Origin of the sequence: Burkholderia sp. LFS061 (assembly GCF_047978125.1) — a bacterium.
Taxonomy (GTDB): domain Bacteria; phylum Pseudomonadota; class Gammaproteobacteria; order Burkholderiales; family Burkholderiaceae; genus Burkholderia; species Burkholderia pyrrocinia_C.
The window spans coordinates 115,344-170,587 of record NZ_JBFPFS010000012.1; the positions used below are offsets into that span (position 1 = coordinate 115,344).

Below are 55,244 nucleotides of genomic sequence, written 5' to 3' on the forward strand. Positions count from 1 at the left end.
ATCCTCGTCGCGACGAGTCATGTGCTCTACGGGCCGTGGCATCCGCTGCATTTCGCGAAATTCACCGCGACGCTCGATCACATCTCGCGCGGGCGCTGGGGCATCAACGTCGTGACCGGCCATCGCGCGATCGAGCACGAGATGTTCGGCTGGAACCGGATCGAGCACGACCGGCGCTACGAGATGGCCGCCGAATTCCTCGACGCGGTCCAGCAGTTGTGGGCGCAACCGGACAATTTCAGCTACGCGCCCGCACTGTCGAGCTGGCGCCTGGGCGGCGCATTCGTGACGCCGAAGCCGCGCTACGGCCGCCCGCTGCTGATCAACGCGACCGGCTCCGACGCCGGCATCGATTTCGCGGCGCGCTATTCGGACATCGTGTTCGTCACGAGCCCGGCCGGCCCCGACGTCGCCCTCGCGCTCGACGCGCTGCCTGCGCATACCGCACGCGTGAAGGCGGCCGCCGCGGCACGCGGCCGGACGATCCGCACGCTGCTCAATCCGCTCGTGATCTGCCGCGAGACGGCGGCCGAAGCGCGCGCGTACCGCGACGCGATCGTCGCGCACGCGGACGAAGGCAGCTTCCACCGCTTCGACAGCGACGCGCATGCGTGGCGCGGCGGCTTCGAACAGCGCTCGCAGGCAGCGGCACGCGCGATCGGCGGCAATATCTCGATCACGGGCTCGCCCGACGAAGTCGCCGACACCATCGTGCGACTGCACCGCGCGGGCATCGACGGGATCCAGTTGAGCTTCTACGACTTCAAGCCCGATCTCGACTTCTTCGGCGAGCGCGTGCTGCCGCTGCTGCGCGACGCCGGGTTGCGGCGCTGAAGTCAGTCAGGCGCCGGACACCTCGCGCGCCGCTGCAGCGCGACGCACTGGCCGCTACAACCCGAAGTGGTCACGCAGCGTGCGACCCGCATAGTCGCTGCGAAACAACCGGCGGCGGCGCAGTTCGGGCAGCACCAGCGCGATGAAACCGTCGAGCCCGCCGGGTAGCGTCGGTGCCATCACGTTGTAGCCGTCGGCGCCGTAGCACACGAACCGCTCCTCGAGCTGGTCGACGATCTGCCCCGCCGTGCCGACGAGCTGCCAATGGCCGCGCGCGGCAGGATCAGAACACGCGCCCTTCGGTCAGGTGCGTCGTCACGCCGTTCAGTTCGTAGTCGCCGATCACGCGCGCCTTGTGCAGCAACGGGTTGTGGCTGAAGATCGTGCGCAGGTTGCGCCAGTGCCGATCGAGGTTGTGTTCGCGCGCCGTCGCCGACGCGCCGCCGACTTCGAACAGCCGCTCGGCCGCATGCAACGCGAGCTTGCTGACGATCAACTGCGTGCGCGCGGTCGCGAGCGCGCTGTCGAGCACGAGCACATGCGCATCGGCGTCGCCGGCCTCGATCGCGTCGGCGGAGCGGTCGAGCGCCCGCGCGTTTTCGCGCACGAGCCCATCGATCGCGTGACTGTGTGCGGACAGTTCGCCGACGATCTGCTGGATGAAATGATCGTCGCGCGCGGTCGGCGCCGGGCTGTGCAGCGCCGGGCGGCCGTGCGCGAGCACGTAGCGGCGCGCATCGGCGACCACGTTGCGCACGATGCCCGCACCCGTCGCGACGAGATGAAGCTGACGCAGCGCGCCGCAATGGCGGCCGACGAGCGACGAACCGTCGCGCGCGGCCACTTCGTCCGCGAACACCTGCACGTCGTCGAGCAGCAGGCTGCCGCTCGCGGTCATGCGCTGCCCCATCCCGTCCCAGTCGTCGAGCACCTGCACGCCGTCGCGCGCCACCGGAATGATCACGGCGAGCGCGTCGCCCCGCTCGTTCTCCACGTTGATACGCGCGAAATCGGCAAACGCGGTGCCCGTCGAATAGTATTTGCGCCCCGTCACGCGATGATGAGCGCCGTCCCGGCGCAGTACGGTCGTGTTCTCGCCGGGCCGCGACGTGCCGCGCTCGGTCGATGCACCGCCGAAGATCGCGCCGGCCAGCGCGCGTTCGAGCTGCACGTCGTTGAACGGCGTGCGCGGCGACAGCCGCAGCGTCTCGGTCATGTCGTAGTGGATGCGCAGCGCGTGCGCGAGATTCGAATCGGCCGCGGCCAGCGTCGCGATCGTGTCGAACAGATCGACCAGCGTGCCTCCGAGGCCGCCGCGCGCCACAGGAATCCGCAGCACGCCCAGCGCCGAGCGCCGGAAAATCGCGAAGCCTTCGAACGGCAGCTCGCGGCGCGCCTCGCGTTGCGCGGCATCCTGCCCGATCGCATTCGCGAGATCGGGCAGCGCGGCGAGCGCGTCGCGCAACGCGTCGCGCGGGTCGACGGCATCACGGGCAGTCATTCGGCGGTTCCTTATGCGAAAAGATCGGGAGCGTCGCTGCGTCGCGTGGTCGAGGCATTCGCGACACGGCGCACGCGCGGCATCGCAAAGTATAGGGACGCACCCGGCGCGCGCGAAAAACCGATTTCAGCTTTTGTTATGCGCGCGCCGGGAATGGCGGCGCACCATCGCGTCAGTGCTGGATGCCCCAGCGCCGCACGGTCGCGCGTTCGAGCGTGTCGAACACGAGGTTCTCGACGAGCAGGCCGATCACGATGACGGCCGCGAGACCCGCGAACACGCGGTCGGTATACAACTCGTTGCGGTTCTGGAAGATGTACCAGCCGAGCCCGCCCTGCCCCGCGCTCGCGCCGAACACGAGCTCGGCCGCGATCAGCGTGCGCCACGCGAACGCCCAGCCGACGCGCAGGCCCGACAGGATCGACGGCAGCGCGGCCGGCACGAGGATCAGCGCGATCTGGCGCAGGCCCGTGAGGCCGTAGTTGCGCCCGGCCATCCTCAGCGTGGCCGGCACGCCGGCGAAGCCCGTGTACATGCTGAGCGCGAGCGGCCACAGCACCGCGTGCACGAGCACGAACAGCAGGCTGCCGGTGCCGAGCCCGAACCACAGCAGCGCGATCGGCAGCAACGCGATCGACGGCAGCGGATTGAACATCGACGTGAGCATCGTCAGCAGGTCGCGGCCGATGCGCGTCGATACCGCGAGCGACGTCAGCGCGAACGCGAAGAACACGCCCAGCGCGTAGCCGCGCAGCAGCACCGACATCGAGATGCCCGTCTTCACGAGCAGCTCTCCCGACTCGATGCCCTGCACGAACGCGGCCAGCGTCGCGCCGAAGGTCGGCACGAGCAGATCGTTCGCGACGATGCGCGCGACGATCTCCCATGCGGCGATCAGCACGAGCGCGATGACGCTGCGGCGAAACCAGCCCGCGCCGGCGATGCGGCGCAACAGCGGGGCCGGCGCCGCGCGTTCGGCGTCGGGCAGCGTGTCGAGCGTGCGTTCGTATTCGGCGCGAACGGGCGGCAGCGGCGGCAGGACCGGATCGATCGTGCTCATGATGCGGCTTCCTCGGTCGTCGGCGCGTTCGTTGCATCGGTATCGAACAGCAGGCGATGGATCCGCGCGACGTTGTCGCGGAAGTCGCCGGTGTCGACGCTGTCGAGCGAATGCTCGTGACTGTTGAGTTCCGCGCGCACGCGGCCCGGATGCGGCGACAGCAGCAGGATCCGGTTGCCGACGACGAGCGCTTCCTCGATCGAATGCGTGACGAACAGCAGCGTGAAGCGAAACTCGTCCCACAGCCGCAACAGTTCCTGCTGCATCTTGCGGCGCGTGAGCGCGTCGAGCGCGGCGAACGGTTCGTCCATCAGCAGCACGCGCGGCTGCATCGCCAGTGCGCGCGCGATCGCGACGCGCTGCTTCATGCCGCCCGACAGCGTGTGCGGATACGCTTCGGCGAATGCGCCCAGCCCGACCTTGTCGAGATAGTGCAGCGCACGTTCGCGTGCTTCGGCACGCGACAGCTTCGCGGCGGCGCGCAACGGAAACGCGACGTTCTCGACGACCGTCTTCCAAGGCGGCAACTGGTCGAACTCCTGGAACACCACGATGCGGTCGGGCCCCGGCCCGCGCACGGGCCGGCCGTCGAGCGCGATCGAACCCGACACGGGCTCGATGAAGCCGGCAATTGCCTTCAGCAGCGTCGACTTCCCGCAACCCGACGGGCCGAGCAGCACGAAGCGGTCGCTGCCGTACACGTCGAAGCTCACCTGGTGCGTCGCGCGAACGATCCGCGCGCCGCTTCGGTATTCGAGATTCACGCGGTCGATGGCGAGCAGGCGTTCGCTGTGCGCGCCGGCCTGCGCGGGCCGGATCGCCGCGCGCGCGTCGGGCGCGGCCTGGGCGGCGGGCGACGCGCCGCCGCGCGCCGCATACGGCGGCAGCCAGGTTCGGGGAGAGGTGGCGTTCACGATCGAATCTCTTGCGGGTAAAGCGTCAACATACGGCCGGGCATCGCGTGGACCAACCAACGATTGCGCATATCGAAACCGTGCCGACGCATAAGCGTCGATCGCGGCGTCGAAGCGGCGGCACCGCTCAACTGCCGCCGGCGGTTGCCGGATCGTCGAAGAAGTAGTCGCGCCACGACTTCGGCTCGTTGCGGATCGCGCCGGTGCGATGCATGAATTGCGCGAGCGGCAGCGTGTTCTGCGGCGCGGTCTTGAACTGCACCTGCGGATTGCGCAGGATCTTCAACAGCAGCGCACGATCGATCTTCGACGCGTTCACGCGGATATAGGTATCGGCCGCGCGCTCGGGGTCGGCCGCGATCTGCCGCGCGGCGTCGGCCAGCGCGGCGACGAACGCGCGGTAGGTCTTCGGGTTGTCGTCGCGGAATTTCTCGGTGGCGTACAGCACGGTCGCCGAGCTCGGGCCGCCGAGCACGTCATAGGAGTTCAGCACGATATGCGCATTCGGGTTGCCGGCAAGCTCCTGCTCCTGGAACGGCGGATTGCCGAAGTGGCCGGTAATCACGCTGCTGTTCGCGAGGATCGCGGCCGTCGCGTCGGGGTGCGGAATCGCCTGCGTGAGCGCGTCGAGCTTGTCGAACTGCTTGTCGCCCCACTGCTTCGCGGCCGCGTACTGCAGCACGCGCGACTGCACCGACACGCCGACCGCCGGCACCGCGATGCGGTCCTTCGCGCCGAGGTCGGCGATCGTCTTCACGTTCGGATTGCTGCTCACGAGGTAATACGGGAAATTGCCGAGCGACGCGACGCCCTTCACGTTCTGCCGGCCGCGCGTGCGGTCCCACACGGTCAGCAGCGGCCCGACGCCCGCGCCCGCGATATCGACCGCGCCGGACAGCAGCGCGTCGTTCACGGCCGCGCCGCCCGACAGCCGCACCCAGTCGACCTTGATGTCGATGCCGGCCTTGCGCCCTTCCTTTTCGATCAGTTGCTGGTCGCGCGCGACGTTCAGCATCAGGTAGACGACGCCGAACTGCTCGGCGATGCGGATGCGGCCTTCCGCGTGCGCGGCATGCGGTGCGAGCGTGCCCGCAAACGCGAGCGCGGCGGTGAGCGTGGCCGCCAGCGCGCGGCGCGCCGGCAAAAACGAAAACGACATCGGAACTCCGGTCGGAATGGGGCGAAAGAATGACGCGGCACGCGGCTCAGAAAGGCGCGTCGCCTTCGATCGTCGTGCGGTACAGCTTGCGGCGCAGATGGTCGGGCGTGCCGGCGGCGAGATGCATCAGCGAACGGTTGTCCCAGAACACGAGATCGTGCTCGCGCCACCGGTGCCGGTACAGGTGTTCGGCGCGCACGCTGTGCGCGAACAGTTCGTCGAGCAGCGCGCGGCTTTCGTCGTCGGGCAGGCCGACGATGCGCGTCGTGAAATGCTCGCTGACGAACAGCGCGTTGCGGCCCGTTTCCGGATGCGTGCGCACGACCGGATGGACGACCGCATCGACCTGCGCGATCTGCTCGGGCGACAGGTTCGGCCGCCACGGGCTGCGCGCCTGCAGTTCCGCATAGCGCGCGAGATACGTATGCTCGGCGCGCCGCCCTTCGATCGCACGGCGCAGATGGGCCGGCAGCGTGTCCCACGCGAGATGCATGTTCGCGAACAGCGTGTCGCCGCCCTCCGCCGGCAATTCCTGCGCGTGCAGCAGCGAACCGAGGCTCGGCTTCTCCTTGTACGACAGGTCGGAATGCCAGAAATGGCCCGCGTCGCCGAGCCCGATCGGCTTGCCGTTCTCGACGATGTTCGACACGATCAGCACCTCCGGGTGGCCGGCAAGCGCGAACTGGTGCAGCACATGGATCTGCAGCGGGCCGAAGCGGCGGCTGAATGCGACGTGCTCGTCCGGCGTGATGCGCTGGTCGCGAAACACCAGCACGTGATGGTCGAGATGCGCGCGATGGATGCGCGCGAAACCGTCGGCGTCCAGCGGCCGCGACAGGTCGAGGCCGACCACTTCGGCGCCGAGCGGCGCGTCGAACGGAACGATGTCGAAGCGCTGCGCCGCACCGCCTGGCCGCGATGCGGGCGGATGCCCGGCGGAAAGCGTTGCGGCGTCGCGGATGGCGGTAGTCGTCACGGCACGGCCCCTGATTCGGTCAAAACGCGAATCTACGAGTGCGTGCCGGGATGCGTCAACGAAGCGATTCGGATACGTTTATCTGCCGCGGTCATAAAGATCGCTGCTCGGGCATACGTGCGGCAACGGGCGGTTGCGCCGCGCGCGAAACCGTCCGATCGGAACCTTCAGTCATGTCGATCGGGTGACGGGTCACGGAATGGACTGACGTGCCGCGGTCATTCCAACGATGTCGACGCGCGCTGCCGACCGCTGCACGGCGGCATTGACGCGCGCCGTACGATCGTCGGACCGGCGTGCACGCTCATGTCGGTCCGGACGAGCACAACGTCGCGTCGGCGCCGATGCACGCCGTCCCGTGCCCGGGTTGCACGCGCGGCAGGCCGGCCCCGTCGTGCGCGCCAATCACGTATCCGCCCGGATACGGAAGTGCCGCCGCCCGCGATTCGATGCCATCCGGTTCCCGATCGGGAACGAAACAATTATCCAGTCACCTGCTGAGCACTTTCGTTTCCGAACGAATACGAATCAATGCCCGAACCCGCAAATTGTGCAATACTGTTCCCGCTCAGATACGAAGCACGGAGAACGTCATGCCGGAGACTCGGTCCGTCAACACGATCGGCGCCCTCGCCAACCTCATTCGCGCCGTGCGGCTCCAGCAGGGGTTCACGCGCGACGAACTCGCGAACGCCACGGGGCTTTCGCCGAAATTCATCAGCCAGGTGGAAGCCGGAAAGCCGACCGCCCAGATCGGCAAGGTGCTGCTGCTGCTCGGCGAGCTCGGCGTAAGCCTGTTCGCGCAGTCGTCGATCGAGATTTCGGCGGAAAACGCGCTCAAGGCCGCTCGACGCCGCAGGAGCAGCCATGGCGGCTAGAACGTTGATTGCATCCGCGAACGGATTGCGCATGGGCAGGCTGACCGACGACAAAGGCATCTGGTCGTTCACGTACGACGCGCAGTGGCTCGCCTCGCCGCACGCGTACCCGCTGTCGCCCGCGTTCGCGCTGCGCGCCGGTACCTTCACCGACAGCTCGACCGATCGCCCGGTCCAGTGGTTCTTCGACAACCTGCTGCCCGAAGAAGGCATGCGGACGTCGCTCGCGCGCGAGGCGCAGGTCGATGCCGCCGACGCGTGGGGCCTGCTCGCCTACTTCGGGCGCGAATCGGCCGGCGCGCTCACGCTGCTGGCCGAAGGCGAGCAGGAAGCGGCCGGCAGCATGCAGCCGCTTGCGCTCGACGAACTCGAGCGCCGCATCCAGGCGATGCCCGAGCACGCACTGACGGCCACCGCGCCCAAGCGCATGTCGGCAGCCGGCGCGCAGCAGAAGCTGCTGCTGATCCTGCGCGGCGACGCGCCGGACTATGCGCTGTTCGAACCGGTCGGCAGCGAGCCGTCGATGCATCTGCTGAAGCCGGACATGCGCGCCGCCGGCTACCCGCATTCGGCGATCAACGAATTCTTCTGCATGAAGCTCGCGAAGCGGATGGGCCTCGACGTCCCGGCCGTGCATTTTCTTCGCGCGCCGTCCGCGTGCTACGTGATCGACCGCTTTGACCGCGACACCGCGTCGGAGCCGGCCGGGCGCCTGCACACGATCGATGCGATGCAGTTGCTGAACTACGATCGCGGCTTCAAGTACCAGCGCGCGAACGCGGAGGAGCTCGGCCGCGCGATCGGGCAGACCAGCACGCGTGCACGCGCGCGCCTGTCGGTGTTCCGCTGGACGATCTTCAACGTGGTGGTCGGCAATGGCGACGCGCACCTGAAAAACCTGTCGTTCTTCGTCGACGCGCGCGGCTACCGGCTTGCGCCGTTCTACGACATCGTCAGCACGGTCGTCTATCACACGCCCACGCACCGGCCCGACCATCGCGGCGATCACTGGCCGCACTGCGAACTGACGATGCCGCTCGGCACGGCGACGCGGTTCTCCGATATCGACATGGGCGCGCTGATCGCGTTCGGCAATGCGCTCGGGCTCAAGGAGAAGGCGGCCGAAAGCGAGCTCCGGCGCTTTCTCGAACCGCTCGATCGCAGCGTCGCGCAGACACTCGATGAAGTGCGCGAGATCGCCCGCCCGGATGCTGGGGAGATGCGCCTGCTGAACTCGATTGTCTCGATGCCGATCGCGGAGATGAGCCGCGCGCTTCGTCAGGCGCGCGGATGAGCGGCTTTCTGCGCTCGCGCATCGGCCGCACGACCGAAGGTGTCGCTCAGCGTCCGGTTTCAACGCGTTGATCCGCGTGAACACTTGCGTCAGCGGCGCACCGCAAAGGCATCGACGCCCGTCAATTCCGCCGACCATGTCCACAGACGTGCCGCCTCCTCGGGATCGATCGCATGTGGCCGCACGCCCGCTTCCTCGTTTCCCCGCGTGACCACCGCGACGTCGCAATCCTCGCAGTAGACGCCGCCGATACCGGCGAGGCGCGGCGACGTTGCTGCCCATACCTGCGTCGCCGCACCCTGCGCAGGTGTCTTGAAAGTCGGATCGATGGGTGCCCCGTGCTCGTCCACCCAGCCTTGCGCCATCATCTCTTCGCGTGTCAGATGTCGCTGCAGCGGCGTCGCGATCTTGCCCGGATGCAGCGAATAGGCGCGGACGCCGAACCGGGCGCCGAGCACATCGAGTTGCACCGCAAACAGCGCGTTTGCGGTCTTCGACTGTCCGTACGCAAGCCATTTGTCGTAGCCGTGCGCGAACTGAATGTCATCCCAGCGAATCGGCGACAGTCGATGCCCGAGCGACGACACCGCGACCACGCGGGCGCCGTGGCCGTGCGCGAGCGCAGGCCACAGCCGGTTGACGAGTGCGTAATGACCGAGATGATTGACGGCCATCTGCGCTTCCCGGCCATTGCCGACCCGCGTCTCGGGACACGCCATGATGCCCGCGCTGTTGATCACGATATGCACGTCGCGCCGCGCATCGACGAACCGCGCGGCGAATGCGGCCACGCTCGCGAGATCGGCGAGGTCGAGTGCCGCAATCTCCACGCCGGGCAAGCCGCGCGTCGCTTCGCGCACGGCAGCGGGGTTGCGTGCGCCAACGACGACGTTCGCGCCGGCCTGCGCCAGCGCGCGCGTCGTTTCCAGGCCGAGGCCCGAATGCCCGCCCGTGACGATCGCGGTTTTGCCGCGGAGGTCGAGGTCGGCCAGCACGTCGCTTGCCGTCGACGCGGCGCCGAATCCGGAATGAAGGGGTTGCTGCCTGCTCGTCATTGAAGGCTCCAGGAACGATGCGTGAAGCACGCGACCGCCCGTCGGTCACGTCGCTGCACGAAGTCATTCTCCGATCACGCACCCGGACTGTGAATGCAATAGAATCCGGTTTTTCGTCGAGATCGTCCGGAGATAACGCGTGGATCCACTATCCGAGGTGCTGTCGCTGCTGGAAACGCGCGATTCGTATTTCATCGGCTTGCGAGCCGGCGGCGATTGGGCGGTCGCCATTCCGCCTCCCGACGGAATCAAGTTCAACGCGGTCGTCGAAGGGAGCTGCTGGCTGAGCGTCGACGGCGCGGGGCCACCCATCCGGCTGCGCACGGGGGACTGCTTCCTGCTGGCGGCGCCGCGGGCATTTTCGCTGGCGAGCGATCCGTCGGTCGCGCCGGTGCCGGCCGCCGACGTGTACCGGCATGTCGATCGCGGTATCGCACACTATGGCGAGCCGGCGGATTGCTTCCTGATCGGCGGCCGCTTCTCGTACGAAGAGGGCATGCCGTTGCTGCTCGGCAGCCTGCCGCCCGTGGTCGTCGTGAGCGGCGACTCCGAGCAGGCGGCCGTGCTGCGCTGGGCGCTGCAGCAACTCGCGCATGAATTCGTCGCGTCGCCGCCGGGCGGGTCGTTGATGGTTCGGCATCTCGGACACATGATGCTGGTGCAGATCCTGCGGCGCTACGTGGACGACGGCGCGAACGGCGATGTCGGATGGCTCGCCGGGTTCGCGGATTCGAGGGTGAGCGCGGCGCTTGCCGCCATTCATGCGGCCCCCGCGCGACGCTGGACCGTCGACGAACTCGCGACCTGCTGCCACATATCGCGTTCGACGTTCGCGCTGCATTTCAAGCGGCGGCTGGGATTCGGGCCGCTCGAATACGTGCTGCGCTGGCGGATACAGCTCGCGATGCGGGAGCTGAGACGCTCCAGCGCATCGATATCGGCGATCGCGCAGACGCTCGGCTACGACTCGGATAGCGCGTTCGGCCATGCGTTCAAGCGCATCGTGGGCTGCTCGCCACGCGCGTATCGCCATGACATGACCAACGAGTCGGGCAGCTAGCGCCGTTGCGCCGGTCGTTACCGCTTCTGTTGAAACCCGAAACCCGCTTCAGCCGCGCAAGCGTTGCTGCAATTCCGTCAATCGCCTTCAATCGCATCAATCATATCAATCGCATCAATCGCATCGGGATAAGTATTCTTATCACAACACCTCGATTACTGAATCAAACTTGCATTTGAGAAAACGCCCCGCATGCAGCGGGGCATGCCCCGCTCAACGCCCGATCGGCAATCCGGTCGGTTCGATCCAGCCGAGCTTGTACGCGATCAGCAGCGACAGAAACAGCGTGACCGACAGCCCGACGCGTGCCGCGAGCGACCACGCCATTCGCTTGGACTTGCCGCGATCGTGATTCATGAAATACAGCGCGAAAATCAGGCTCGCGATGATCATCGCGAATGCCACGGAGACCAGCAGGGTTTTCATGGGTGTTGCCTTTGAAGATCCGAATCGGCCTGAATCAGTTCGGCCAGTTTTTGTCGTTCGTCCGCGATGCCGCCGACGCCTGATGCCGGCCAGTCCAGCGCGACGCCGTTGCCCAGCGAATCGCGCACGAGTGCCTGGTAGCGCCGGTCGTTGATCCGGCCGTGGTCCATCGCTTCCGAGATCTCGTGCCGGAACGGCAGCGGGAAACCTGCATACGCACGCGACAGCGCCGCATATTGTCTCGCATCGATCTCTTTCGACGATGGTATGACGGTCCAGATCACCACGGCCACGATGGCCGTGAAAGGGATCGCCGTGTAGCGAAGAATGAATTTGCCAGGTGTCATGAAGCAGGAGTCGAAGTCATGGCGAACGAGCCGGATATCCGGCTCGCCAGCCGATAAAAGCGGGGATGAAAACAGGATTCTGCCGCGTTCCCGGCGCCCGTCGCGTCGCACGCCCTGCCGCGGCACGATGAACGCAGGATCCCCGAACGAACGCGCTGAAAATCGCCACGGCCCGCCTCATCAAGCGCCGCGCGCCCGGCAGGCCGTCAGGATCCCGCGCAGCAAGTCGCGAGGCGGCGGCGGGCAGCCGGGAATCGTCACGTCGACCGGCAGGATCGACGCAACCGGGCCGCACACCGCATAGCTGTCGGCAAAGATGCCGCCCGTGCACGCGCACTCGCCGGCCGCGACGACGAGCTTCGGCGCCGGCGTCGCGTCGTATGCGGCGAGCACGGCCGCCCGCATGTTCAGCGTCACGGGCCCGGTCACGAGCAGCAGGTCCGCATGGCGGGGACTCGCGACGAACTTGATGCCGAGCCCCTCGATGTTGTAGTAGGCGTTGTTCAGCGCATGGATCTCCAGCTCGCAGCCGTTGCAGGATCCCGCGTCGATCTGCCGGATGCAGAGCGCGCGCCCGAGCAGATCGAGAATGTCCTGCCGGATGCGCCCCTCCTCGCGACGCCACGCGTCCTCCGCGGCCGGCACGGGCTCGTCGGGAAAATCGGTGCGCGCAAATTGCCGGATAAGCTGCCACATCAGAGGTCGTGCCCCGCGTAATTCAGGTTGAACGATTTGTTGATCAACGGAAAATCGGCAACGATATTGCCGATGATCGCATGTTCGAGCGCCGGCCAGTTCTGCCACGACGGATCGTGGCAATGGCACCGCGCGATCGCGTCGTCCGCTTCCGTCTCGAGCGCGACGAATATATCGCCGCGCCATCCCTCGACCCAGCCGATCCCGCGGGCAGGCGCCGCGGCGGTCGCCACCTCGACGGCGACCGGGCCCGCCGGCAGATTCGCCAGCAGCACGCGCATCACGCGCACCGATTCGTCGATCTCGGCGAACCGCACGGCCACGCGTGCGGCAACATCGCCGCGCGGATCGCTCGCCGCGTTGACGGCGACCTCGTCGTACGGCGCGGAGCGCATCGCCGCGCGCACGTCGAACGCGTGAGCGCTGGCGCGGGCGGCCAGGCCGCGCACGCCGAAGTGCGCGGCGACCTCGGCGGTCAATCTGCCGGTGCCCACGAACCGGTCCTGCAGCCCCGACTGGTCTTCGTAGATTGTCCGCATGACGCGCACGTCATGTTCGATGCGTTCGCACGCGTCCGACAGGCTCGCGACGCTGTCGTGCCCGACGTCGACCGCCACGCCGCCGGGCACGATCCGGTCCATCAGGTATCGATGCCCGAACGCGCGATCGTTCATCCGGACCCAGTCCTCCTTGAGCCGGGAAAACTGCGCGAGACCGAACCCGAACCCGGCGTCGTTGCCGAGCGCGCCGAGATCGCCCAGGTGATTCGCCACGCGTTCGCGTTCGAGCAGGAGCGCGCGCAGATACAGCGCGCGCTTCGGCACTGCGGTGCGGCACGCGTGCTCGAGCGCCATGCAATAGGCCCACGAGAACGCGACGGTCGAATCGCCGGCGATCCGGCCCGCGACCCGATGGCCGTTCGACGCGGCCGTCCGCTCGAACAGTCGCTCGACGCCGCGATGCGCGTAGCCGAGGCGTTCCTCGAGGCGCAGCACCTTCTCTCCGACGACCGAAAACCGGAAATGTCCCGGCTCGATGATGCCGGCGTGGATGGGCCCGACCGCGATCTCGTGCACGCCGTCGCCGGCCACCGGCACGAACCGGTAGTTCGCCTCGTTCGATTCGAACGCCTCGACACCGGTCGCCGATCGTTGCAGCGGGAAATAGTCGTCGGGCCAGTTGCCGTGATTGAGCCACGGCCGCGCGTCCTGCGCGCCGCGCGCGCTCAGGCCGGTCAGGTCGAAGATCGCCCGCTGCATCCGGGCGGCGGACGGAAACAGCGGCGCCAGGTCGGGGAAATCCCCGCCGGCGTCGGGCTGCCTCCCGGTCGCGAGACGCACCCACAGGATGCCGTCGTCGCATTCGTACGCGGCATTCACCGCGAAACCCGCGTCGCGCGCTTCGCCGCCCCACATCGCGACGAGCCGGCTCCGCTCCGACCGTGCGACGCGCGCCGTCTCGAGCCACCCCGCCGGGTCGACTTCCATCAGCGCAGCGCGCACCTGGCCCGCCCGGCATTCGAGCGGGACCGCGGCCTCCAGGGGTATCGATTCGAGTCGCATGCGTCACCCCGCCAGCATCGTCGCGGCCTGGCGATACCAGGTCGCCAGATAAGGCGGCACGTACAGGCCGAGCATCAGGCCGAGCGCCAGATGGACGAACACCGGCAACAGCGCCGGCCGGTGTCCGAGCGGTTTCGCCGTCGTCGTGCCGCCGAACACCATCCGCTGCACGCGCGAAAAGATCGCCGCGAAGGCGACGGCGAGCCCGAGCAGCAGCAGCGGCGCCGTCCACGGCAGCGTATTCATCGCGGTCGTCAGGATCAGGAATTCGCTCGCGAACACGCCGAACGGCGGCAGGCCGAGAATCGCGAGCGTGCCGAGCATCATCCCCCAGCCGACGGTCGGGCTGACCTGCAGCAGCCCGCGAATGCCGTCGATCGCCTGCGTGCCGGCCTTCTGCGCCGCATGGCCGACCGCGAAGAAGATCGCCGACTTGACGAGCGAGTGCACCGTCATGTGCAGCAATCCGGCGAAAGTCGCGACCGGGCCGCCGAGGCCGAAGGCGAACGTCACCAGCCCCATGTGCTCGATCGACGAATACGAGAACAGCCGCTTCACGTCCTTCTGCCGGAACAGCGAGAACGACGCGACCAGCACCGACACGAGCCCGAACCCGACCAGCAGCCGCCCCGGCAGCCCGTTGCCGAGCGCCCCGTCGGCCAGCACCTTGCAGCGCAGTACCGCATACAGCGCGACGTTCAGCAGCAAGCCGGACAGCACCGCCGAAATCGGCGTCGGGCCTTCGGCATGCGCGTCCGGCAGCCAGCTGTGCATCGGCACGAGGCCGACCTTCGTGCCGTAGCCGACGAGCAGGAACACGAAGGCGATCGACACGATGGTCGGGTCGAGGTGCGCCTTGACCGCGACGAGGCTCGTCCACAGCAGCGCATCCCCGCCGGCCAGCTGCCGGCTTGCGGCGAGGTACAGCAGGATCGTGCCGAACAGCGCCTGCGCGATGCCTACGCCGCACAGGATGAAATACTTCCACGCGGCCTCGAGGCTCGCGGCCGTCCGGTAGACGCTGACGAGCAGCACGGTCGCCAGCGTCGCCGCCTCCATCGCGACCCACAGCACGCCGAGGTTGTCGGTCAGCAGCGCGAGCAGCATCGCGAACATGAAGAGCTGATACATCGCGTGATAGAGCCGCATCCGCGCGGCCGTCATCCGGCCGCGATCCTCCTCGACCTGCATGTACGGACGCGAGAACAACGACGTCGTCCAGCCGACGAACGCGGTCAGCGCGACCAGGTAGACGTTGAGCGGATCGACGAAGAACGCGCCGTCGAACACGCTCGACGGGCCGTTTTCGACGGTGTGCGCGGCGAGCGCGAGCGTCGCCGCGAACGTCGCGAAACTGAAGCCGGCGTTCAGGTTGCGCGCGACGCGGCTGGACCGCACGCACGCGAGCGTCGCGGCGGCCGCGAGCGGCAGGCCGAGCACGGCAAGCACGACATGGGCCTCATTCATCTTTGAGCGTCTCGAGGTGATGGATGTCCAGGCTGTCGAACTGCTCGCGGATCTGGAACATGAACACGCCCAGGATCAGGATGCCGACCAGCACGTCGAGCCCGATGCCGAGCTCGACGATCATCGGCATCCCGTTGGTCGCGGCCGTCGCCGCGAAAAACAGCCCGTTCTCCATCGACAGGAAGCCGATCACCTGCGGAATCGCCTTGGCGCGCGTGATCATCGCCATGAACGACAGCAGCACGCAGGCGAGCGCGATGCCGAGCGCGCCGCGCGCGACCGAGGTCGCGAGCTGGCTGATCGGCGAAGCGACGTTGAACGCGACGATCACCAGCACGATGCCGATCAGCTGCGTGGTCGGGATATTGATGAGCGGTTCGACGTCGGCGCGCACGTCGAGCCGGCGCACGAGCCGATACAGGAGCCACGGGATCACGCCGACCTTCAGCACGAGCGTCAGCCCGGCGGACACGAACAGGTGCGCGTCGCCCGTCAGCACGCCGAGAATCAGGTTGGCCGACACGAGCGCGACGCCCTGCAGCGTATAGAGATGGATCAGCGACAGCGTGCGTCGCTGGCTCAGCATCGCGAACGACAGGATCAGCAGCAGCGCCGCCAGGAAGTTGATCAGTTGCGTCGCGTAGCCGTGCATTCACGCCCCCAGCAGGATGTGCACGAGCATGCCGATCACCGCGAGCAGGAACGCGGTGGCGAGAAACTCGGGCACCCTGAACAGCCGCATCTTCGCATTGACGGTCTCGACCGCGGCGAGCGCCGCGCCGCCCGCCATCAGCTTGACGAACAGCACCGGCACCGCCAGCAGCAGCGCGAGCGGATTACCCGCCTCGGCAATGCCCCACGGGACGAACAGCGCGAGGCCGATGCACGAATAGGCGAACAGCTTGAGGCTCGCCGCCCATTCCATCAGCGCGAGATGACGCCCCGAGTATTCGAGCAGCAGCGCCTCGTGGATCATCGTCAGTTCGAGATGGGTGGCCGGATTGTCGACGGGCAGCCGTGCGTTTTCGGCGAGCGACACCAGCGTGAACGCGATGCCGGCAAACGCCAGGCTCGGATAGAGCGTGAGCTCGCCGCGCCCGAGCGTGCCGACGATGCTCGTCAGCAGCGTCGACTGCGTGATCAGCGACGCGGACAGCAGGACCATCAGCAGCGCCGGCTCCGCGAGAAAGCCGATCAGCATCTCGCGCCGCGCGCCGAGCGTGCCAAATGCCGTGCCGATGTCCATCGCGGCGAGCGACAGCGCGACGCGCGCGAGCGCGAACAGGCCGACGAGCGCGATCGCGTCCGCGGCGGGCGACAGCGGCAGCTCCGTCGACAGCGTCGGCACGATCGCGCACGCGAGCGTCATCGCGGCCCAGACGACGTAGGGCGCGCCGCGGAACACCGCGCTCGCGCCGTGCGCGACGACCGATTCCTTGTTGAACAGCTTGTGGAGCATCCGGTACGGCTGCCAGACCGACGGCGCGCGCCGGTTCTGCAGCCACGCGCGGCACTGGTTGATCCAGCCGGACAGCAGCGGCGCGGCGGCGAGCGCCACCACGATCTCGAGGATCTGCGATGCCACGCCGGAGACGGTCACCATCTTCTCACCAGCATCAGGAGCAGGATCAGCACCGCGAAGCTGTAGGTCAGGTAGACGGCGATCCGGCCTGTCTGCAGCCGGCCCGCCCATTCGGCCGCGCGCAGCGTGATCGCCGCGATGCGCTCGTAGAGCAGCCAGGTGCGATCGGCGACCGACACCCGGTACGCGGGCTGCGCGTCGAACGGCGACGGCACCTGCCGCTCGATGCGCAGCAGCGGCGCGAAGATCTCGCGGATAGGCTGCCCGAACCCCTCGGCCGTGTCCTGCATCCGCGTGGTCGGAAACGGGAAACCGCAACCCCACGGCGCGGCGCGGCGCAGCCGGCCGTGGTAGAAGCGCCGCACCAGCAGCCACGCAAGCCCGCAGCACGCGACGAAAAACAGCATGAACACGGCCGGCATGTAGCTTGCGCGCGCGGTCGACACCGGCACGAGCAGCAGCCAGCCGTGATTGTCCGCGCCGACGCCGGCGCCGACGAGCCCGCGCGTGACCGGATCCAGCAGCTTGACGAACTGCGCGGGCATCAGCCCGAGCAGCACGCTGAGCGCCGCGAACCAGCAGAACGCGAGCCGCTCCCACGCATTCGCGTCGCGGGCGCGGCTCAGTTTGGCTTCCCTCGGCTGCCCGAGAAACACGATGCCGAAGAACTTGACCATCGTGTAGCCGGCGAGCGCGGCCGACATCGCCACCAGCGCGGCCGCGATCGGCACCGTCATCGCCAGCACCGAATCCGGCAGGCCCGGCGTAAACAGAAACGCCTGCAGCAACAGCCACTCCGCGACGAAACCGCTCATCGGCGGCAGGCCCGCGCTCGCCGCGACGCCAGCGAGCACGGCCCAGGCCGTCCACGGCATGAAACGGATCAACCCGCCGAGCTTGCCGAGATTGCGCTCGCCGGTGGCGTGCAGCACGGCGCCCGTCCCCAGGAACAGCAGGCTCTTGTATGCCGCATGCGCGACGACCTGATAGAGCATCGCGGTCAGCGCGAGCGCCGCCAGGGTCGTCATGCCGAACGCGCGAAACAGCACCGCGAGCCCGAGCGACACGAACATCAGGCCGATGTTGTCGATCGACGAATAGGCGAGCAGGCGCTTCATGTCGACCTGAATCGTGCTGAAGACCACGCCGAGCAGCGCGGTGCCGCCGCCGAGCACGAGCAGCAGCACGCCCCACCACGCGATCTGCACGTGCAGCAGGTCGAACACGGTGCGCAGCAGCCCGTACAGCCCCACCTTCAGCACGAACCCGCTCAGGAGCGCCGACACGGGGGACGGTGCGGCCGGATGCGCATCGGGCAGCCACACATGCAGCGGAAATACGCCCGCCTTCGCGCCGAAGCCGACGAGCGCGAGCAGGAACGCGAGCGACGCCCAGGTTGCATCGAGCGACTGGGTGCGCATGTTCGCGAACGTGTAATCGCCGGTGCGCGCCTGCAGGATGCCGAAGCACAGCAGCAGCGCGAGCGCGCCGACATGCGAAATCAGGAAATACAGGTAGCCCGCACGGCGGATTTCGCCGATCCGGTGATTGGTCATCACGAGGAAGGTCGCGGACAGCGTCAGCGTTTCCCACGCGACCATGAACGCGTACGCGTCGTCCGCGACGAGCACGAGCGCGATGCTCGCGACGCACACGTGATATTCGCAGCAGATGAGCCCGGGCGCGGCGCCCTCGCCCTTGCGGAAGTAGCCGGCGGAAAACGCGCCGATCCCGGCGCTGACGAGGCCGAGCACGAACAGGAAATAGCCGGACAGGCGGTCGAGCCGCAGATGGAACGGCAGGTCGGGCAGCCCGATCGGCAGCACCGCGACGGACGGCTCGGCAAACACGCCCGCGAGCCCCGCGGCCGACAGCAGCAGCCCGCCCAGCGCACCGAGCGGAAACAGCCCGTGCGCGACGACCCGCGTGCGATGCAGCGCCCCGAGCCCCAGCGCGCCGATCGCGAGCCAGGCAGCCACGACCAGCAGCACGAAATGGACGACCGGCACGGGTGCCATCCGGATTGTCTCCAGTACGCTCGGGTTGAACGGGGGCATGGAACGGCGACGGCAGGCGCGCCGGCTCCACTTGCATTATTGCATCGAAAGCCAAAGCTGGCTAACAGGATATGATAATGGCATTATCATACAAGCCACATGATTCGAGGAAGCCGGCGCCTTCGCGGGCCGCCCGTTCGGCCCGAAGGGCGCCGTCCGGCACGTCCGCGCCCGCGATCCCGGCTATTGAGCGAAGCCCCTATGCCAGCGCAGTACTTTCGAAGCCTGACGGGTAAACACCGCAGCGCAACCGCGAACCGCCAGCTCGGCTTTTCGCTCGCGTTCGTCGCCGGCGCGACCAACGCGGGCGGCTTCCTTGCGGTCAGGCAATACACGTCGCACATGAGCGGCATCGTGTCGGCGATCGCCGACCAGGCGGCGCTCGGCGACATTCCGCTCGCGCTGGCCGGCATCAGTTCGCTGGCGTCGTTTCTCGTCGGCGCCGGCTGCTCGGCGGTGCTCGTCAACTGGGGGCGCCGCCGCGGCCTGCAGAGCCAGTACGTGCTGCCGCTGCTGGTCGAGGCCGTGCTGCTCCTGCTGTTCGGGCTGCTCGGCAGCCACCTGGCGCTGTGGGAGGCGTTCTTCGTGCCCGTGACCGTGATCCTGCTGTGCTTCATCATGGGGCTGCAAAACGCGATGATCACGAAGCTGTCGGGCGCGGAGATCCGCACGACGCACATGACCGGCATCGTGACCGACCTCGGCATCGAACTGGGCAAGCTGTTTTACTGGAACCGCTCGGCCGTCGACGTGGACATGCACGCGGTTGTCGCCAACCGCGCGAAGCTGAGGATTCACGCCACGATGCTGGCGTCGTTCTTCGTCGGCGGCCTGGCCGGCGCAATCGGCTTCAAGTATGTCGGTTACGTGTCGACGGTACCGCTCGCCGGCATGCTCGTCATGCTCGCGATCGTGCCCGTGGCCGACGACGTGCTGACCTGGTTCTGCCGGCTCGATCGCCGGCCCTGAGCCGGCGCGAAACCCGACCCGCGCGGGCGCATCCCGGCGGGCCGCCCGGATGGATGACCGGACCGCACGGCAACCGGCCGGACAACCCGTTTCGGCCGTGACGCCGAAAGCAGATGTATTATAATTTGATTAACATATCCGCCGACCTGTCCGCGCAATGGAAACGAAAACCGCCCGCCTGACCGTCCTGATCGATCCCGCCAAGAAGGAAGCATTCGAGATGCTCTGCGCGGCGCAGGATCTCACGCCGTCGCAAGTCGTACGTCAGTTGATCCGCGAGTATCTCGAGCATCACGGCGTGACCTACAAGACCAAGAGCCCGCTCGGCAAGCGCATGAAGTAACCGCCGGTCAAGCCCCGATTTCCCAGCTCCCGGGCGCTTGCTCGCGCCAGACCAGCCGCGCCGGATCGATGCCCGCGCCGCTCTTCAGCCGCCGGGCCGTGGAAGCCAGCTTCAGTTCGCCGGCAACGGCGAACTGAAGCGCGCGCTCGAGCAGGATGCGCAACGACGGCAAGCGATCGCTGCCCTTCCATGCGAACGCGATGAAGTTGTTGTCGTCACCGCACGGGACCAGCGCATACGACGCACCGAACACGGCGCGCAGCCGCTCAAGGTACAGCGGCAGCGCCGGATCGTCGTCGGTGAAGTTGATCGCGAGCACGCCCGCGTCGTTCAGCCGCTCGCGGCACGCCGCGAAGAAGGCGGCACTCGCGCACCGGCCCGGCATGCCTTCGGCGACGAACGCGTCGTGCAGGATCACGTCCGTGCGCACGTCCGCCTCCGTCATGTAGTCTGCGCCGTCGGCACACACCACCCTGAAGCGCGCATCGTCCGCAGGAATCCTGAACACGTCGCGCAGCGCGATCACCTCGGGATTGATCTCGACCGCATCGATCGCCGTATCGGGCAGATGCCGGTGGCAGTATTTCGCCAGCGAGCCGCCGCCGAGCCCGAGCATGCAGATGCGCGCGGGCGCGGGCTGCAGCAGCAGGAAGCCCATCATCACGCGCGTATAGCCGAGCGCGAGCGCGGCCGGATTCTTCAGCGACATGAAGCTCTGCGTGGCGAGATGATCGAAGTGCAGCGACACCGCATGGCGCGTCTCCAGCACGAACGGCCGGCCATCGCGCAACGGCGTCGACAGGAATCTGACGAACGCATCGTAGGAGGTTCGATCCTCTGCCATGCTTGTTATGCCCGGGTAGTCAAACAGTCGAAGCCGCTCGAAGCACGGGCGGCCGGCCGCGCGAACGAAGCGCCGCCGCGGCGGCGCACGCGCGCAATCACACCTTTTTCAGGAAACAGGCCTTCAGCATGAAGCCGCCGGCGTCCGTCTTGCAGTCGACTTCGTGATCGCCGCCGACGATCCGGATGCTCTTGACCTTGGTGCCCATCTTCAGCGTGATCGACGAGCCCTTCACGCGCAGGTCCTTGATCAGCACGACCGAATCGCCGTCCGACAGCACGTTGCCGTTCGCGTCCCTGACGACGTCGCCGGCCGCTTCATCGCCGGCTTCGGCACCGGCCGTCGCCGACCATTCGTGACCGCAGTCCGGGCACACGTAGAGCGTGCCGTCCGGGTAGGTGTTTTCCATCGCGCATTGCGGGCAGGCAGGGGCGGCGTTCATTGCAGCATCCATCGGGTAAGGTTCGAGTCGAAAAAACGGGTGCGTGCAGCATTTGCTGCACACGGCATTATAATACAATACACATGTTCTCCATCGCTGTACTATAATCCTCGCTTTCCGCCGTTCATCGGACTTGCAGGCGGTTTCGCTGAGGATGTCGACATGTTCGAGCTGGATGGTGCACTGCTGCGGCCCGATCGGCGCCCCGTTACCCTTCGGGAAATCACGGAAAACCGGCCGATCGTCGTCGTGGGCGTCGGGCGCGGCGTCGAACGCGGCTTCCAGCTGATTCATCGCTTCCACGACGTCGGCGCTCAGCTCGCGGCGGCCGAGATCCACCTGGCTTTCGTGTATCCGGCGGAATCGGCCCGGCACGTGACGGACCCGATCTCGGTCGCCTGCGTGCGGTTCCGGCGCCATCCGCACCTGCTGCTCGATGCCGACGACCATTGCTTCGCGCGCGGCGTGCCGCCTCGATCGCTGCGCGCCGTGTTCGTCAACCCGGAAATGGAACGACTCGCCGGCATCGACATCGACTTGCGCGACGCCGCGTGGGAAACCGCGTTTCGCGCGTTTCTCGCGCACTGCGGGCTTGGCGCCGCGCACGGCCCCCGACGACTCAACCAGAGGCTTTCGTAAAAAAACGTGGCAACCGTCGTCTACCTTCAAATCGGCGCCGCGTGGAACCGGACCCGCGCGGGCGCGGCCAGGGATGCGGTCGTCACAGCGGCACGCCGCTTCGAAAGCGACATCGTGCTGATCGTGAACGGGTGCCGCGGCAACGCGAAAAACGACGCCGCGATCGCGTCGCTGGAGTTGCGCGGCGGCACGTCCGCCCAGGTGCTGGCCGCCGGGCCCGATGAGGAAGCGGCGCTTCAGGCGCTGCTGCCGTTGCTGCAGGAGGGCTGACCCGCGTGCCGCCCTCCGCCCCGTCGCGCGTCGACCTGCTGCTGCCGATGCGCTCACGCCGCGAGACACGCGCCCGATGACGGAATGCCCGCCGCCGCATTCCGCAGCCGCGCTGCCGCGATCCACACCGCACACCCATTCCCGGAGGAAGTCATGAGCGACCAACACACGTCAAACGCCCCCAACCTGTCGGCGTCCGCCGTCTGGGCACTCGAACGCCTCGCCGACGTTCGCTACGGCCGGGATGCGCCGGCGCTCGGCTGGTCGATCGCGCGGGAACTCGTCGGTGCGGGCTTCGCCAGCCATCCGCCGCACGGCCGCTCCGGCATTTCGATCACGTCCGCAGGACGGTCCTTCCTGAAAAGCCTGAAGTAGCGGCCGCGCGGGCGGATTCCGCGGTATCGTACCGGCACGTTCCGCGCGGCCGGCCCGCGTGCCTCCCCCCCTTCCTGCCCATGGAATGCCCGATGACGTCGAACGTCCCGCCGCCCGTCGCCTCCCCGCCCGTCCTCGACACGCCGCGCCTCGTCCTCGAGGGCCATCCGCTCGGCGACTTCGACACGCTCGCCGCGATGTGGGCCGAGCCGGACGTCGTCGCGCACATCTTCAACGGCGAGCCGTCCGCGCCGCGCGATTCATGGATGCGCCTGCTCGCGTATCGCGGGCTGTGGCCGCTGCTCGGCTACGGCTACTGGGCGATTCGCGAGAAGGCGTCGGGCCGTTATGTCGGCGATCTCGGCTTCGCCGATTTCCACCGGCTCGTCGAGCCGTCGATTCGCGGCGTGCCTGAAGCCGGCTGGGCGCTGGCGACGTGGGCGCACGGCAAGGGCTATGCGACCGAGGCGCTCGCGGCCGCGCTCGCGTGGCTCGATGCGTAGCAGCGGTTCGAACGCAGCGTGTGTCTGATCGCGCCGACCAACGTCGCGTCGATCCGCGTGGCGGAGAAAGCCGGTTACGGCGATCCGGTGCGCATCAGGTTCAACGACACCGATTCGTTGCTGTTTTCACGCGCGAGCCGGTAAGCACGACGGCGCACCCGCTATCGCGGGCGTGCCGCATCCGCTTGCGGCGCGTGTGCTTCAGCCGTACTCACTCCGCAACCGGTTCGTAGAAATTCGCAAAGAGCCTGTCGTCCATCGGCCAGCAGTTGCCGCGCTCGTCGAGCAATATCCAGTCGCCAGGCTTCACCGAACGCCAACCCTCCGGTGTCGCGACCGCCCACACGCCTTCACGGTTCTCCACTCGATCATGGTCGCCATCGGCGAACCACCGTGTTGCATCGACATAATTGATGCGTTTTCGAAATCGCATACCGCCACCGAAACGTTACCCCCTGACAGGCACTTCCAAAGATCTGTCCGCGTATTGAGCATGGGCGCCCGGATAGTGACGCTCATGCGGGAAAAGAAGGGGGCCGGGATGCCATCGCATCCGCCCCGGGCGATAGCGGCTGCGCCGCCAACACCTGCGTCGCCGGCCCGGTTTCGTACAACGCAATCCAGCCCTCGGCGATGAGTGCCTCGAACGTTTCCCGGGCGACGGTGGAGATCCGGACATCGATCTCCTGCATTCTCCCGATCGCCGCGCGAACCTCGTCCGGTTGATCGGGCGCAAGCGCAATCACAAACCTTGAACGTGTTTCCGCGGCCCGGACGGCCTCGCTCCAGTCAGCCCGGGCGACCGCGACTTCGATCGCATTCGTGAGCACATCGAGATTCTGGATGACTTGCAGCGGTTCCATTTCGCACTCCTGTCAATACATCGTACGGTCCGGATGCCTGCCCCTCGAAGTCCCGTGCGACGTCAACACCGATTCACATGCGTTCATTGCCGGCTGTGGCGCGCTGAATGCGGGCAACCGCGTGTATCGGCCACCGCCTTCGTCGCTGCAAGCCCTTTGACGACAGAGCGGAAATCGCTGCAAGACCTGCGCGTCCGTCAGTTGCGAGGATTGTAGGGAACCATGCGCTGCGGCGTACGTAATATTTTGTAATGATGCGTCGAGCAACCTTTACGGGGCTTCGCATTGGCCAGCGCAAGCGGCGTTCGCGCAAGCGGTTTTCCGCAAACGTTTTCGCCCGAACGACGCCTCGTCAGGGTTCCCTGCCGGCTACACGCCGGATATCGCTCCGACTCTTTTCACCCGAATATCGAGCCGTTCGCCGCCGACACGATTCCACACCGTCATCCGTTCGCTTTTCCGCAAGCCGGCGACGATTTACATGCAGATGTGTTCAACAAACGATGCAGATTTCATCACATTCCATCGGAATGTTGCGCAGTATCATGCACCTCGCTTCGGTTGCCACGCGTTCGGACAGGGCCTGACCGCTCGCCATTTTCCCGTATTGCCCCTCGTTTACCGATGCCCATCCGAATCCTGCTCGTCGAAGACGACGTCCAATTGTCCGCGCTGATCGCGGACTATCTGCGCAAGCATCAGTACGAGGTGGACACGCTGTTCGACGGCACCGACGCCGTATCCACGATCGTCGCGAATTGCCCCGATCTCGTGCTTCTCGACATCAACCTGCCGGGCAAGGACGGCTTCGAGATTTGCCGCGAGGCACGCACGCAATATGACGGCATCGTCATCATGGTGACGGCACGCGACGAAAAGTTCGACGAGTTGCTCGGCCTGGAATTCGGCGCAGACGACTTTCTCCACAAGCCGATCGAGCCACGCATTCTGCTCGCTCGGATCAAGGCGCAGTTGCGACGGCTACGAATGCGTCCGGCCGGCTGCGTGCCCGAATCGCCCCAGCGATTCGTGTTCGGCAAGTTCTCGATCGACCGGACGGATCGCAAGGTTCACCTTCCTGACGGTAGCTCGCCTCGCCTTACCTCGACCGAATTCGACCTGCTGTGGGCCCTTGCCAGCCGCGCCGGCGAGGTGGTCAGCCGGGAAGACCTGACGCTGCTGTTACGCCGCATCGAGTTCGACGGCCTCGATCGCTCGATCGACTGTCACATCTCGAAGCTGCGCCGCAAACTGCGTGACGACGCGCTCGAACCGAAGCGAATTAAAACGATCCGCTGCAAGGGCTATCAGTTCAGCAAGCACGCCTGGGAATAACGCCGAATGCGTGCCGTCGCGTTGCGTCGTGTACCGCATGTGCGGCGCACGAGCGCTCGCATCGATCGGCTAACCACCGGCTATTGCGCGCGTGCCGCCCCTTGCGCGCCGCCGGTCTGCCATCCTCCGCCCGGCGCCTTGCACGACAGGCAGAGATCGGTCGTCTGCAGCGCGCCGTTCCCCTGCACGAACACGCCGACTGCAACCGACGCGCAACCGGCATTCACCGCGCGGATGCGTTGCGATCCACGATGCCGGGACGGAAATGACAACCGGTTGAAAAAACGTCCGCAGTTCTCGTGCCGATCGTTCCGCAGCCGTACCGCGCCCCCATTCTCCCCGTCACGATTCGGGCGGATTGTCGGCCGGCTCGCCTTCCCGCTCGGCGGCCCGCTTCGCCATGTCGAGGTAGGTCTGCGCGAGTGCGCGCAATTCTTCCTCCGATGCGTCCTCGATCCCGATCAGCCGGTCGCTCGCCGCGTGCGTGACCGCGAGAAGCTCGTCGAGCTTCAGATGCAGCGCGACGCTGTCGCGGTTCTGGTTGCGTTGAAGCAGGAACACCATCAGGAACGTGATGATCGTCGTCCCGGTATTGATGACGAGCTGCCACGCATCCGAATAGTGGAAGAGCGGCCCGGTGAAGAGCCACAGCACCGTGACGGCGACCGCGCTGCCGAACGCGACCGGCGAACCGGCCCACACGGTCACGTGCGACGCAAAGCGTTCGAAGAGGCGCGTGACGGGACGGCGCGCCGGCCGGTACGCCGCTGCGACGCCGGCTCTGAGTTCGCCGCCCGCGTCCTGCCGGACGCGGGAAGGATCGTTCGATTCTCGCATGGCGCCTCCCGGATATGAATGTCGGATCGCGACGCATGCCCGGGGTTCGGTCCCGTATGCAAGCGCTGCACACCCAGGAGCAGGTCGCATGCCCGGTCGCCTCGCCGCGCAGTGCCACGCACGATGCGCACCGTGCACGGCTCATCGGAAACCAGGGAGAACGGCATGGCCTCTTCGGCGGACGACGCGGCATCCGGCAACGTCTGCAGGACTCCCTGCATCTTCCGATGATCGACGCGAAGCAGTTCGATGAAAAGATCGTTCCTGCTGCTGAAGTTCGAGTAGAACCCGCCTCGGGTGTAGCCGGCGTGGGTGGCAATGTCCTCGACGCTGGTAGCGGACAGGCCTCTTTCGGCAATGCACGATGCCGCCGCATCGAGCAAGCGCTGCCGCGTTCGCTTGCGGCTTTCTGCCCGCATCATCCGTTTGGGTCGCATGCGGCAAAGTCCTCATCCCGGCAAGGAACAAGAGCCGCGTTCCCGGTAACTCCCTGGCATATACGGCCGCTATCGAGCGGCGACCGCTTCGGATGCGCCAGGTTGCCAGCCGCCACCGAGTGCCTTGAACGCGGCAACCGCTGCTCGTGCCGATTCTGTTTGCGCCTGCACGCGCTCATCGGAGGCACGCAGCAAGCTTTCATCGGCCTGCAAGACCTCGATCAGACTGACGACGCCCTTCTGGTAGGCCGCAAACGATGCCGCCCGCGCCCTGCCGAGCGAGTTCACTCCGTCGGCCAGAACGGTAGCCTGCTCCTCGCGCTTGACGAGCGCCGAGAACGCGTTTTCGACGTCCTCGGTGGCGTGCAGCGCGGCGAGCCGGTAGGCGGCCAGCATTTCGGCCTCCTGTCCTTTTGCCTGCGCGATCTGCGCATTGATCCGGCCGAAGTCGAACAGACGCCAGCGCAAGCCGAGCACGCCGGCAGCCTGATTCGCGCCGCCGGAAAACAGGTTGCCCGCGCCCATTGTCGTTGCGCTGCCGATCAGCCCGCTCAGCGAGAACTTCGGGTAATACTCGGCAATGGCCACACCGATGCGCGCGTTCGACGCCGCGACGCGACGCTCGGCCACGAGCAGGTCGGGCCGGCGCCTGAGCAGCTCTCGCGGGGATCCCATCGTCGCGATCTGCGGAGCAACCGGGATATCACCGTCGTCCAGAAGTTCGGCCCGATGCGTGCCGGGCTGCGAACCGAGCATCACATCGAGCGCATTCATCGATGCGTCCAGCGCCGCTTCCAGCACCGGGACAGATGCGCGAACCTGAGCCAGCGCGCCTTCGGCCTGCCTGACCTGAAGCTCCGCCGCCAGACCTTTTCCATACAACAGATTGATGGTCGACAGCAGATCCTGCTGCGTCTGCACCTGGCGCCGCGCGACCTTCAGGCGGCCCTGCAACCCGCGAATGACGATGTAAATGTCCGCGGTCTGCGCCGCGACGGCCAGCCGCGTCGCCACCGCCCCCGCTTCCGAGGCCCGATAGTCGGCGAGCGCCGCTTCCCGGCCGCGGCGCAGGCCGCCGAACACGTCGAGTTCCCAGCTCGCGCTGAAATTGGCCTCATAGTCGTTGCCGTAACGGTCGAAACCGGGCGTCGAATTCAACACCCGTCCCAACGGGGTCTCGACAGACTGGTAGACGCGCGCGGCCTGGCCGCTGACATTGCCGGACGGCAACAGCGCGGCGTTCGCCGACCCTAGCGCCGCGCGGGCCTGCGCGACGCGAGCTGCGGCCTGCGCAAGATCGAGGTTCTGCGCGAGCGCGAGCGTGACGAACTGCGTCAATTGCGGATCGCCGAAACCCGTCCACCACGTCGCGAGTTCGGCTTCGGCGGCCGCGTGCCGCTGCTCCACGGCGGCCTGGCCCTGGAACCGCTCCGGCATGGCCGGATCCGACTGCACGTAATCGGGCCCGACGGCGCAGCCGGCCGACAGAGCAGCGGCAAGAACCGCGGCAACGATGGGTTTGGGTAGCATGAGGGTCTTCGCAAGAATCCGGTAGTGACTATAATACCAAATAGTCACTCGTTGTCCATTCCTGTCAGCCCGCAGCCCATGAAAAAAGACGCCCCTTCCCCGATCCCCGCACGCGGTCCGGCCGACCACGACGTACGGGATCAGATCGTGGCCGCCGCCACCGAGCACTTCAGCCGGTACGGCTATGAAAAAACGACCGTGTCCGATCTCGCCAAGTCCATCGGCTTTTCGAAGGCGTATATCTACAAGTTCTTCGAGTCGAAGCAGGCGATCGGCGAAATGATCTGCGCGAACTGCCTGCACCAGATCGAAACCGACGTCCGGGCGGCCGTGGCCGACGCCGGCCTGCCGACCGAAAAGCTGCGGCGGATGTTCCGGGTCTTTACCGAAGCGAGCCTCCGGCTGTTTTTCCGCGATCGGAAGCTGTACGACATCGCCGCATCGGCCGCCACCGGGAACTGGCAGTCGGTGCAGGCGTACGAAGCGCGCGTGCAGACGCTGCTGCAGGACGTGCTGCAGGAAGGCCGCCAAAGCGGCGACTTCGAGCGCAAGACGCCGCTCGATGAAACCGCGATGGCGATCTACCTGGTCATGCGGCCGTATCTCAATCCGCTGCTGTTGCAGTACAACCTCGACACGACCGACGTCGCGCCCGCCCAACTGTCCAGCCTCGTGCTTCGCAGCCTGTCGCCGTGATGCGGCACCGTTTGTGACTATTGACTAATTTAGTCACTAGAACCACAATGAAAGTCCCGATCACTTCGCCAATGGGACTTTCATGCTTCGGCGTCGCCTCGCTCTCTCCGCACTCGCTTCCGCACTGCCCTTTGCGCTAGCCGCTTGCAGCGGAAAAGCACCTTCCGATCCGCGCACGGAGGCGCCGCTCGTGCGTACCGCCATCGTGCAGGCAGCGGCTCCCGCGTCCCGCTCGTTTACCGGCACCGTCGCCGCCCGCGTGCAGAGCGACCTCGGGTTTCGCGTGTCCGGCAAGGTGCTCGAGCGGCTCGTGGACGCCGGGCAAACCGTCAGGCGCGGCCAGCCGCTGATGCGGATCGATCCCGTCGACCTGAAGCTCGCGGCGCGCGCACGCGACGAGGCCGTCGCGGCCGCGCGGGCACGCGCGCGGCAGACTGCCGAGGACGAAGCCCGCTACCGCGACCTGCGCGGCACCGGCGCAATCTCGGCATCGGCGTATGACCAGGTCAAGGCGGCGGCCGATGCCGCGAAAGCGCAGCTGAGCGCTGCCGCGGCCAACGCCGACGTCGCGCGCAATGCGACCGGCTATGCGCAGCTCGTCGCGGACGGCGACGGCGTCGTCATGGAAACGCTGGCAGAGCCGGGCCAGGTCGTCAGCGCGGGCCAGCCGGTGGTACGCATCGCCCACGCCGGTAGCCGGGAAGCCGTGATCCAGCTGCCGGAAACCCTGCGCCCCGCCATCGGCTCGGCCGCGCAAGCCGAGCTGTTCGGCAAGCCGGGCGTGAGCGTTCCCGCGACGCTGCGCCAGCTCTCCGATACCGCGGATATCCGCACGCGCACCTTCGAAGCGCGCTATGTGCTGCAAGGCGCGCTGGCCGACGCCCCGTTGGGCACGACCGTCACGATCGAGATATCCGACGCGCGTGCGACGCTGGCGGGCGGCCTGCAGGTGCCGATCGGCGCGCTGCTCGACGCCGGCAAAGGGCCCGGCGTGTGGGTGGTCGCGGGCGAGCCGGCCAGGGTGGCGTGGCGGCCGGTCGCGGTCGAGCGTCTGGACGACGACAGCGCCCGCGTGTCCGGCGCATTGAAGCAAGGGGACCGGGTCGTCGCGCTCGGCGCGCAGTTGCTGCACGAAGGCGCACAGGTCCGGATGTCCGGTCAGACCGTCGCGGCGGCCAACGAGGGAGCACGGCCGTGAGCGAAGGTCGATTCAATCTGTCGGCGCTCGCCGTGCGCGAGCGCGCGATCACGCTGTTCCTGATCTGCCTGATCTCGCTGGCCGGGCTCGTTTCGTTCTTCAAGCTCGGCCGCGCGGAAGACCCGGCGTTCACGGTCAAGGTAATGACGATCGTCACCGCATGGCCGGGCGCCACCGCGCAGGAAATGCACGACCAGGTTGCCGAAAAGATCGAGAAGCGCATGCAGGAGCTGCGCTGGTACGACCGGACCGAAACCTATACGCGGCCCGGCCTCGCGTTCACGACGCTGACCTTGCTCGACAGCACGCCCCCGTCGGAAGTACAGGAGCAGTTCTATCAGGCGCGGAAAAAGATCGGCGACGAGGCAAGCAACCTTCCGGCCGGCGTGATCGGGCCGCTGGTCAACGACGAATATGCGGACGTCACCTTTGCGCTGTTCGCGCTGAAGGCGAAGGGCGAACCGCAGCGCCTGCTGGTGCGCGATGCGGAAACGCTGCGCCAGCGGCTGCTGCATGTGCCGGGCGTGAAGAAGGTCAACATCGTCGGCGAGCAGGCCGAACGCATCTACGTGCAGTTGTCGCACGACCGGCTCGCGACACTCGGCGTCAGCCCGCAGGACGTGTTCGCCGCGCTCAACGGCCAGAATGCGCTGACGCCCGCCGGCTCCGTCGAGACCCGCGGGCCGGAGATCTTCATTCGGCTGGACGGCGCGTTCGACAAGCTGCAGAAGATTCGCGACACGCCGATCGTCTCGCAGGGCCGCACGCTGAAACTGTCGGACATCGCCACCGTCGAGCGCGGTTATGAAGATCCGGCGACATTCATGATCCGCAACAACGGCGAACCCGCGCTGCTGCTGGGCATCGTGATGCGCGACGGCTGGAACGGGCTCGACCTCGGCCACGCGCTGGACAGCGAAGTCGGCGCGATCAATGGCGCGCTGCCGCTCGGCATGAGCCTCACCAAGGTCACCGATCAGGCCGTGAACATCAGCTCGGCCGTCGACGAGTTCATGGTCAAGTTCTTCGCCGCGCTGCTGGTGGTCATGCTGGTGAGCTTCGTCAGCATGGGCTGGCGCGTGGGCCTCGTCGTCGCCGCGGCCGTGCCGCTGACGCTGGCCGTCGTGTTCGTCGTGATGGCCGCGACCGGCAAGAACTTCGACCGCATCACGCTCGGTTCGCTGATCCTCGCGCTGGGGCTGCTGGTGGACGACGCGATCATCGCGATCGAAATGATGGTCGTGAAGATGGAGGAAGGCTACGGCCGCGTGGCCGCGTCGGCCTATGCGTGGAGCCATACGGCCGCGCCGATGCTGGCCGGCACGCTGGTGACCGCGGTCGGCTTCATGCCGAACGGCTTCGCACGCTCCACCGCCGGCGAATACACCAGCAACATGTTCTGGATCGTGGGAATCGCGCTGATCGCATCGTGGATCGTCGCGGTGGTCTTCACGCCGTATCTCGGCGTGAAGATGCTGCCCGACTTCAAGAAGGTCGAAGGCGGTCACGACGCGATCTACGCCACGCCCCGCTACAACCGTTTCCGCCAGGTGCTCGCACGCGTGATCGCGCGCAAATGGCTGGTCGCCGGGTCGGTCGTCGGCCTGTTCGTGCTGGCCATTCTCGGCATGGCGGTCGTCAAGAAGCAGTTCTTCCCGATCTCCGATCGACCCGAAGTGCTGGTCGAAGTGCAGATGCCGTACGGCACTTCGATCACACAAACGAGCGCCGCGACGGCAAAGGTCGAGGCATGGCTCGCCAAGCAAAAGGAAGCGAGGATCGTTACCGCCTATGTCGGCCAGGGTGCGCCACGCTTTTTCCTGGCAATGGGACCGGAACTGCCCGATCCGTCGTTCGCGAAGATCGTGATTCGCACGGACAGTCAGGAGGAACGCGATGCGCTGAAGGCGCGACTGCGGCGGGCGATCGCCGACGGTCTTGCACCCGAAGCACGGGTGCGCGTCACGCAACTCGTGTTCGGCCCGTATTCGCCGTTCCCGGTGGCCTACCGGATCACGGGCCCCGATCCGGACAAGCTGCGTGATATCGCAGTCGAGGTTCAGCACCTGATGGCAGGCAGCCCGATGATGCGCACGGTCAATGCCGACTGGGGCACGCGTGCGCCGACGCTGCACTTCACGTTGCAGCAGGATCGCTTGCAGGCGGTGGGGCTGACGTCCAGCGCCGTCGCGCAGCAACTGCAGTTCCTGCTTACCGGCGTGCCGGTCACTGCCGTGCGCGAGGATATTCGGACCGTGCAGGTCGTCGCGCGCTCGGCCGGCGATGCGCGGCTCGACCCGGCCCGCCTCGGCGACTTCACGCTCGCCGGTGCGAACGGGCAGCGCATTCCGTTGTCGCAGGTCGGCAAGGTCGACGTGCGGATGGAGGAGCCGATCATGCGCTGGCGCGATCGAGTGCCCACGATCACGGTGCGCGGCGATATCGCCGAGGGTCTGCAACCACCGGATGTCTCGACGGCGATCACCAAGCAGCTTCAGCCGATCATCGCGAAACTGCCGAGCGGTTATCGGATCGAGCAGGCCGGCTCCATCGAGGAATCGGGCAAGGCGACAGCCGCGATGCTGCCGCTGTTCCCGATCATGCTCGCGGTCACGCTGATCATCATCATCTTCCAGGTGCGCTCGATCTCCGCGATGGTGATGGTGTTCCTGACGAGCCCGCTCGGCCTGATCGGCGTGGTGCCGACGCTGATCCTGTTCGGGCAACCGTTCGGCATCAACGCGCTGGTCGGCCTCATTGCGCTGTCGGGCATCCTGATGCGCAACACGCTGATTCTGATCGGGCAGATCCATCAGAACGAACAGGCGGGCCTCGATCCGTTTCATGCGGTCGTCGAGGCGACCGTGCAGCGCGCGCGCCCGGTGATTCTCACGGCCATGGCGGCGGTGCTCGCATTCATCCCGCTGACCCATTCGGTGTTCTGGGGAACGCTCGCGTACACGCTGATCGGTGGCACGTTCGCCGGGACGGTCCTCACGCTGGTGTTCCTGCCGGCCATGTACGCGATCTGGTTCAGGATTCGGCCCGGCCATACCGCCGGTTCGCGCGATGGCCGACATGCGCCTGCCGAGCCCGTGCTCCAGCATGCGCTCGACGCGCGCGATTGACACCCCCTCCATTCATCGTATCGAAGGAAACAGCATGTCGAATTCCACCGTTGTTCTCGTGACCGGGGTGTCGTCGGGTATCGGGCGCGCCGCCGCAGAGAAGTTTGCCAAACGCGGGTGCCGCGTATTCGGCACCGTGCGCAGCATGGCCAGAACGGCACCCGTCGCCGGCGTCGAGCTGATCGAGATGGACGTTCGCGACGACGCGTCCGTTCAATCAGGTATTCGAACGATCGTCGATCGCGCCGGGCGTATCGACGTGCTCGTCAACAATGCGGGAACAAGCCTGATCGGCGCGGTGGAGGAAACCTCCGTGACGGAAGCAACGGCGTTGTTCGACACCAACGTGTTCAGCATCCTGCGTACGACCCAGGCCGTACTTCCGCACATGCGGGCACAACGGCGCGGACGGATCGTCAATGTCAGCTCGGTGCTCGGCTTTTTGCCGGCGCCATACATGGGACTCTATGCGGCGTCCAAGCACGCGGTGGAGGGGCTGACCGAAACGCTGGATCACGAGGTGCGCCAGTTCGGTATTCGCGCGACGCTGGTCGAACCGTCGTTTACGCGAACCAACCTGGACGTCAATGCGCCGCAAGCAAGCGCGCCGATCGCCGATTACGACCGCGAGCGAACGCTTGCATCGCGCGCGGTCGTCGACAGCGTGAAAACCGCGCCCGAGCCCGACGGCGTGGCCGCCACCATTGTCGAAGCGGCGCTCGGCGCATGGCGCATGCGGCGCACGCCGAACGGCGAGGCATCGCTTTTGCGCAAGTTGCGGCGCTTCATGCCGGCCGGCCCTGTCGATGCGAGCCTGAGAAAGAAATTCCGGCTCGCGTAATGCGGTTGGCAATGAAACGGCCTTGAACAAGAGCCGCCTGGTTGCTGCCAGCGGCGGCACGATCGTGCTGCCCGTCATGGGGACGCTCACGATCGAAGACGGCATGATCACCGTGTGGCGGGACTATTTCGATCCGACCGATTTCGATCGGCAGCTTGCGTTGATCGAGCGCTGAGTCGGGCATTCACGACATCGAGCGTCGAAATACATGATCGAAGGTCGAGCCTTTCGGCTCGACTCATGATTGACCGCGACCTATCGCCTCCGACGCGAAACGCTTACGGTGACGTACACGTATAGTTCTCCGCCAGCGTCGCCGCCTTTGCGTCATTGGAGGGTCCGGTGTAGCGCGGGTACTGCGGATACTGGCACAAGGGTCGGGTGAACGCCACGCTGCCATCCGTGTTCAACTTCGATGCAACAAGGTTCTCCGGCGCCTTGTCTTTCGTTACCCATTGATCCAGCACGGCCACCAGGTTGACGGAATCCGCACCCGGTCCGCCCGAGCAGTGATCAACCCCCGGCGCCTGGTAATACCGGGCGAACGAGCCAACCGTCGATGCACCGAGCGTAGCTTGCAGCTTCTGGTAATACGCCGTCGTTGCACGGTGACTCAATGCCATATCCGACGTGCCGTGCCAGAGAAGCAGCTTCCCGCCATGGCTGACGAACGGGCTCAGGTCCGCATTCGTCGCGCTATTGAGCGCAGCCATCGTGAACAATGCCGCCGTGTTCGAATTCCAGTCGTACGTCAGGGAATTCGCGTTGGGGTCATTGCTCAGATAGGACTTCACTGTCGCATCCTGAAGAAGGAACTGGGCCGAACCGCTACCGTTGCCCGTTGCGCCCGTGAGCCATTGCGGCCATCCGCCCGGATCGTCTTCATTTCCCGTCAGTGCCCAGCCTTGATAGGTGTACGCACCATTGGCAAAACTTGACGCACTCGTCCAGGTGTTCGCCACGGCAAGCTGAGCGTCGGATAGACACGAATCGCCAGCGTCGCTCCCGCCGGGACAGCGAAGCACCGCGGGATCGAAGTTGCATGCGGACGGGTTTGACACCACTCCATCCGCGATTCCGTCCGCAGCATCGCATTTGTCTCGAACCGCTTTCGCCAGTAGCAAAATCTTCCCGGCAGTGAATGCCGCCCCGGGGGCCGCGATCGCCTTGGCGTTGCGATTGAATGCGCCCATGAAGCCCGGCCAATCGTATGCCGGCGCCCGGACAATCACACCGTCGAAGAGATCGGGGTTCCGCTGGATAGCCATCAGGCCCTCGCGCCCGCCGTTGGAGCAGCCTTCGTAATACGACCGATCCGGTGCCTTGCCATAGACCAGATGCAGCATGTCCTTGGCGGCCGCAGCAGTCGTCGGAACCGAGCCTGAGCCGAACATGGATGCCAAAAAAGGATCCGCAGCGAATGAGGCGTCCGCGACGGAAGTACCGATGTGCCCGCCATTGCTTTGAACGATTGCGTATCCTGCCTTCAGGATTTCCGGTCCGCTCCATACGAAATTCTGGATCGAACCGTCGTAACCGCCACCGCCCGCATACAGCAGTTTGCCGTTCCAGTTATCGGGTAACTGCACCTGCATGACGAGTTGAGACGAGATCAGCGCCGAGACCTTGCAGTAGGCTGGACCGGCACTTGTCGCCGGCACCATCGATGCATCGGTTACCGATGCCCCCCCTGCGGACTTTCCCTTCAACGCGTCGCAGGCTTGTTGAGCTGACAGCGATATCCGGGGCGGTGGAGCGTCGTCGCTTCCACCACAACCCGATATTCCCATGGATGCAATGACGGCCAGGGTCATGGCCAACACCGGCTGTTTGGGCGTCTTTCTCACCTTTGTCTCCTCCTGATTGGAATCGCATAGCGCCATGGTCGAGCGCGCAAGGAAATGCTGCCCGCGTTGCGCGTCCACATTTGTCTTGCGAATGACATTCGACGGCTGCGTAAACCGTTTTCGGGAAAACACCTATCAGAAAATGGGCCGATGTGTCGCACGTCATCTTGTTATGCGACGAGCTTCGCACACCTTTCGAGAAAGTGATGCGGAGCCGCGAGCAGAGGTTTCGCCAGCGTTCCAGGCATCACGTAATTAAGTCATCCTGTTCGTCGGGCGGATCTCGCGACACGGTGCATTATCCCGGGCGAGTTTTCCGCGCACCCGGATTGACATCTCGTCCTTCGGAAATTTGCGAGCCCGATTTTTGGGTTCTTCGCGGAAAACCGTAGAGGGTTCGATAGCGATTGCGCAATTTGACGCCTGACTCCACGGAGGTCAGCGGGAGGAACCGCTCGATCGCAAGACACTACACGCCGGATAAAGCTGTAATGGCTTCTCGACTTCCGACCAGTTCCCGAAGCCGGAATTTCTGGATCTTTCCCGTGCCGGTCTTGGGCAGTACCCCGTAGACGACTCGAACAGGGCATTTGTAGTGGGCAATCCGTTCGCGGCAAAAGCCGATGATCTCGGCTTCGTCCGGGACCGAGGCACCTGGCTTCAACTCGATGAAGGCGCAGGGCGATTCACCCCATTTGGCATCGGGCTGGGCTACCACAGCGGCGATCAGAACCGCCGGATGCCGATGCAGAACGTCTTCGACTTCAACCGAAGAGATGTTCTCTCCCCCCGAGATGATGACGTCTTTCGAGCGGTCGGTGATCTGGATATAGCCGTCCGGATGCACCACGGCGACGTCGCCCGTATGGAACCACCCTCCGCTGAACGCAGCCGCTGTCGCGGCCTCGTTCTTGAGGTAGCCCTTCATCACGATATTGCCCCGGATCAGCAGTTCGCCTTGCGTCTTGCCGTCCCAAGGCACGGGCGTACCGCTACCCTGATCCGCGACGCGGAGTCCCTCCAGGCCCGCCGCCCGACTACCCTGTCTCGCCATCAGGCGCGCCTTGTCGTCCGGCAGCAGATCGTTCCAGGCGGGCTCGACGAAGCAACTCACGGGCGTACCCGACGCTTCGGTGATGCCGTAGACATGCTCGACGTCAAAGCCCATCTCCGACACGGCCTTCAGTACGGCAGCCGGTGGAGGCGAACCGGCCGTGCGCACACGAACGGTATGCGGCACCGGCAAGCGCTCCGCTTCGGAGGAACTGGCCAACGATGCGAGCACGATGGGCGCGGCGCAGAAATGATCGACGCGGTGCTGCCGAACGGCCTTGAAGATATTCGAGGCCGTCACCTTTCGCAGGCAAACATGCGTGCCCGCTGCCGCCGTAACGGCCCATGCGAAGCACCAGCCGTTCGCGTGAAACAACGGAAGCGTCCAGAGATATACCGGGCGACGCGGCATTCCCCAATCCGTCAGTTGAAGCATGCTCATCAGGTACGCGCCGCGGTGGCTCGGGACAACGCCCTTGGGGTCCGAAGTCGTTCCCGACGTGTAGTTCAAGGCGATTGCATCCCACTCGTCCGATGGCCAGACGCCGGAAAAATCGGGATCGCCTTCCGCAAGGAACGCCTCGTACTCGAGCTCACCTATCGGATCTCCAGACGCCGCTTCGATATCGGCAATATCAATGACCAGCGGCTTGTTCTCGAGCTGTTCAAGCGCGCTTGCCGCCAACGAAGAAAACTCCCTGTCCACCAACAAGATCTTGCATTCGCCATGACGCAGGATGAACCGGACGCCATCGGCGTCCAATCGGCAGTTGATCGCGTTGAGGACTGCCCCGGACAGCGGCACTCCGTGATGCGCTTCGACCATCGCCGGGGTGTTCGGAGCAACGATGGATACCGTGTCCCCACGCTTGATCCCGCGCTTGACCAGCGCGCTGGCTAGACGACGACACCGCTCCCGTGTCTGTTTCCATGACTGCGTCAATTCCCCGTGAACAATCGCAGTGCGATCGGGATACTGGTCCGCGCATCTGTCGAGAAAGTGAAGCGGTGTCAGCGGCACGTGATTGGCCGGCGTGCGATCCAGCCCTTTCCCATAGATGTTTTCGCTCATTTCCACGTCTCCTCATCGGTTTATGAATGCTCGTCCTTCCAGGCATCCCGTCTTTGATCTGCTACAGCAGTCTAGAGAAGGTTCGGCAGGCGAAATGTCACCCCCGAGACATTCCCGCGGAGCATGAAAATTTCATCGAAGCGAAACGCCGATTGTCTTGTGCAAGACATTGGTGCCGGAGGTAGATGGCTACTCTCGTCGTGTGGACATGCGGTCCGCATGACTGGATAGCGAGGTCGTAGATGGAACGAGTAGCAGCACCGCCGGATGAACTGTCAGCGATCCGGTCGGCCGTTGAATGGGCAATTACCACGCGACGCAGCGCAAGAGCCTATCTCCCGACGCCAGTGCCCGAGGCGACCATCAAGGCAATTCTTGACGTGGCTCGCTACGCGGCAACCGGCGTGAACATTCAACCGTGGAAAGTCCACGTCGTCACCGGCGCGGCTCGAGATCGCGTATGCAACGCGATCAAAAAAATCGACGCCGATCCGTCGCTGGCAGACATGCACGCCGATGAGTGGGACTACTACCCGAACGAATGGGTATCACCCTACATCGACCGGCGTCGCGCGCTCGGATGGACGCTATACGGGCTGCTCGGTATCCAGAAAGAAGACAAATCGAGGATGCGCGAACAGCACGGCCGCAACTACCAATTCTTCGATGCGCCCGTCGGGCTGTTCTTCACCATCGACCGCGTGATGCAGCAGGGCAGTCTGCTCGACTACGGGATGTTCTTGCAGAACATCATGATCGTCGCGCGCACCCATGGCATCAGCACGTGCCCGCAGGCCGCCTTCATGAAGTATCACAAGATCATCGAGAAAGAGCTTGCTCTCGAGTCCGGCGAAATGTTCCTGATCGGAATGAGCATGGGCTATGCGGACGAAAGCCGCATTGAAAACGCACTCGTCTCCGAGCGAGCGCCCTCTTCCTCTTTCACCGTCTATCACACCACCTGAATCCGCCCACAGAGCGGTCGCTTGCAGCATCCACGAAATCCATAAGGAAATGGAGGAGACAATGAGTAACGACATCGATGTTCAGAAGATTGTTCAGGGCGCAAGGCTCTCCCGGTTTCACGGCGTCATTCTGTTCTGGTGTGTGCTGATCCTGGTGCTCGACGGCTACGACCTCGCCGTCGTCGGCGCGGCGCTGCCGTCGATCATGAAGGATATGGGCGTCAATGCCGCAAAAGCCGGCTTCATGGCGAGCTCGGCACTGTTCGGCATGATGTTCGGCGCCATTTACCTCGGAACACTGGCTGACAAGATCGGTCGTCCGATTTCGATCTGTGCATGCATCGGGTTATTCAGCGTCTTTACCGCTGCGGCCGGTCTCACACACGATCCCGTGTCCTTTGGCATCACCCGGTTTCTGGCCGGCCTGGGAATCGGCGGCGTTCTTCCGATCGTAACCGCGCAGATGGGTGAGTTCGCACCGCGTGCCATCCGGGCGCGCCTCGTGACGATCGTGTTTGCCGGCTACTCGATCGGCGGGATTCTCGTCGCGCTGACCGGCAAGCAGATGATCGAATCCTATGGCTGGCAATCGGTCTTCTTCATTGCCGGGACACCGGTGTTGCTTATCCCGTTCATCCTGATGACGATGCCCGATTCTCTCGCTTTCCTGGTACGGAAAAATCGCACCGAGAAGATCGCAAGGATGATTCGGAAGATTGCACCGAATGTCCGGCTTCACCCCGGCGATCGGTTCGTCATACCGCAACAGGCAATGGGCAGCACGCCCGTGGCGAGCCTGTTCCGCGATGGCCGCGGATTCAGCACGGTCATGATCTGGATTGCGTTCTTCATGGGCCTCTTCATGGTGTACGCGCTGAGTTCCTGGCTGACGAAACTCATGGCAATGTCGGGCTACAGCCTGGGGTCGGCATTGACGTTCGTACTCGTCTTCAACGTCGGTGCCGTCGTAGGTGCAGTCGGCGGAGGGTGGCTTGGCGACAAGTACAACATCAAGTATGTGCTGGTTGCATTCTATGCTGCGGGAGCCGTCTCGCTGGCGTTGATGGGGTATACCAGGTCCACCGAACTGCTGTTCCTGATCGTGTTCGTGGTGGGCGGCTCGACGCTCGGAACCCAACTCCTGGCCTACGCGTATGCCGGGGAGTTCTACCCTGCGGTGATCAGATCGACGGGCGTCGGGTTCGCGTCGGGCGTCGGTCGCCTTGGCGCGATTGCCGCGCCCGTGCTGATCGGCATGTTGGTCACAATGCGCCTGCCCCTCGAACAGAATTTTCTGGCAATCGCTTTTGCGGGCGTACTTGGCACCATCGCGGTCACGATGATCGACCATCGCCGCAGCGCGGCATCTCTGCGCGATGCGGACATGGCTCCGACGCGCCTCGATGCCACGTCGTCCGCCAGCAGCTAGACGATTCATTCCAGGGTGGGGCCCGGTCGATGCCGATCGATAACGGCGCATCGATACCTGGTGATCAGGGTTCGCGTTCACGCGCCGAAGCTGCAAGATCGCCAGCGAAGAGGACGCAGCGCGGGCATTCGAAGCCGCAATCGTACCGGGCCCCTGCGGGAGATGCCGGCGAACCGTGCCTGCCGCGTCCCCGCAGACGATGTCGCTACCGCGCGACCGTTACCGGCAGTACCTGCGAGCCGGAAACTCCACGCAAGCAAAACGTGATGATAGCCGTCACGTGGGCGCTCATCTGCTCTGCATCGGGCGCGGCGCTGCTGGTTAACGGGACGACCAGTCCCTCGAAAAGACACCCGACAATGCAATCCGCCGAAGCCATCGCATCTTGTGCCGGGAACTCTCCATCCGCCATCCCCTGCTCGATGATGGTCTTGAATACCCTCGCCAACGCCCTGTGATAGGTCAGGCGCATTGCCTCGACATCGGGCTCGACAGGTTCGGCAACCAGCGCATAGGCCAGGCGCCGCCCTCGCAACGCGCGGCTGGCGAAAGTCCAGACCGCGGCGCCTAGCCGCTCTGCGGCTGTGCCGTCGCGCATGGCGATGCCCGCGACAACATCGACTTCACGCTGCGCCGTCGTCTTGACCACCTCGACCATCAGGTCCGTCTTCGATGCGAAATAGCGGTACAGCGTGCCGATCGCTATCCCGGCGGCTTCCGCGATCGCACACATTTGCGCGTCGCGAAACCCCACTTCGGCAACCAGATCGCGAGCAGCTTTCACGATCAACGGATGCTTGTCGGCCCCTCTGCGGCGAACGCGAACACGCGCCGGACTACCTAGAATTTCCATTTCATTTACCGTCACATCTGAAGCGCATGCTGGAATCCCGTCGTTCTTCCATGCACGACCATGATCACTGACGTCGAATCGTCTGACCGTTGAGCCCCTGTACGTCGCGAATGATACGCCTATGCGAAAAATCGAGCATGGGTTTGCAATGTGCCGGTACAAACACCTATCGCCCGCTTCTTGACAGCCAGTATGCCGGAATCTACTCTTAAGCGAACTTGAATTCTATTTAACGGATCGATCGACACCTCCAGATTTTCCGGACGGCGCACGGCTCTTCGCACCACGTGATCCGTGGCGCAAAGAGCCCTCACGCAACGGCACGCTACTGTTCCGAACGATGAATCAACTTTGTGGCATGCAAACCATCAAGGCAAAGCGGGAAGCGGCGCCTCCGGCCGCGGAGATAACCCGGCCCTGCAACTCGGAAGATCTCGGCGTCCGCAAACATGACGAAGGTCCCGGCAAATCCGAAGGCCTTGCCGTCGACGACTTTCTCGCCCGCTGCTCCTGGTACGGCAATCTGACCGATGGCCAAAGGGAGATAGTCAAGCGCGATTGCTTCGACAGGTCTTACAGTCCCGGTGCAATTGCTTGCCACCGGGGCGACGCCGTGGACCATTGGCTCGGTGTGATCGAAGGAATAGTCAAAGTCGATACCGCGTCGAAAAAAGGACGTGTCGTAACGTTCGCAGGTATCCCGGCAGGCTCGTGGTTCGGGGAAGGCAGCGTGTTGAAGGAAGAACCTCGCGCCTACTCCGTCACCGCGGTCCGGGACAGCCGGCTGGCCTTCATGCCTCGTTCGACATTTCTTTGGCTCCTGGAGAACAGCCACACGTTCAGCCGCTACGTGATCGACCAGCTCAACGCCCGATGCGGCTACTACATCGGTCTGGTTCAAAACTTGCGCATACACGAGGCGCCCGCCCGCGTGGCGTTTTGCCTGACCGAGCTGTTCAACCGGCAGTTGTATCCTGCTACGGCGATGACGCTGGGCTTCTCGCAGGAAGAGATCGGCAGGCTTTCGGGGCTCTCCCGCCAGAACGCCAATCGCGCGCTTCGCACGTTGGCCGATGCAGGCCTGATCCTCGCTGAATACGGGGCGGTGCACATCCTGGATCTTGAAGGCCTGAGGGAATTCGCGCATTCGGAGGATTGATCCCGTACGCAATCGACGCCAACGGCATACGCCGGATTCCTGACAAGTCGAGCACCATCGGCGATCACCGTTGCAGCACCGCCACCGCCTTGATCTCGACGATATAACCGGGCGACCCGCCCAGCATGTGCGCGCCGACCGCCGTCCACGCCGGCTTCGGATGCGCATCGATGTAACGGTCGCGAACCTGCATGAACAGCGGCAGGTCGCGCATGTCGGTGTGGAACGTCGTCAGGTCGACCACATCGTTGAACGATGCGCCGGCCGCGTCCAGCACACGTTTCAGGTTCTCGAACGCCTGCACGATCTGCGCTTCGCGGCCGTCGACCAGTTGCATCGCCGCGTCGCGGCCGATCTGGCCGGACACGTAAAGCGTATCGCCGACCTGCAGGCCCGGCGCGTAGCCGATTTTTTCGTACACCGCTTCCATTCCCGCCGGAACGATGGCTTTGCGATCACGCATGGATGTCTCCGTGGCCGGCGTCTCGGCGCCGGCCGGTTGATTGTCGATGAATAAAGGCAAGCGGCACACCGCTCAGCCCGTATCGCCGCCCGCGACCGGCAGCACCGTGCCGGTGATGTAGCTCGCCTCGTCGGATGCCAGAAACAGGATCGGCGCGATCTGCTCGTCGAGGCTGCCGTAACGCTTGAAGAACGTCGAATCGGTCACCTGCCGCACGGCTTCGCTCATCCACGCCTGTTCCTGCTCGCTGTCGCCGGCCGCATTGCGCGGCACGCGGCGCGGCGGCGCGCTGGTGCCGCCCGGCGCGGTCGCGACGACGCGGATGTTGTGCTCCGCGTATTCCATCGCGAGCGCCGCCGTCAGCGCATTGACGCCGCCTTTCGCCGCCGAATACGGCACGCGGCGAATCCCGCGCGTCGCGTTCGACGAGATGTTGACGATCGTGCCGCCGCCGCGCGCAAGCAGGTGCGGCAGCGCCGCGTGGCACGTGTAGAGCGTCGGCATCAGCGAGCGGCGGATTTCCGCGTCGATCTGTGCCGGCTCGAATTCGGCGAACGGGCGCATCCGAATCGCGCCGCCGACGCCGTTGATCAGGATGTCGATGCCGCCGAACGTCTGCACCGCACACGCGATCGCCGCGTGCGCGCCTTCGTAGGTTTCGAGATCCGCGACGAATCCGGCCGTCTCGCCGCCTGTCTCGCCGCCCATCGCTTCGGCCGCCACCTCGGCGACGAAATCCGCGCGATCGACGAACAGCACCTTGCCGCCTTCGGCCGCCGCGCGCAGCGCGACGCCGCGGCCGATGCCCTGCGCCGCGCCGGTAACGACGACGACCTTGCCCGAGAATCGTTGCATGATCATGCCGCCTTTGCCGTGACGTTGGGGGTGAACTTCTCGTAGTGGAAGCTGTTCGGCTTCACGCCTTCGTCGTCGAAGTACGTGCGCACCGCGTCGACCATCGGCGGCGGCCCGCACAGATAGACGTCGACGTCGCCGTCGTTCAGCGCATCGGCCGGAATGTGCTGCGTGACCCAGCCCTTGCGCGGATGGCCCGACCCGGCGTCCGCGACGACGGTTGCGAAGCTGAAGTTCGGCAGTTTCGCCGCATACGCTTCGATCGCGTCGACCAGCACGAGATCGAGATCGCGCGTCACGCCGTAGATCAGGTGCACCTTCTGCCGCGAACCGGTACGCGCCAGCACCTCGAGCATCGACAGGAACGGCGCGAGGCCCGTGCCGCCCGCGAGGAGCAGCAGCGGCCGCTGCACGTCGCGCAGGTAGAAGCTGCCGAGCGGCCCGTGCAGCTCCAGCTTGTCGCCCGGCCGCGCCGATTCGAGCCACGTGCTCATCACGCCGCCGGGAATCTTCTTGATCAGGAAGCTGACCTTCGCATCGGCCGGCGCCGACGAGAACGAATAGGAACGGTGCTGGCCGCTCGCGGGCACGTCGATGTTCACGTACTGGCCCGGCAGAAACACGGGCGCGGCCGCGCCGACGTCGAGTTCGAGCACGACGGCCGCATCGTTGTGCTGCTCGACCTTGGTCACCGTCGCGGCGAACCCGCTGTGGCCGGTCTTGCACGCGACCGACGACGTCGGCACCGCGATCACGCAATCGCTTTGCGGCACCATCTGGCAGGTCAGCACGAGGCCGCCGTCCTTTTCGTCTTCGGTGAGCGCGTCGTCGATGTAGTCTTCGCCGAGGTCGTAGCTGCCGCTTTCGGCGCGGCATTTGCAGGTGCCGCACACGCCGTCGGAACAGTCCATCGGCAAGTTGATCTTCGCGCGGAAAGCCGCATCGAGGACTTTCTCGCCGGCCTTGCAGTCGATGAAGCGGGTCACCCCGTCCTCGAAATTCAGTGCAATCTTGTAGCTGGACATGGCATCACCTCCACTTCCCTTCATGACAAAACAACGGCGTCAGACGTGATAGACGTCGAGCACCTGCCGGATGTAGTCGTTCTTCAGCACGATCTTCTTGTACGAGATCAGCCACGCGTCGCCCGCCCTGCGCAACGTGACGAACATCGTGCCGAAGAAGTGATCGGTCACGCGGTAACGATGGTTCAGCGTGTGAAAGTTGTAGCGCACGTCGGCCTCGTCGCCGCGTTCGGCCAGCACCTCGACGTTCGTCACGTTGTGGCTGGTACGCGGCTCGGGCGTCGACGCGCCGCTGCGCTCGGTCTTGATCCGGAACACGCGATCCTCGAGGCCGCCGCGATCCGGGTAGTACATCAGCGAGATCTGGCTCTGGTGGTCGTCGGTCGGCCGATCGTCGTCGTCCCATGCGGGCATCCAGTACGTGACGTCTTCCGCGTAACAGGTCAGCCACTCGTCCCACTGGCGATCGTCGAGCAGGCGCGCTTCGCGATACAACGCGGCGCAGATAGTCCGGTAATCGAAGTTCATGCCGCCACCTCCCCGCGTTCCTTCTTCAGCGCATCGCGCATCACCTGCACCCAGTGTTCGTGCTGGCACACGAACAGCCCTTCGTCCTCGCTGCGCTCGCCGGAAATGCGCGGGTTCAGCCCCATCTTCCTCGCGTTCTCGTCCGGGCCGTCGACCCACAGCGGCGCGCCGCGCGACAGGTCGTTCCACATCGCCGTGATGCCCGCGTAGCCTGCCTGGCATGCGCGGAACTCCTCGAGATCGTCGGCGGTACCCATGCCCGTCACATTGAAGAAATCCTCGTACTGACGAATACGGAGCGTACGGTCGGCTTCGCTCTCGCCCTTCGGCGCGAAACAGAAGATCGTGACTTCGGTCCTGTCGACGCCGAGCGGCCGCACGACGCGAATCTGCGTGCTGAACTGGTCCATCAGGAACACGTTCGGATACACGCACAGGTTGCGCGTCTGGTTGACGATGAAATCGGCCTGCACGTCGCCGACGCGCGCCTTGATCTCTTCACGGTGCTGGTACACGGGCCGCACTTCCGGGTTCATCGTTTTCGTCCACAGCAGGATGTGGCCGTTGTCGAAGCCGTACACGCCCGCGACCGACTTGCTCCAGCTGTTCGCGTCGACGGCCTTGGTGCCGTCTTCCTTGCGGCGGCCCATGGTCGCCGCGTAGTTCCAGTGCACGGTGCTGACGTGGTAGCCGTCGCAACCGTTCTCCATCTGCATCTTCCAGTTGCCTTCGTAGATGTAGGAAGAGTTGCCGCGCAGCACTTCGAGCCCGTTCGGCGCCTGGTCGACGATCTGGTCGATGATCACGCGCGTTTCGCCGAGGTAATCCTCGAGCGGCAGCACGTCGGCGCTGAGGCTGCCGAACAAGAAGCCGCGATAGTTCGCGAAGCGCGCGACCTTCTTCAGGTCGTGCGACCCGTTCGTGTTGAACTGCACCGGATACTCGGTCGTCTTCTCGTCCTTCACCTTCAGCAGCTTGCCGGTGTTCGAGAACGTCCAGCCGTGAAACGGGCACGTGAAGCTGCCCTTGTTGCCGTGCTTGCGGCGGCACAGCATCGCACCCTTGTGCGCGCACGCATTGATGACCGCGTGCAGCTCGCCGGCCTTGTCGCGCGTGACGACCACCGGCTGACGGCCGATCCACGTCGTGTAGTAGTCGTTGTTGTGCGGGATCTGGCTTTCGTGCGCCAGATACACCCAGTTGCTCTCGAAGATGTGCTTCATCTCGAGCTCGTACAGCTCGGCATTGGTGAAGATGTCGCGGCGGCAGCGGAATACGCCGGCCTCCTTGTCATCCTGCACGGCGGTGGCAAGCAGGTGATCCAGTTCGTTGGATTGGTCGAGGGTGGCGGACATGTTGGCTCCTCCCATGCGCGTGCCGCGTCCTGCAACGCACGCTCGCATCGGTATCGGTTGAATCTCTGGGGGACCCGGCCGGCGGCGGCGCATGCGCGCCGCGCCGGCGGGCGGTCAGGCCGTCGCGGCTGCGCGCAGGCGGTGGACGATCTGGTTGTCCTTGCCCTGTACCAGCGGCGTCAGCACGAAGTTGAACTCGATGTCCTGGTACGCATCGGCCTTCATGCCGAGCGCCGTGCCGCCGGTCTTGTCGACCACCGGCGGGATCAGTTCCTCGCGCGTCGCATACGCAAAGTCGTCCCAGATCAGCGGATCGCCGGCGATGTTGAACTGCGTCGTCAGCTTGCGGTGGTCGTGGCTGTCGACGAAGAAGTGCACGTGCGCCGGGCGGTTGCCGTGGCGGCCGAGGCCGTTCAGCAACTGCTGGGTCGCGCCCTGCGGCGGGCAGCCATAGCCGACCGGCATCAGCGTGCGGAATTCGTACTTGCCGTCGGCGCCCGTCCTCACCGCGCCGCGCAGGTTGAATTCGGTCTGCGCGCCGGTCGGGTCGAAGTGCGAGTAGAAGCCCTTCGAGTTCGCGTGCCAGCATTCGAGCACCGCGCCCGCTACCGGCTTGCCGTCGAGGCCGGTCACCGTGCCGTGGATCACGAGCGGGCCCGCGCCTTCGTCCGCGTCGAGGTCGATCTTCGATACGCCGTCGCGCACCGGCGCGCCCGCCACATACAGCGGCCCTTCGATCGTGCGCGGCGTGCCGCCGTCGAGGCCGACGGCCTTGTCCTCGGCATCCATCCGGATGTCGAGATACTTCTCGAGGCCGAGGCCGGCCGCGAGCAGCGCTGCTTCGCCATCCTGACCAAGCTTGTTCAGGTAGTTGACGCCGGCCCACACTTCGTCGGGTGTGATGTCGAGATCGTCGACCGCCTTGAACAGGTCGCCGAGCAGGCGCAGCACGATCTGCTGCGTGCGCGCGCTGCCGCCGTTGCCGCCGGCGTTCGACGCGGCCTTCAGCAGATCCTGCACTTCCCGGGTATCGAAAACTTTGACGCTCATGATGGTGTCTCCACGTGTATTTGGGGGAATGACGGCTTTGCGTGACTCGGGTTACCGCGCGACTTTCGTCAGCCCGTCGCGGGTGAAACGCCTGACCTTGTCCTCGTCGAGTTCGATGCCGAGACCGGGGCCGTCCGGCACGGTCAGTTCGAAATCGCTGTAATCCAGCGGCTGCGTCAGGATCTCTTCGGTGATCAGCAGCGGCCCGAACAGTTCGGTGCCCCACTGCAGGTTCGCGAAACTCGCGAACAGGTGCGCGGAAGCGACCGTGCCGAACGCGCCTTCGAGCATCGTGCCGCCGTACAGCTCGATGCCGGCCGCGTCCGCGATCGCGGCCACGCGTTGTGCCGCGAACAGCCCGCCGCTCTGTTCGATCTTGATCGCGAATACGTCCGCGCCGTGATGCTTCGCGATGTCGAATGCGCTGTCGGGGCCCTGCAGGATTTCATCGGCCATCAGCGCGACCGGGAAGCGGCGCATCAGGCGCGCGAGCGCCGCGGCCGACGCGACCGGCTGCTCGACCAGCTCGCAGCCGGCATCGGCCAGCGCCGGAATCGCGCGCGCGGCCTGCGTTTCGCTCCACGCCATGTTCACGTCGACGCGCACCGACGCGCGATCGCCGACGGCCCGCTTGATCTCGGCCACGTGCCGGATATCCGCGTCCGGCGACTTCGCGCCGATCTTCAGCTTGAACACGTTGTGGCGGCGCAGGTCGAGCATCCGTTCGGCTTCGGCGATGTCGGTGGCCGTTTCGCCCGAAGCGAGCGTCCATGCAACCGGCAGGCGGTCGCGCCGGCGCCCGCCGAGCAATTCGCCGACCGACACGCCGAGCCGCTTGCCGTGCGCGTCGAGCAGCGCGGTTTCGAGCGCGCTCTTCGCGAAGTGGTTGACCTTCGCGAGCTTGCCGACGAACGCCATCAGCGTCTGGATGCGCGTCGCGTCCTTGCCGACGATCGCCGGTGCAAGGTACGTGTCGATCGCGAGCTTCATCGCCTCGGGGCTTTCCGGGCCGTACGCCATGCCGGCGATCGTGGTGCCTTCGCCGATGCCCGTCACGCCGTCGCTGCAGAACACCTTCACGAGCATCAGCGTCTGGCCGTGCATCGTCGCGACCGACAGCTTGTGCGGGCGGATCGTCGGCAGGTCGACGAGACGGGTTTCGATGCGTTCGATGGTGACGGTGGACATGGGGCGCGCTGCTTGTGGGGAGTTCATGGGACGGATTTATACGCGCCGGGCAAATTCACCGTCCAATACTTTTAGTCCCGTATTTCAATACCTGAAAGGTATTGAAATACGGGAATATTCGCGCTTTAGTGCGATGCACCATACCTGTTTTGGCTGGTTATTGATGCGCAGAGCCTTGCTGGAGCGGGATGAGAACGGATGCGGGAGGCGGACGGTCGAGCGTTGCGCCGTGGCCGCTTGCAGGCGGGTAGCGACCGCGGAAATCAGCGGTCGTCGCGGGGAAGCAAGGGTTTTCCTGAGGGAAAAGCCGGCCGGGCGGCAGCGGCATGACAGGCCGCTGCGTCGTCCCGCAAGCGGTGAATATCCGGTCAGCGGCCAGCCGCCGCGACCGACGCCTGCCATTGCACGGCCACGCCGGCGTAATCCTTGACCTTGAAAGCCGAGCCGTCCTGGACATGAACCCGGCCAAGCGTCCGGACGGCCAGCGGCTTGTCGTGCTCGTCCGTCGCGATCTTGACGATCGCAGGCGCACAAATATGCGCGAGACCGTTCGGATAGTCGGACGACGGGTTCGCCAGCGTCACCGTCACGAACGGGCCGAGGTCATGCAGGAGCTGGGTAGCCGGCGGATGATCGGCCATCAGCAGCGTGCCGCCCTTGGCCCGGTCGTCCACGCGGATGGCCATGCTGTCCGGCCGCCGCTGCGCGGCGCGCGGCAGCGACATCCAGAGCACATGATCCGGGTTCACATAAACGACATCGGGATCGCCCATGGCGTCGCGCGTTTTCAATCCGGGGTATCGGCATGCAGGGTCTCCAGTCGATCATCGGGCACCGACGCGGGTGCGTCTGCCCCATGGCGATGCCGCAATATGTCGGCTTTCCACATGCCTTCCGGCGCGTGGAGACGGACGTCGTCAGGTCCGCACCCGGAGCATGACGCGACCGCCTTTACTACCCGGTCGGTACGCCGACTCGACCCGGCGGTGCCGCCTATCCTCGCCACGTTGCCTGCGCCAGCTTCGCCACCAGTTCGTCGTACACCACCCGGATGCGACTGGGCATCGGGCCACGCCGCGGCCGATAGACGTGCAACTTCCACGGCTCGGGTTCGAGGCTCGACAGCAACCGCACCAGGCGCCCCTTCTTGATGGTCGGCCGGACGAGATATTCCGAGCACTGGCCGAATCCCAGCCCTGCGCACACGGCCTCGATCTCAGCCTCGGCGTCGTCGGTCAGATAGGCCGGCGACGCGGGCTTGAATTGCTGCTCCCCGCGAAAAATCCACGGCCACGCCCGACCGCTCGCGCGGTCGATCAGGCACGTCACCGGCATCGATTCGAGTGCCTTGAGGTTTTTCGGCTCGCCCAGCCGTTTGATCAGCGACGGGGCGCCAACGACCCACATCGGCAACGGCCCGACCATTCGCGCGACAAAGCGGTTATCTCCGATCGCCCCGACCCGCACGCCGATGTCGATCTGTTCGTCGACCACCGGCGAAGGCACATCCGACAGCCTCAGGTCGGGCACGAGACCCGGATACCGCTGCGTGAGATCGGTCAGGATCGGCTGGACATAATGACGCCCCATGCCTGACGGGGCCGTGATCCTGACGACGCCGACCGGCTCGTCGACCTGAGCGTTCGCGGGCCCGAACAGCCCGTCGACGGCAGAAAGCGCCGCCTGCGCTTCAAGCGCAAACGACTGCCCGAAGGCGGTAATCCGGATACTGCGGGTCGTCCGATGGAACAGGGTTTCGCCCAGCATCTCTTCCAGTTCGCGCACCGCGCGCGTCACGACCTGCGGCGACACCCCGAGCCGCGCGGCCGCCTCGCGGAACGTGGGCGCCGCGGCCGCCGCGGAAAAGATCTTCAGGATGTCGAGCCGGTTGAGCATGAGGAACCCTTTTGACGCTCGCGAAGAAGCGATTTTAATTCCCGAAACGGGAATTCTGAATGCGCCATTGTTCCATTTTTTTGCGACCGGCGAACGACCACAATGAGCGTCAGACGTCGTTTCGACGTGAATGGTCAACCACTCTGGGGAATCTCATCATGAACGCAAGCACATATCCGGCTCAACTCGAGGGCCGCATCGCACTGGTGACGGGTGCGAGTTCCGGCATTGGCCGCGCATCCGCGATCGAACTCGCGCGGCGCGGCGCGAAGGTCGTCGTTTCCGCACGGCGCAAGACCGAACTGGATCGACTGGTCGAGGAAATCACGGCCGCCGGCGGCGAAGCGAAGGCCTTCGTTGCGGACGTCGCGAATGAAGACGCGCTCCGCACGCTCTTCGATTTCACGGTATCGACCTACGGACGCCTCGACATCGCGTTCAACAATGCCGGCACGGAAGGCGTGTTCGCGCCGCTGCTCGAGCAGGATGCCGAACGGTTCGACATGGTGTTCGAACCGAACGTGCGCGGCGTGTTCAATTCGATGAAGTACGCGGCCGAAATCATGCTGCGTCAGGGCTCGGGCAGCATCATCAACAATGCGTCGATGGGCGGGCTCATTGGCTTCGAGAATGCGTCGGTCTATATCGCGAGCAAGCACGCGGTGATCGGGATGACGAAGACGGCTTCGATCGAGTGGTTCAAGCGAGGCGTCCGCGTCAACGCACTGTGCCCCGGGCTGATCGAAACGCCGTTCCATCATCGCGGCATCTGGCCGTCGGACGATGCACGGCAGGGCTTTGCCGCAGCGACACCGGCAGGACGGTGGGGGTCCGCCGAGGAAATGGCGACGATCGTCGCGTTCCTCGCATCGGACGATTCCAGCTATGTGTCGGGGCATGCGCTCGTGGCCGACGGCGGCTATTCGATTGCATGACACCTGAAGCGCGAACCTGAATTCCGTGGCGGCTCATCGTCGCGTAACCGGACCGACAGCGCGAAATGACTGCGCGCTGTCGGTTCGCGCATCCCGGTTCGCACGGGAAGCAAATGCATCGGGCCGCTGCCGCCTTCGCTTCACTGCACGCCGGCGGTCGGTGTCGACTCCGCCATCGCCCGTTTCGCGTGAAGACGCAACGCGAGCCACGCGAGCCCGACCGCGAACGCGCCGACCACGCCGCCGAAGGTGCCGACCCACGGCAGCCCGAAGTCGCCCGCGATATGGTTGCCGAGCAGCGCGCCGGCACCGATGCCGACGTTGTACAGGCCCGAGAAGATCGACACGGCCAGGTCGGTCCCCTCCGGCGCCAGCTTCAGCACCCATGCCTGCATCGCGAGGCCGAAACAGACGATCGCCCCGCCCCAGACCAGCGTATGCACAGACAGCGTGACGATGTTCAGCGCGCACGGGAACAGGATCAGCAGGCATCCCGACAACGCAACGATCGACGCCAGCAGGAAATCGTCCGGCCGGTGCGGATAGACGCGATTGAAGCAGATCGCGGCCGGCATGCCGGCAATGCCGAACAGGATCAGCACATACGTGATCCGGCTGCTGCTCGCGTGGTTCACGCTCTGGACGAAGGGCTCGATGTACGTGTACGACGTGAAATGCGCGGACACGACGAGCACGGTGATCGCGTACAGCGCCACCAGCGCCGGCTTGCGCAGAAACACGCCGATGCTGCCGACGGATCCGGCGCCCTGGCTCGGGAGTTCCGGCAACGTCGCGCGCAGCAGCAGCAACGCAACGCCCGCCGCGCCCGCGATGATCAGGAACGTGACGCGCCAGCCGAACGCCTCGCCGATCACGCGCCCGAGCGGAATGCCGGCGACCATCGCGATCGACGTGCCCATCGCCAGCATGCTGAGCGCGCGGCTTTTCCGGTCGCTCGGCGCGAGCCGCACGGCGAGCGGGACGGAAATCGACCAGAACACCGCGTGCGCACACGCGATGCCCAGCCGGCCGGCCATCAGCACCGCGAAATTCCACGCGATACCGGTGACGATATGGCTGACGATGAACGCCACCAGCGCCCAGACCAGCAGCCTGCGGCGCTCGACATGGCGCGTGACCAGCGTCAGCGGCAGCGACACGACGGCGACGGCCCACGCATAGATCGTCAGCATCAGGCCGACGTCGGTCGGCTGCATGTGCAGGCTGTCGCCGATCGCACTGAGCAGCGCGACGGGGACGAACTCGGTGGTATTGAAGATGAAGGCGGTGAGTGCCAGGGCCCATACGCCCCACCACGATTGACTGGAACTGACGGCGTCCGGTGTTGCCATACCTGGAATCGACGAGGGTTGGGGGCGCGTACGGCGCGGAAAAGTCCGGCCCCGCGCATCGCGCGATTGTACCAGCGGCGCCTGACTCGTCGCGGCACGGCGCGGCACGTTGGAGCCACGGGACATCGCCATGACATGGCCGCGCGCCGATAATGTGTCGGCAGGATTTTCATCGACGATTCGCTCGAACCCTATCGAGCCAGGAGATTCACATGCGCATTGAAACGTCTTTTCTGTTCGATCTCGACGGCACGCTCGTCGACAGCGTCTATCAGCACGTGCTCGCGTGGAAGGAAGCGCTCGATGCCGAGGGCATCGAACTGTCGGTGTGGCGCATCCACCGCAAGATCGGGATGAGCGGCGGCCTGTTCCTGAACCAGCTGCTGCGCGAGACGGCGGGCGACATCGACGCCGAGCGCGTCGAACGGCTCGCCCGGCTGCATGCGGCCGCGTACCAGCGGCTGCGCGCGCAGGTTCGGCCGCTGCCGGGCGCGCGCGAGCTGCTGGCCGCGCTGTCGAGCGCGGGCATCCGCTGGGCGATCGCCACCAGCGGGCGGATGGAAACGGCCGCCATCAATCTCGAGGCGCTCGGCGTCGATCCGGCAAAGAACGTCGTCGTCACGCGCGACCAGGTGAAATATGCGAAACCGGACCCCGACCTGTTCCTGACCGCGGCCGCGCAACTGAACGTGCCGATCGAACACACGGTGGTCGTCGGCGACAGCATCTGGGACATGCTCGCCGCCAGCCGCTGCCGCGCGCTCGGCGTCGGGCTGCTGTCGGGCGGCTACGGCAGCGACGAACTGGAACGCGCGGGCGCGCTGCGCGTGTACGACGATCCGGCGGATCTGCTGTGGCATCTGGATGAAATTGCCGCGCGGCCGTAGCCCGTCCGCTTCGTCGGGGTCGCCTTCGCCGGATCGAAGTTCCCGCGCGCTTCACGCGGCCGGCACGGCGAACAGCATGCGGCCGGCCGGGTTCACGTCGATTTCGTAGCGGCTGCAGGCAAGGCCACGCGCGCGGCCGGGGTCGTACCGGCAGACGGCGCGGGTGCGCGGATCGCGCGTCGATGCGTCCCGGTCAATCGTCGTCGACGCGCTTGTCGATCAGGTAACGGCCGCGCTCGACGCCCGCGCGCAATGCTTCGTTCTCGGTCAGCCATTCGGGGCCGGCGGCGGCCGGCTCGACCAGCTCGATGCGCTCGCCGCCGACATACACCTGCACCTCGTCGCGCCATGCGCCGCTATCGTTGCGCCGCGCCCATACGAGGATCTCGTGACCGCGATACGGGTCGCGAACCTGTGCATCCTGTTGATGTTGCACGATGGCCTCCTGTGCTTATCTGCGATAACGATGCAAAAAATGCGCGCCGCCCGATCGCCGCGCGCGCCGGCCGCCCTGCTCGCACGCAGCGTGCCCGGCCGGCACGCGCCTTGCGCCCCCTTACGTCCCCATTTCGCGTCGAACCGCTACCGGTACGCGCCTGGGTGAAACGGAAGGAATCCACATCATGATCGGGCACCTCGAACGCGTCGGACGCCTGCTACCGGCCACGCTACCCGGCACTCGTGATGCTCGCGGCTCGAATGCCGCCTCATCGCGCAGCGTCAACCGCGCACGCTGCGCTCGTCGTCGAGCATAGCGATCTCACGCTCGGCACGCTGCACGATACACCCGGCGCGGGACGCGTGCGCGTGAAGCGGTTCATCGTCCAGCAGTCGGACGACGATCCGGACACCGACAACGTCCCGGCCCCGTTCTCGCGCACAAGCGGACCGGAATTTGCGGCGCTCGGCAAGACGCTGCTGAACATCGCCGGCGTGCGGACCTGCCGCCCCGACACTTCGTCAAGGAGCTTCGTGTGACCCAGACCGACCTGCTCTCCTATCTGGTGACGAGCGAGCTGGCCGCCCGCATGCGGTTCGGCGGATGGCTCACCATCAGCCAGCGCGTCGGTGCGCTGCGCGCGTGGCTCGCGTGCCATCACGCCGAATGCGGCTGGCTCGACCGGGTCAGGATCGCGAGCGCGGCCGCGACGATCGCGCAGGAGATCTACGAGATCGCGGTCGAGCACGGCCTCGAAAACGGCGAACGCGTGCGG

Annotated in this window: 56 protein-coding genes and 4 pseudogenes (2 of these 60 cut by a window edge); 23 read left to right on the forward strand and 37 right to left on the reverse strand. The window is 65.7% G+C overall.

Features of this window, described 5'->3' with window-relative positions; all coding sequences use genetic code 11:
* A protein-coding gene (locus tag ACNQQL_RS14050; protein ID WP_347064449.1) for an LLM class flavin-dependent oxidoreductase crosses the window boundary here: on the forward strand, positions 1-834 show its 3' portion. Its footprint begins 354 nt before the window's first position; only the last 834 of its 1,188 coding nucleotides appear in the window; its start codon lies beyond the left edge, outside the window; it ends in the stop codon at positions 832-834.
* Between the two features lie 54 nt (positions 835-888).
* On the opposite strand, the pseudogene ACNQQL_RS14055 reads toward ACNQQL_RS14050, so the two are convergent.
* The 6 genes and pseudogenes from ACNQQL_RS14055 to ACNQQL_RS14080 all read right to left on the reverse strand — a co-directional run.
* Positions 889-1,110, reverse strand: a pseudogene (locus tag ACNQQL_RS14055) (nitrilotriacetate monooxygenase); the annotation flags it as partial.
* Between the two features lie 7 nt (positions 1,111-1,117).
* Positions 1,118-2,335, reverse strand: coding sequence for an acyl-CoA dehydrogenase family protein (locus ACNQQL_RS14060; RefSeq protein ID WP_347064450.1), 1,218 nt, complete (start codon positions 2,333-2,335; stop codon positions 1,118-1,120).
* 172 nt (positions 2,336-2,507) lie between these two features.
* Positions 2,508-3,395: an ABC transporter permease gene (locus ACNQQL_RS14065; RefSeq protein WP_175961694.1), complete on the reverse strand. Its 888-nt coding sequence runs from the start codon at positions 3,393-3,395 to the stop codon at positions 2,508-2,510.
* Complete coding sequence (locus tag ACNQQL_RS14070) at positions 3,392-4,369, reverse strand: ABC transporter ATP-binding protein (protein ID WP_347064451.1); 978 nt, start codon at positions 4,367-4,369, stop codon at positions 3,392-3,394. The genes ACNQQL_RS14065 and ACNQQL_RS14070 overlap by 4 nt, the downstream gene beginning before the upstream one ends.
* 67 nt (positions 4,370-4,436) lie before the next feature.
* Positions 4,437-5,468, reverse strand: coding sequence for an ABC transporter substrate-binding protein (locus tag ACNQQL_RS14075; protein ID WP_072437928.1), 1,032 nt, complete (start codon positions 5,466-5,468; stop codon positions 4,437-4,439).
* A 46-nt stretch (positions 5,469-5,514) separates the two neighbouring features.
* Entirely contained in the window at positions 5,515-6,444 is a 930-nt protein-coding gene (locus ACNQQL_RS14080; protein ID WP_347064452.1) for a TauD/TfdA family dioxygenase, read from the reverse strand.
* A 593-nt stretch (positions 6,445-7,037) separates the two neighbouring features.
* On the opposite strand from ACNQQL_RS14080, the gene ACNQQL_RS14085 reads away from it, so the two are divergent.
* Both ACNQQL_RS14085 and ACNQQL_RS14090 read left to right on the forward strand, forming a co-directional pair.
* Complete coding sequence (locus ACNQQL_RS14085) at positions 7,038-7,322, forward strand: helix-turn-helix domain-containing protein (protein ID WP_034184404.1); 285 nt, start codon at positions 7,038-7,040, stop codon at positions 7,320-7,322.
* Positions 7,312-8,616: a HipA domain-containing protein gene (locus ACNQQL_RS14090; protein WP_347064453.1), complete on the forward strand. Its 1,305-nt coding sequence runs from the start codon at positions 7,312-7,314 to the stop codon at positions 8,614-8,616. The genes ACNQQL_RS14085 and ACNQQL_RS14090 overlap by 11 nt, the downstream gene beginning before the upstream one ends.
* A gap of 89 nt (positions 8,617-8,705) precedes the next feature.
* On the opposite strand, the gene ACNQQL_RS14095 is transcribed toward ACNQQL_RS14090, so the two are convergent.
* Entirely contained in the window at positions 8,706-9,671 is a 966-nt protein-coding gene (locus ACNQQL_RS14095; protein ID WP_347064454.1) for an SDR family NAD(P)-dependent oxidoreductase, read from the reverse strand.
* A gap of 139 nt (positions 9,672-9,810) precedes the next feature.
* Between ACNQQL_RS14095 and ACNQQL_RS14100 the strand changes: the two genes are divergently transcribed.
* The gene (locus tag ACNQQL_RS14100; protein WP_204420733.1) at positions 9,811-10,731 is read left to right on the forward strand and encodes an AraC family transcriptional regulator; all 921 of its coding nucleotides are present in this window, start codon (positions 9,811-9,813) and stop codon (positions 10,729-10,731) included.
* Positions 10,732-10,944: 213 nt separating this feature from the next.
* On the opposite strand, the gene ACNQQL_RS14105 is transcribed toward ACNQQL_RS14100, so the two are convergent.
* The 8 genes from ACNQQL_RS14105 to hyfB form a co-directional block, all read right to left on the reverse strand.
* A complete protein-coding gene (locus tag ACNQQL_RS14105) occupies positions 10,945-11,157 on the reverse strand; it encodes a twin transmembrane helix small protein (RefSeq protein ID WP_006489184.1) in 213 nt (70 codons plus the stop codon).
* Positions 11,154-11,504, reverse strand: a complete 351-nt coding sequence (locus ACNQQL_RS14110; RefSeq protein WP_347064489.1) for a hypothetical protein — start codon at positions 11,502-11,504, stop codon at positions 11,154-11,156. Before ACNQQL_RS14110 ends, ACNQQL_RS14105 begins: the two co-directional genes overlap by 4 nt.
* A 180-nt stretch (positions 11,505-11,684) precedes the next feature.
* On the reverse strand, positions 11,685-12,200 hold the full coding sequence (locus ACNQQL_RS14115; protein ID WP_072437921.1) for an NADH-quinone oxidoreductase subunit B family protein: 516 nt from the start codon (positions 12,198-12,200) through the stop codon (positions 11,685-11,687).
* Positions 12,200-13,762: an NADH-quinone oxidoreductase subunit C gene (locus ACNQQL_RS14120; protein WP_347064455.1), complete on the reverse strand. Its 1,563-nt coding sequence runs from the start codon at positions 13,760-13,762 to the stop codon at positions 12,200-12,202. Before ACNQQL_RS14120 ends, ACNQQL_RS14115 begins: the two co-directional genes overlap by 1 nt.
* A 3-nt stretch (positions 13,763-13,765) precedes the next feature.
* The gene (locus ACNQQL_RS14125) at positions 13,766-15,229 is read right to left on the reverse strand and encodes a hydrogenase 4 subunit F (RefSeq protein WP_347064456.1); all 1,464 of its coding nucleotides are present in this window, start codon (positions 15,227-15,229) and stop codon (positions 13,766-13,768) included.
* Positions 15,222-15,881 carry a formate hydrogenlyase gene (locus tag ACNQQL_RS14130; RefSeq protein WP_072437918.1) on the reverse strand — a complete coding sequence of 220 codons (660 nt, stop codon included), beginning with the start codon at positions 15,879-15,881 and terminating at the stop codon, positions 15,222-15,224. Before ACNQQL_RS14130 ends, ACNQQL_RS14125 begins: the two co-directional genes overlap by 8 nt.
* Positions 15,882-16,832: a respiratory chain complex I subunit 1 family protein gene (locus tag ACNQQL_RS14135; RefSeq protein WP_347064457.1), complete on the reverse strand. Its 951-nt coding sequence runs from the start codon at positions 16,830-16,832 to the stop codon at positions 15,882-15,884.
* Positions 16,826-18,829 (reverse strand): hydrogenase 4 subunit B, encoded by a 2,004-nt coding sequence (hyfB, locus tag ACNQQL_RS14140; RefSeq protein WP_347064458.1) that lies wholly within the window; start codon positions 18,827-18,829, stop codon positions 16,826-16,828. The genes ACNQQL_RS14135 and hyfB overlap by 7 nt, the downstream gene beginning before the upstream one ends.
* A gap of 240 nt (positions 18,830-19,069) precedes the next feature.
* Between hyfB and ACNQQL_RS14145 the strand changes: the two genes are divergently transcribed.
* Both ACNQQL_RS14145 and ACNQQL_RS14150 read left to right on the forward strand, forming a co-directional pair.
* The gene (locus ACNQQL_RS14145) at positions 19,070-19,837 is read left to right on the forward strand and encodes a YoaK family protein (RefSeq protein WP_034184417.1); all 768 of its coding nucleotides are present in this window, start codon (positions 19,070-19,072) and stop codon (positions 19,835-19,837) included.
* Positions 19,838-19,994: 157 nt separating this feature from the next.
* Complete coding sequence (locus tag ACNQQL_RS14150; protein ID WP_034184418.1) at positions 19,995-20,180, forward strand: ribbon-helix-helix protein, CopG family; 186 nt, start codon at positions 19,995-19,997, stop codon at positions 20,178-20,180.
* Between the two features lie 7 nt (positions 20,181-20,187).
* Here ACNQQL_RS14150 and ACNQQL_RS14155 read toward each other — a convergent pair whose 3' ends face one another.
* Both ACNQQL_RS14155 and ACNQQL_RS14160 read right to left on the reverse strand, forming a co-directional pair.
* Entirely contained in the window at positions 20,188-21,024 is an 837-nt protein-coding gene (locus tag ACNQQL_RS14155; RefSeq protein WP_347064459.1) for a fused MFS/spermidine synthase, read from the reverse strand.
* A 97-nt stretch (positions 21,025-21,121) separates the two neighbouring features.
* On the reverse strand, positions 21,122-21,466 hold the full coding sequence (locus ACNQQL_RS14160; RefSeq protein ID WP_034184663.1) for a zinc ribbon domain-containing protein YjdM: 345 nt from the start codon (positions 21,464-21,466) through the stop codon (positions 21,122-21,124).
* 162 nt (positions 21,467-21,628) lie between these two features.
* Between ACNQQL_RS14160 and ACNQQL_RS14165 the strand changes: the two genes are divergently transcribed.
* The 4 genes and pseudogenes from ACNQQL_RS14165 (at position 21,629) to ACNQQL_RS14180 (ending at position 23,397) form a co-directional block, all read left to right on the forward strand.
* Complete coding sequence (locus ACNQQL_RS14165) at positions 21,629-22,105, forward strand: hypothetical protein (RefSeq protein ID WP_204420737.1); 477 nt, start codon at positions 21,629-21,631, stop codon at positions 22,103-22,105.
* A 6-nt stretch (positions 22,106-22,111) separates the two neighbouring features.
* The gene (locus tag ACNQQL_RS14170; RefSeq protein WP_347064460.1) at positions 22,112-22,375 is read left to right on the forward strand and encodes an HPr family phosphocarrier protein; all 264 of its coding nucleotides are present in this window, start codon (positions 22,112-22,114) and stop codon (positions 22,373-22,375) included.
* 153 nt (positions 22,376-22,528) lie between these two features.
* Positions 22,529-22,750 (forward strand): hypothetical protein, encoded by a 222-nt coding sequence (locus ACNQQL_RS14175; RefSeq protein WP_072437911.1) that lies wholly within the window; start codon positions 22,529-22,531, stop codon positions 22,748-22,750.
* An 80-nt stretch (positions 22,751-22,830) separates the two neighbouring features.
* Positions 22,831-23,397 (forward strand): annotated as a pseudogene (locus ACNQQL_RS14180) (GNAT family N-acetyltransferase).
* A gap of 67 nt (positions 23,398-23,464) precedes the next feature.
* Here ACNQQL_RS14180 and ACNQQL_RS14185 read toward each other — a convergent pair.
* Together ACNQQL_RS14185 and ACNQQL_RS14190 are read right to left on the reverse strand one after the other, a co-directional pair.
* Positions 23,465-23,686: a hypothetical protein gene (locus ACNQQL_RS14185; RefSeq protein WP_175961711.1), complete on the reverse strand. Its 222-nt coding sequence runs from the start codon at positions 23,684-23,686 to the stop codon at positions 23,465-23,467.
* Between the two features lie 82 nt (positions 23,687-23,768).
* Positions 23,769-24,116 carry a hypothetical protein gene (locus ACNQQL_RS14190; RefSeq protein WP_347064461.1) on the reverse strand — a complete coding sequence of 116 codons (348 nt, stop codon included), beginning with the start codon at positions 24,114-24,116 and terminating at the stop codon, positions 23,769-23,771.
* A gap of 624 nt (positions 24,117-24,740) precedes the next feature.
* Between ACNQQL_RS14190 and ACNQQL_RS14195 the strand changes: the two genes are divergently transcribed.
* Positions 24,741-25,451, forward strand: coding sequence for a response regulator (locus tag ACNQQL_RS14195; RefSeq protein ID WP_347064490.1), 711 nt, complete (start codon positions 24,741-24,743; stop codon positions 25,449-25,451).
* Between the two features lie 80 nt (positions 25,452-25,531).
* Here the strand turns inward: ACNQQL_RS14195 and ACNQQL_RS14200 are convergent, their stop codons facing one another.
* From ACNQQL_RS14200 to ACNQQL_RS14215, 4 genes and pseudogenes are all read right to left on the reverse strand, one after another.
* Positions 25,532-25,678: a hypothetical protein gene (locus ACNQQL_RS14200; RefSeq protein ID WP_347064462.1), complete on the reverse strand. Its 147-nt coding sequence runs from the start codon at positions 25,676-25,678 to the stop codon at positions 25,532-25,534.
* Positions 25,679-25,793: 115 nt separating this feature from the next.
* Positions 25,794-26,288, reverse strand: a complete 495-nt coding sequence (locus ACNQQL_RS14205; RefSeq protein ID WP_347064463.1) for a low affinity iron permease family protein — start codon at positions 26,286-26,288, stop codon at positions 25,794-25,796.
* A gap of 254 nt (positions 26,289-26,542) precedes the next feature.
* Positions 26,543-26,725: pseudogene (locus tag ACNQQL_RS14210) on the reverse strand (TetR family transcriptional regulator); the annotation flags it as partial.
* Positions 26,726-26,794: 69 nt separating this feature from the next.
* Complete coding sequence (locus ACNQQL_RS14215; RefSeq protein ID WP_347064464.1) at positions 26,795-28,255, reverse strand: TolC family protein; 1,461 nt, start codon at positions 28,253-28,255, stop codon at positions 26,795-26,797.
* Between the two features lie 78 nt (positions 28,256-28,333).
* On the opposite strand from ACNQQL_RS14215, the gene ACNQQL_RS14220 reads away from it, so the two are divergent.
* The 5 genes from ACNQQL_RS14220 to ACNQQL_RS14240 all read left to right on the forward strand — a co-directional run bounded on the left by ACNQQL_RS14220 (position 28,334) and on the right by ACNQQL_RS14240 (position 34,293).
* Positions 28,334-28,951, forward strand: a complete 618-nt coding sequence (locus tag ACNQQL_RS14220; RefSeq protein ID WP_072437890.1) for a TetR/AcrR family transcriptional regulator — start codon at positions 28,334-28,336, stop codon at positions 28,949-28,951.
* Between the two features lie 82 nt (positions 28,952-29,033).
* A complete protein-coding gene (locus ACNQQL_RS14225; protein ID WP_347064465.1) occupies positions 29,034-30,149 on the forward strand; it encodes an efflux RND transporter periplasmic adaptor subunit in 1,116 nt (371 codons plus the stop codon).
* The gene (locus tag ACNQQL_RS14230) at positions 30,146-33,277 is read left to right on the forward strand and encodes an efflux RND transporter permease subunit (RefSeq protein ID WP_347064466.1); all 3,132 of its coding nucleotides are present in this window, start codon (positions 30,146-30,148) and stop codon (positions 33,275-33,277) included. The genes ACNQQL_RS14225 and ACNQQL_RS14230 overlap by 4 nt, the downstream gene beginning before the upstream one ends.
* A 34-nt stretch (positions 33,278-33,311) precedes the next feature.
* Entirely contained in the window at positions 33,312-34,118 is an 807-nt protein-coding gene (locus ACNQQL_RS14235) for an oxidoreductase (protein ID WP_347064491.1), read from the forward strand.
* Positions 34,119-34,140: 22 nt separating this feature from the next.
* Positions 34,141-34,293: a limonene-1,2-epoxide hydrolase family protein gene (locus ACNQQL_RS14240; protein WP_256260630.1), complete on the forward strand. Its 153-nt coding sequence runs from the start codon at positions 34,141-34,143 to the stop codon at positions 34,291-34,293.
* Between the two features lie 103 nt (positions 34,294-34,396).
* Here the strand turns inward: ACNQQL_RS14240 and ACNQQL_RS14245 are convergent, their stop codons facing one another.
* A complete protein-coding gene (locus tag ACNQQL_RS14245; protein ID WP_347064467.1) occupies positions 34,397-35,965 on the reverse strand; it encodes a tannase/feruloyl esterase family alpha/beta hydrolase in 1,569 nt (522 codons plus the stop codon).
* Between the two features lie 469 nt (positions 35,966-36,434).
* Positions 36,435-38,090, reverse strand: a complete 1,656-nt coding sequence (locus ACNQQL_RS14250) for an acyl-CoA synthetase (RefSeq protein WP_347064468.1) — start codon at positions 38,088-38,090, stop codon at positions 36,435-36,437.
* A gap of 242 nt (positions 38,091-38,332) precedes the next feature.
* Here ACNQQL_RS14250 and ACNQQL_RS14255 point away from each other — a divergent pair, with 242 nt between their 5' ends.
* A complete protein-coding gene (locus tag ACNQQL_RS14255; RefSeq protein ID WP_347064469.1) occupies positions 38,333-39,055 on the forward strand; it encodes a nitroreductase in 723 nt (240 codons plus the stop codon).
* 61 nt (positions 39,056-39,116) lie between these two features.
* Positions 39,117-40,484, forward strand: coding sequence for an MFS transporter (locus tag ACNQQL_RS14260; RefSeq protein WP_347064470.1), 1,368 nt, complete (start codon positions 39,117-39,119; stop codon positions 40,482-40,484).
* Positions 40,485-40,689: 205 nt separating this feature from the next.
* On the opposite strand, the gene ACNQQL_RS14265 is transcribed toward ACNQQL_RS14260, so the two are convergent.
* The gene (locus ACNQQL_RS14265) at positions 40,690-41,337 is read right to left on the reverse strand and encodes a TetR/AcrR family transcriptional regulator (protein ID WP_347064471.1); all 648 of its coding nucleotides are present in this window, start codon (positions 41,335-41,337) and stop codon (positions 40,690-40,692) included.
* Positions 41,338-41,695: 358 nt separating this feature from the next.
* Between ACNQQL_RS14265 and ACNQQL_RS14270 the strand changes: the two genes are divergently transcribed.
* Positions 41,696-42,496 (forward strand): Crp/Fnr family transcriptional regulator, encoded by an 801-nt coding sequence (locus tag ACNQQL_RS14270; protein WP_347064472.1) that lies wholly within the window; start codon positions 41,696-41,698, stop codon positions 42,494-42,496.
* 64 nt (positions 42,497-42,560) lie between these two features.
* On the opposite strand, the gene ACNQQL_RS14275 is transcribed toward ACNQQL_RS14270, so the two are convergent.
* The 9 genes from ACNQQL_RS14275 to ACNQQL_RS14315 form a co-directional block, all read right to left on the reverse strand.
* Entirely contained in the window at positions 42,561-42,959 is a 399-nt protein-coding gene (locus ACNQQL_RS14275) for a RidA family protein (protein WP_072437883.1), read from the reverse strand.
* A 72-nt stretch (positions 42,960-43,031) separates the two neighbouring features.
* Positions 43,032-43,820 (reverse strand): benzoate diol dehydrogenase BenD, encoded by a 789-nt coding sequence (gene benD, locus ACNQQL_RS14280; protein WP_347064473.1) that lies wholly within the window; start codon positions 43,818-43,820, stop codon positions 43,032-43,034.
* A complete protein-coding gene (gene benC, locus ACNQQL_RS14285; protein WP_347064474.1) occupies positions 43,817-44,839 on the reverse strand; it encodes a benzoate 1,2-dioxygenase electron transfer component BenC in 1,023 nt (340 codons plus the stop codon). Before benC ends, benD begins: the two co-directional genes overlap by 4 nt.
* Positions 44,840-44,878: 39 nt before the next feature.
* Positions 44,879-45,367 (reverse strand): benzoate 1,2-dioxygenase small subunit, encoded by a 489-nt coding sequence (benB, locus tag ACNQQL_RS14290; protein WP_347064475.1) that lies wholly within the window; start codon positions 45,365-45,367, stop codon positions 44,879-44,881.
* The gene (locus ACNQQL_RS14295) at positions 45,364-46,722 is read right to left on the reverse strand and encodes a Rieske 2Fe-2S domain-containing protein (RefSeq protein WP_347064476.1); all 1,359 of its coding nucleotides are present in this window, start codon (positions 46,720-46,722) and stop codon (positions 45,364-45,366) included. Before ACNQQL_RS14295 ends, benB begins: the two co-directional genes overlap by 4 nt.
* A 114-nt stretch (positions 46,723-46,836) precedes the next feature.
* Complete coding sequence (gene catA / locus ACNQQL_RS14300) at positions 46,837-47,772, reverse strand: catechol 1,2-dioxygenase (protein WP_347064477.1); 936 nt, start codon at positions 47,770-47,772, stop codon at positions 46,837-46,839.
* A 51-nt stretch (positions 47,773-47,823) separates the two neighbouring features.
* A complete protein-coding gene (locus tag ACNQQL_RS14305) occupies positions 47,824-48,960 on the reverse strand; it encodes a muconate/chloromuconate family cycloisomerase (protein WP_347064478.1) in 1,137 nt (378 codons plus the stop codon).
* A 368-nt stretch (positions 48,961-49,328) separates the two neighbouring features.
* On the reverse strand, positions 49,329-49,751 hold the full coding sequence (locus tag ACNQQL_RS14310) for a hypothetical protein (RefSeq protein WP_347064479.1): 423 nt from the start codon (positions 49,749-49,751) through the stop codon (positions 49,329-49,331).
* Between the two features lie 202 nt (positions 49,752-49,953).
* A complete protein-coding gene (locus ACNQQL_RS14315; RefSeq protein ID WP_347064480.1) occupies positions 49,954-50,856 on the reverse strand; it encodes a LysR family transcriptional regulator in 903 nt (300 codons plus the stop codon).
* Between the two features lie 158 nt (positions 50,857-51,014).
* Here ACNQQL_RS14315 and ACNQQL_RS14320 point away from each other — a divergent pair, with 158 nt between their 5' ends.
* Entirely contained in the window at positions 51,015-51,791 is a 777-nt protein-coding gene (locus ACNQQL_RS14320) for a glucose 1-dehydrogenase (RefSeq protein WP_347064481.1), read from the forward strand.
* A gap of 140 nt (positions 51,792-51,931) precedes the next feature.
* Here ACNQQL_RS14320 and ACNQQL_RS14325 read toward each other — a convergent pair whose 3' ends face one another.
* Complete coding sequence (locus ACNQQL_RS14325) at positions 51,932-53,143, reverse strand: sugar transporter (RefSeq protein ID WP_347064482.1); 1,212 nt, start codon at positions 53,141-53,143, stop codon at positions 51,932-51,934.
* Positions 53,144-53,355: 212 nt separating this feature from the next.
* Between ACNQQL_RS14325 and ACNQQL_RS14330 the strand changes: the two genes are divergently transcribed.
* Complete coding sequence (locus ACNQQL_RS14330; protein ID WP_047904178.1) at positions 53,356-54,030, forward strand: HAD family hydrolase; 675 nt, start codon at positions 53,356-53,358, stop codon at positions 54,028-54,030.
* Positions 54,031-54,223: 193 nt separating this feature from the next.
* On the opposite strand, the gene ACNQQL_RS14335 is transcribed toward ACNQQL_RS14330, so the two are convergent.
* Positions 54,224-54,466 carry a DUF6566 family protein gene (locus ACNQQL_RS14335; RefSeq protein WP_034184441.1) on the reverse strand — a complete coding sequence of 81 codons (243 nt, stop codon included), beginning with the start codon at positions 54,464-54,466 and terminating at the stop codon, positions 54,224-54,226.
* A 258-nt stretch (positions 54,467-54,724) separates the two neighbouring features.
* Here ACNQQL_RS14335 and ACNQQL_RS14340 point away from each other — a divergent pair.
* Positions 54,725-55,008 (forward strand): annotated as a pseudogene (locus ACNQQL_RS14340) (MgtC/SapB family protein); the annotation flags it as partial.
* Positions 55,005-55,244 carry the 5' portion of a hypothetical protein gene (locus ACNQQL_RS14345; protein ID WP_347064483.1) on the forward strand. Its footprint extends 96 nt past the window's final position, so 240 of the gene's 336 nt are visible here — the first part of the coding sequence; it begins with the start codon at positions 55,005-55,007; its stop codon lies off the right edge, out of view. The pseudogene ACNQQL_RS14340 and the gene ACNQQL_RS14345, both read left to right, overlap by 4 nt.

Excerpts from the sequence above, each read along its gene's own strand:
- ACNQQL_RS14060 (WP_347064450.1), bottom strand. The coding sequence starts at position 2,335 with ATGACTGCCCGTGATGCCGTCGACCCGCGCGACGCGTTGCGCGACGCG.
- ACNQQL_RS14065 (WP_175961694.1), bottom strand. The coding sequence starts at position 3,395 with ATGAGCACGATCGATCCGGTCCTGCCGCCGCTGCCGCCCGTTCGCGCC.
- ACNQQL_RS14075 (WP_072437928.1), bottom strand. The coding sequence starts at position 5,468 with ATGTCGTTTTCGTTTTTGCCGGCGCGCCGCGCGCTGGCGGCCACGCTC.
- ACNQQL_RS14085 (WP_034184404.1), top strand. The coding sequence starts at position 7,038 with ATGCCGGAGACTCGGTCCGTCAACACGATCGGCGCCCTCGCCAACCTC.
- ACNQQL_RS14090 (WP_347064453.1), top strand. The coding sequence starts at position 7,312 with ATGGCGGCTAGAACGTTGATTGCATCCGCGAACGGATTGCGCATGGGC.
- ACNQQL_RS14095 (WP_347064454.1), bottom strand. The coding sequence starts at position 9,671 with ATGACGAGCAGGCAGCAACCCCTTCATTCCGGATTCGGCGCCGCGTCG.
- ACNQQL_RS14105 (WP_006489184.1), bottom strand. The coding sequence starts at position 11,157 with ATGAAAACCCTGCTGGTCTCCGTGGCATTCGCGATGATCATCGCGAGC.
- ACNQQL_RS14110 (WP_347064489.1), bottom strand. The coding sequence starts at position 11,504 with ATGACACCTGGCAAATTCATTCTTCGCTACACGGCGATCCCTTTCACG.
- ACNQQL_RS14115 (WP_072437921.1), bottom strand. The coding sequence starts at position 12,200 with ATGTGGCAGCTTATCCGGCAATTTGCGCGCACCGATTTTCCCGACGAG.
- ACNQQL_RS14120 (WP_347064455.1), bottom strand. The coding sequence starts at position 13,762 with ATGCGACTCGAATCGATACCCCTGGAGGCCGCGGTCCCGCTCGAATGC.
- ACNQQL_RS14125 (WP_347064456.1), bottom strand. The coding sequence starts at position 15,229 with ATGAATGAGGCCCATGTCGTGCTTGCCGTGCTCGGCCTGCCGCTCGCG.
- ACNQQL_RS14130 (WP_072437918.1), bottom strand. The coding sequence starts at position 15,881 with ATGCACGGCTACGCGACGCAACTGATCAACTTCCTGGCGGCGCTGCTG.
- ACNQQL_RS14135 (WP_347064457.1), bottom strand. The coding sequence starts at position 16,832 with ATGGTGACCGTCTCCGGCGTGGCATCGCAGATCCTCGAGATCGTGGTG.
- hyfB (WP_347064458.1), bottom strand. The coding sequence starts at position 18,829 with ATGGCACCCGTGCCGGTCGTCCATTTCGTGCTGCTGGTCGTGGCTGCC.
- ACNQQL_RS14145 (WP_034184417.1), top strand. The coding sequence starts at position 19,070 with ATGCCAGCGCAGTACTTTCGAAGCCTGACGGGTAAACACCGCAGCGCA.
- ACNQQL_RS14150 (WP_034184418.1), top strand. The coding sequence starts at position 19,995 with ATGGAAACGAAAACCGCCCGCCTGACCGTCCTGATCGATCCCGCCAAG.
- ACNQQL_RS14155 (WP_347064459.1), bottom strand. The coding sequence starts at position 21,024 with ATGGCAGAGGATCGAACCTCCTACGATGCGTTCGTCAGATTCCTGTCG.
- ACNQQL_RS14160 (WP_034184663.1), bottom strand. The coding sequence starts at position 21,466 with ATGAACGCCGCCCCTGCCTGCCCGCAATGCGCGATGGAAAACACCTAC.
- ACNQQL_RS14165 (WP_204420737.1), top strand. The coding sequence starts at position 21,629 with ATGTTCGAGCTGGATGGTGCACTGCTGCGGCCCGATCGGCGCCCCGTT.
- ACNQQL_RS14175 (WP_072437911.1), top strand. The coding sequence starts at position 22,529 with ATGAGCGACCAACACACGTCAAACGCCCCCAACCTGTCGGCGTCCGCC.
- ACNQQL_RS14185 (WP_175961711.1), bottom strand. The coding sequence starts at position 23,686 with ATGCGATTTCGAAAACGCATCAATTATGTCGATGCAACACGGTGGTTC.
- ACNQQL_RS14190 (WP_347064461.1), bottom strand. The coding sequence starts at position 24,116 with ATGGAACCGCTGCAAGTCATCCAGAATCTCGATGTGCTCACGAATGCG.
- ACNQQL_RS14195 (WP_347064490.1), top strand. The coding sequence starts at position 24,741 with ATGCCCATCCGAATCCTGCTCGTCGAAGACGACGTCCAATTGTCCGCG.
- ACNQQL_RS14205 (WP_347064463.1), bottom strand. The coding sequence starts at position 26,288 with ATGCGAGAATCGAACGATCCTTCCCGCGTCCGGCAGGACGCGGGCGGC.
- ACNQQL_RS14215 (WP_347064464.1), bottom strand. The coding sequence starts at position 28,255 with ATGCTACCCAAACCCATCGTTGCCGCGGTTCTTGCCGCTGCTCTGTCG.
- ACNQQL_RS14220 (WP_072437890.1), top strand. The coding sequence starts at position 28,334 with ATGAAAAAAGACGCCCCTTCCCCGATCCCCGCACGCGGTCCGGCCGAC.
- ACNQQL_RS14225 (WP_347064465.1), top strand. The coding sequence starts at position 29,034 with ATGCTTCGGCGTCGCCTCGCTCTCTCCGCACTCGCTTCCGCACTGCCC.
- ACNQQL_RS14235 (WP_347064491.1), top strand. The coding sequence starts at position 33,312 with ATGTCGAATTCCACCGTTGTTCTCGTGACCGGGGTGTCGTCGGGTATC.
- ACNQQL_RS14250 (WP_347064468.1), bottom strand. The coding sequence starts at position 38,090 with ATGAGCGAAAACATCTATGGGAAAGGGCTGGATCGCACGCCGGCCAAT.
- ACNQQL_RS14255 (WP_347064469.1), top strand. The coding sequence starts at position 38,333 with ATGGAACGAGTAGCAGCACCGCCGGATGAACTGTCAGCGATCCGGTCG.
- ACNQQL_RS14260 (WP_347064470.1), top strand. The coding sequence starts at position 39,117 with ATGAGTAACGACATCGATGTTCAGAAGATTGTTCAGGGCGCAAGGCTC.
- ACNQQL_RS14265 (WP_347064471.1), bottom strand. The coding sequence starts at position 41,337 with ATGGAAATTCTAGGTAGTCCGGCGCGTGTTCGCGTTCGCCGCAGAGGG.
- ACNQQL_RS14270 (WP_347064472.1), top strand. The coding sequence starts at position 41,696 with ATGCAAACCATCAAGGCAAAGCGGGAAGCGGCGCCTCCGGCCGCGGAG.
- ACNQQL_RS14275 (WP_072437883.1), bottom strand. The coding sequence starts at position 42,959 with ATGCGTGATCGCAAAGCCATCGTTCCGGCGGGAATGGAAGCGGTGTAC.
- benD (WP_347064473.1), bottom strand. The coding sequence starts at position 43,820 with ATGATCATGCAACGATTCTCGGGCAAGGTCGTCGTCGTTACCGGCGCG.
- benC (WP_347064474.1), bottom strand. The coding sequence starts at position 44,839 with ATGTCCAGCTACAAGATTGCACTGAATTTCGAGGACGGGGTGACCCGC.
- benB (WP_347064475.1), bottom strand. The coding sequence starts at position 45,367 with ATGAACTTCGATTACCGGACTATCTGCGCCGCGTTGTATCGCGAAGCG.
- ACNQQL_RS14295 (WP_347064476.1), bottom strand. The coding sequence starts at position 46,722 with ATGTCCGCCACCCTCGACCAATCCAACGAACTGGATCACCTGCTTGCC.
- catA (WP_347064477.1), bottom strand. The coding sequence starts at position 47,772 with ATGAGCGTCAAAGTTTTCGATACCCGGGAAGTGCAGGATCTGCTGAAG.
- ACNQQL_RS14305 (WP_347064478.1), bottom strand. The coding sequence starts at position 48,960 with ATGTCCACCGTCACCATCGAACGCATCGAAACCCGTCTCGTCGACCTG.
- ACNQQL_RS14315 (WP_347064480.1), bottom strand. The coding sequence starts at position 50,856 with ATGCTCAACCGGCTCGACATCCTGAAGATCTTTTCCGCGGCGGCCGCG.
- ACNQQL_RS14320 (WP_347064481.1), top strand. The coding sequence starts at position 51,015 with ATGAACGCAAGCACATATCCGGCTCAACTCGAGGGCCGCATCGCACTG.
- ACNQQL_RS14325 (WP_347064482.1), bottom strand. The coding sequence starts at position 53,143 with ATGGCAACACCGGACGCCGTCAGTTCCAGTCAATCGTGGTGGGGCGTA.
- ACNQQL_RS14330 (WP_047904178.1), top strand. The coding sequence starts at position 53,356 with ATGCGCATTGAAACGTCTTTTCTGTTCGATCTCGACGGCACGCTCGTC.